Origin of the sequence: Chondromyces apiculatus DSM 436 (genome assembly GCF_000601485.1) — a bacterium.
GTDB lineage: Bacteria > Myxococcota_A > Polyangia > Polyangiales > Polyangiaceae > Chondromyces > Chondromyces apiculatus.
In genome coordinates, this window is the sequence record NZ_ASRX01000095.1 from 1 (window position 1) to 44,719 (window position 44,719).

Genomic DNA, 44,719 nt, shown 5'->3' on the forward strand with positions numbered 1-44,719 from the left:
GCGGCGGCTACGGTGGTGGCGGCGGCGGCGGTGGCCGCGGCGGTCGCGGCGGTGGCCGTGGTGGTCGTGGCGGCGGCGATCGTTACTGATCGCTGCTGATCGACGCGCATCGACGTTGAGCGCATCGACGTTGAGCGCATCGAGGTTGAACGAAGGCCACGCCTCCCCGGCGTGGCAGACCGCACCCCGGCCTGGAGCCGGGGTCGAGCGCTGACCGGAAGCAACGCGGACTCTTCACTCGAAGACGCCGCGTTGCTCCCCGGCTCGGCGCCTGTAAAGCCACCACGTCCCCACCCTGCTCACCTGCTCGATCGCGGGATCGGCGCGGAGCATCCGCGACGGGTCGGTGACGTTGCGGATGAGGAACCAGTCGAAGAAGGCGCCGTGCTTGCGGACGTCGAAGCGCTGAGGAGTCCACTCCCATCGCAGCGGGACGGGCGGCGGAACGACGGCACCAGGTTCGCCCGGATCGCGGTAGACGAAGGGCGGGGTACCGAGCAGCACGAAGTGGAAGCTGAGCCAGCCGCCGCGTTCGGCCTGCACCCAGGCAGGCAGGTGGACGAAGGGGGTGGTGGTGCGGGTCGAGCCCTGGTGATCGAAGATGAGGTAGAGGAGCTTCGGGGCCTGGGGGATGTCGCGGGTGATGGCGTGGAAGTCCTCGGTCGCGGCGTCGAAGCGGCGGTAATTGTCGACGACGACGCCCGTCAGGGGGATCGCGGCAGCGGCGAGGGTGAGCACGACCGAGGCGCGCAGCCAGCGCGTGGTGGGCAGGTCGGGGAAGGCGCCGAGGGCGAGGAGGAGCGCGGTCGTGGCCTCGCGGGGGTAGACGTACCACCACACGCCCATCTCCATGGGCAGGACGAGGAAGCAGCCGAGGAACACGGCGGCGCACGCGAGGGGGACCGCGGTGGCCGCGGCGGTGAAGCGGCGGGCGCGGGGCTCGACGAGGCGCGCGGGGCGAGGCTCGACGAGGCGCGCGGCGACGGTGACGCCGAGGGCGGCGAGGAGGAGCTGGCCAGCGCGGAGGAAGGCCTTCGATTCGCGGGGATCGTGGAAGCTGGAGAAGAGCGCGTCGGGGAGCTCGCGCAGGCGCTCGGGGTGGATGCGGAGGGGGCCGGTGTCGGCGCGGAGGGCGTCGGAGCGGATGAGGAGCCAGACGATGAACAGGAGGAGCGCGGGCAGGAGCGGGAGGAGGATGGGGCGGAGCCTGCCGGTTGCGGGGTACGCGAGGAGGGCGGCGCCGAGCACCGCGCAGATCGCGAAGGGGAAGCGGTAGACGTGGGTGAAGAAGAGGGCGATGAGGGTGAGCGCGAGGGCGGCGCCGCGGGCGGGGGTAGGCCTGTCGACGAGGCGGAGGGCGAGGCCCACGGCGGCGCAGAAGACGCCGAGCGCGCCGACGAAGTTGATGAAGCCCCAGTGGGTGAGGTTGCCCCAGACAACGCCGAGGCCGAGGACGCCGAGCAAAGGGCTGCGCTTCATGCCCCAGAAGAGGACCGCCATGCCCGCCGGGAGGAGCGCGAGCATGATGCCGACGGCAGCTTTGGTGGCGGTGAGGGGCGGCAGCACGAGCATGAGCGCCGCGCCGATGGCGTAGAGCGAGACGTAGGGTGAGGCGAGCGGCTGGAGGCGGAACTGCTCGCGGAAGTGGAAGTCGGGGTCGAGGTAGTGGCGGAACACGGAGGCGCCCGCGCCGTGGAGCGGGAGGTCGCTGATGGGGGGGTAGCGGCAAGCGGCGAGGGGCGCGACGATGACGTAGGCGCAAGACGCCACGACGACGAGCACGAGCGCGGCCTCAAGAGGGGCACGGCGGGCAGCGGCGTGGAGCCGGTGGAGGCGGTGGAGGCGGGAGAGCAAGGCGGCCGGAACTTACCACCATGAAGGCGAGGCGATAGGCTGCGCGTGGTGCTGCCCCCCCGCGCGACGACGCTGCCTCGAGGTGTGGACGGTCTTCCGATCGCGCCAGCGGAGGAGGTGCGGGTGGCGCGCGTCCTGGTCACGGTGGCGACCGCGTGGTTCACGCTGGTGGCCGCGTGGGAGATGTTCGGGCCGGTGCTGGCGGGGCATTACGCGTCGAGCGCGAGCGTGGGGATCATGGCGGAGAACATGCTCCGCTGGCGGATTCCGGGGCCGGTCTGGGAGTACACGGCAGCGCGGCCGACGCCCGCGATGTACTACTGCCATCACCCGTGGGGGATCTTCTGGACGACCGCGGCGTTCATGGAGGTGCTGGGGAGGTCTGACGCGGTGTGCCGGCTCCCCGCGGTGCTGCTCAGCGCGGTGACGCCGCCGCTGCTCTATGCGGTCGGTCGGAGCGCGTACCGGCCCGCGGCAGGGGCTGCGGCGGCGGTGACCTTCGTGGTGCTGCCGATCACGCTGTCGTTCGCGAGCTTCAACGCGCTCGAAGTGCCGGTGATGGCGTGGACCCTGCTCGGGGTCTGGGGGTACGTGCGCCTCGTGCAGACGTGGCGGCGGCGGTGGATCGCGGTGAGCGCGCTCGGGCTGACGCTGGGGATGCACGCGGACTGGCAGGCGTTCGTGCTCGCAGGGGGACTGCTCGGGTTCGGGGCGCTGCGGGGGTTCTTGCTCCCGGAGGGGGTGTTCGGTCGGGTGGCGTCGCGGCGGTATGGGCAGTGGTGGGTGGTCACCGCGAGCGCGGCGGTGCTCACGGGGCTGATGTATCTGGCGCTCTTCCAGCGCGCGGGGAAGCTCGTGGATCTCCTGCAGAGCTATGGGCTGCGGTCGTACGGCAACGAGGCGCCGATCCTCGCCGTGCTCGCTTCGCGCCGTTACTGGATCGAGCTGATGTTCACGCCGGTGGGGCTCGCGCTCGGGGCCGTGGGCGCGGTGGCGTGCGCGGTGCGGTTCGTGGTCCGGCGGCGGGAGATGGATGCGCTGCCGCTGCTCTTCTTGCTGATGGCCACGGTGCAGTACGTGGTGTTTCGACAGGGCGCGGATATCCACATCTTCTGGCCGCACCAGGCAGCGGCGGGTCTCGGGCTCTGCGTGGGGGCGCTCGTGGACATGGGCGCCGGGGGGGTGGCGTCCCGCGCGCGGGGAGGTCTGGCGCGCCGGGCGGGAATCGCGGCGGCCGCTGTGGCGCTGGTGCCGCTCGCGCTGATCCTGCGCGATGGGATCCCAGCGCTGGTCTACGCGCGAGAGACGGGGGGGCGCTTCAACGAGAAGGGGCTGCTCATCGATTCGGACGGGGACAAGACGGCGCTCCTGCGCTGGCTGTCGGCGCGGATTCCGCGCGATGTACCGGTGGAGCTGCACCCGGGGATGAAGAGCACCTGGGCCCAGATCTGGGCAATGGAAGGGCGGGTGGTCACCGGGGACCGGCCGGTGCCGCCAGGGGTGCCGCGGGGGGTGTACATCGCCGACACGCGGTTCATGCCCGACGCGGCGCAGGCGGAGCTGGTGCGGCGGGGCAGGGTGCTCGCGGTCGGGCCCTTCTGGGTCGTGGGGACGCCCGCGGTGATGGCGGCGATCACGCCGGAGGGGGGCGCGGCGCCGGGGGCTGTGCCGGGCGTCGAGGCGATGTCGTTCGAGGAGCGGGAGCCCTCGCTGTGGTCCTGGGTTCTGATCTCCGGGACCGAGCCGGAGCGCACCATCGTGCCCGATCCGTTCCTGACCTGGGAGCTGCGCACCCACTTCGGGCTGGCCGCGGAGCCTCCGGCGGCAGCGCCAGTCACGCTGGAGCAGCGGCGCATCGCCCACAACGCGGCGCTCGCGGCGGGGGATGCGGCGGGCGCGGCGGCCCACCTGGCGGCGATCCGGGAGATGCTCTCGCCGGTCACGGCGCACTTCGAGGACGGGACCGAGATCCTCGGGGTCTCCTTCCAGCAGGGGGTGCGACCTCTGCTCACCATGCTCGTGCAGGCAGGTGGACCGCTCGCGGCCGGGGTGAACCTGGCGGTGCGTTCGCGCGTGGTGAGGCGGGCGATGCTGTCGACCACGATGGCGGATCCGGTGGAGCGGGAGGTGGGGCTGCCCCTCCCGATCGCGCCGGAGCGCTGGCGCAAGGGGTTCCTGTACGCCGACGCGGTACCGATCCGGAAGCGGCCCGGCGCCGAGGTGTTCCGCGCCGCCCTGCGGGGGAAGGGAGCGCCGCGGCGGCAGGAGGAGGGAGGGGGGGCCGTGGAGGTGCTCCGGTTGCCGTGAGCGGTGGACGCCGAGCGGCTTTCCAGCTCATGCTGGCATCATGAGCTTTCGACGCATCGCCTTGAGTGCGCTCGTGCTGCTTCCCCTGGGGTGTGCTGCTGCGCCGTCGAGCGCGCCTCCACCTCAACCTCAACCTGTTGCGCAGGACGCCAAGGCCGAGGCTCCCGCGGCTCCCACGGCTACCGAGAGAGGCGCGCCAGGGGCGCCGCCGCCCGTGGCCGAGGGGAAGGCATCCACCGACTCCAACAAACCCGCGGATTCCTCCGCGGCGGGCAAAGCCGCTGGTACACAGCCCGGGGCAGCCGTGGTGGGTGACCGGATCGGTGGCGGCAGCCTGACCCAGGAGCAGATCCGCGACGTGGTGACCGCGCGGCCGGAGGTCTGGGACAACTGCTACATGATCGGTGCGGGCAAGTCGCGCGACTTCGTGGCCACGGTGACGGTGCGCGCGACCGTGGGGCCTTTCGGCACGGTGACGGTGGCCGATGTGGTGAGATCCACCGCGAAGAACAAGAAGGTCGACACCTGCGTGGCGGACGCCTTCAAGCAGCTCAAGTTCCCGGCGCCCAAGGGGGCCGTGACGAGCGTGATCACCTTCCCCATCCAGTTCGAGGGCACCGAGCTGGTTCAGTAGGAGCGTCGACGCCACGGCTCGCTGGTTGCCTGGATCCCTCACCGCGCTCTCGCGTCCTGGAGCATGACGATGTCGCGCTTTCCCCGTCTGCGTTCGCCGATCCTCGCTCGGCTTCTTTCCGGCGCTGCGGGGGGGCTCCTCGTCCTGAGCGCGGCCCTCCCGGGGCCCGGGTGCGGAGGGATCGTGGTGGTGGACGCGACGGATGGTGAAGGGGGCGCCGGCGGTCAGGGGGGCGCAGGCTCGCCCGTGACCTCCAGCGTGACGTCGGTGACGAGCACGACGTCAGTCACGACATCGGTGACGACGTCAGTCACGACGTCGGTGACGACGACCTCGATCACGACCTCGATCACCACCGGGCCCGATGCCGGGGGGCCCGTGGAGCGCACGCTCTACGAGCACCCGCTGGGGCAGGTCGCGGGCGGCATGAACACCCTCACCTTCAACGTCCCCGCCGACACCCTGGGCTTCGCAGTGCTCGCGGAGCCGGTGGGGGCTCCGGCGACGTTCGCGCAGCTCGGGGTGAGCACGCTGATCTCGCCGACCAATGCCTTCATCATCAGCAATTACGCTCTGCCGCCGACCGATTGGTCGTTCGCGTGGTACGGGATCACCGTCGCGGGCGTGCCGCAGAACGACGCTCCGGCAGTGATGCCCACGGTCGCTCCCGGTATCTGGTCGGTGTCCCTCGGCGATCCAACAGGGGCCAACACGCCGGGGGAGGCCACGGTCTGGATGCGCCGCACCGTCGACGGTCAGTTCCACGGCGGGTTGCTCGACGTGAACGTGTTCCTCGCGAACGGGGTGACCTCGGTGCCGTACCTGACCGAGACGCTGATCGAGGCCTACACGGATTACGCCGGGCTGCAGCTCGGCATCGTCACGTTCTATCCGCTCGCGTCGCAGTGGTCCGTCCTCGAGAGCATGGAGGACATGCTCGGCGCGCTCGAGCAGACGGCGGCCGCCACGCGCCGTCCGGCGCTGAACATCCTGGCCGTCGCTGATCTGGCCGGAGATCTGGAGGGGGCTGCGGGCGTCGCCGCCGGGATTCCGGGTCAGGGCGTGAGCCACGGGACGCACGGGAGCGGCGTGGTGATGGAGGTCTTCGGTGACTTCTTCGACTCGGTGATCATGGAGCACGAGGGGGGGCACCTCGCGGGGCTGTTCCACACGAGCGAGATCCTCCCGCCGGGCCGTGATCCGCTGGGGGATACGGCGTACTGCTCCGACGTCGAGACCCAGTTCGAGAACTGCCCCGACGCGGACAACATCATGTTCCCTTACGGGAGCTTCGAGAAGCTGCGCACGCCGATGCAGGACCGGGTGATCCGGGGCAGCACCCTGTACCGGGGCGCGTGGGCCGACGGGTATCAGGTGGAGCCGCCGCTCGACGAGCCGCTGCCCCCCCCGAACGGTCCGGCGCCGCCGCAGCCCATCGCGGTGCTGGACCTCTCCGGGCAGATGCCCACCGCGCGACGCCCGCGCCCTGCGCCGAGCCAGGCGTGGGCCGCAGGGTTGTCGCAGGGGGCGGCGGCGGTGCTCTCGGGGGTGTGGTGTCACGGGGGGCCCGCCGCGGTCGATCATCACGGGGTGCTGCAGCGCGCGGGCGGTGACGATCCGGTGCAGCTCGCGGCCATCGGCGCCGATCCGACGGCGCCCATCCAGGTGCGCAAGCGCGCCCTCGCGGCCGCCGGGCGCGTGCAGCCGCCACCCGAGGTGGTCGCGGTGCTGAGCACGATCGCAGGGAGTGAAGGGTCTCCGCTGCAGGTGCGCGTCGGCGCGCTGCGCGGGCTTCAAGCTGCAGGTGGCCCCGAGCTGGCTGCAGTGGCGCAGGGCCTGCTCCGCGGCAAGGATCCGGTCCTCTCGGAGGTCGCGCGACGCGTGCTCGCGCGGCGGCCCTGAGCCCGTCGGTTACGGCGCGTCGTCTTCCAGGTAGACGTCGAGATCCTCGAAGGTCGCGGCCAGGCGGTAGCGCTCGTCGAGGAGATCCGCCATCGCCGGGAAGCGTTCCAGCGTGTCGCGGGAGTCGATCACGTCGCCCGTGACCATCGGGAACACGTCGTGCCGCTCCACCACGATCGCGGCGGGGGGACGCGCGGCGAGGTCACGCAAGAGTGCTTCTCGCGCCTCCTCGCGGCCCCAGCTCGCGCGCTGGGGGACATTGTACAGGTACCGGGACGCGCTCGCGCGCCCGGAGAGGTCGTAGATCACCGGCTCGAAGCCCCAGACGAACACGGCGCGCTCCGGGGTGACGCGCTCGTTCAGGAACGCCGACGCGGCGCGGTTCGCCTCTGCGTTCACGTCGGCCACGGAGGCGAGCGCGTCGAGGCCCGCCTGATCGCGCATGCCGCCGGCCATCAGCGCCACGCGGCGCGCGGTGCGCTTGAGCGCGCCCTCCGCCACGTCCTTGGTCGCCGAGCGCGCGAAGCCCACCCCGAGCAAGGCGACGAGGAACACTGCCGCGAGGGCGCGGCCACGGCGTGCCACGGCGGCCCAGGCCTTCCAGAGGCCGAGCGCGGCGAGCATCCCGGTGAGCGGCCAGGTGGCGCCGTAGTGGTAGGGGAAGAACTTCGCCTGCATCACGACGCCGGCGAGGTGCATGGCCACGATGCCGCCTGCGAGCGCCACGCCGGAGCGTTCGCGTCGCTCCGGGTGGAGCGCCACGAGGCACGCGAGGCCGAGGGTCATCGGGCCCGAGTAGTTGGTCAGCCACTCCATGACGCCGTACCAGGAGAGGCCGAGGGCCGACTTGTCCTTCCAGCCCAGCGCCGTGTAGTACGGGGTGAACACGAACAGCACGCGGTGCAGGTCGGCGAGGGCGCCGCGCGCCGCGAACCAGGCCAGGCACGCTGCGATCGGCGCGGCGCCACCGAGGGCGATGAGCGCCGCCGGGCGCAGCGCTGCGGCAAGAGAAGCGATGATCTGGCGCGCTCCGAGAGGGGTGCGGGCGCGACGCTGCGCGGCGAGATCCTGCAGCGCTGGCCACCCGAGCGCCGCCGCGAGCACCGCGCCGCCTCCCGCGAGCGGTGGCTTCAGGAGCCCGGCGAACCCGAAGAGCAGGCCCGCGCCGAGGAGGCGAAAGGCGGGGAGGGGCGCGCGGGAGCTCCCCTCGCCCGCGAGAGCGCGCGGTGCTTCCGCGAAGGCGGGCGGGGGCGTGGTCAGGAGCAGCGCGACGATGGTGAGCATCCCGCCGAACGACTCGGGCTGCGCCGTGTGCCAGAAATCGAGCTGGGCGTGCACGAGCATGGTGAGCGCCGCCGCGACGATGCCGATGCGCCGGTCGCCCCACCAGCGCTCGGCGAGCTTCACCATGCACGCGCCCATGGCAATGAGCCCTGCGACCTCCAGGACCCGCACGCCCCACTGCGCAGGGCCGAAGAGCGCGCGCGACAGCATGAAGATCAGGAAGATGCCGGGGGGCTTGAAGTCGAAGGCGTCGCGGTAGGGCATGCCGCCCTCGAGCGTCGTGCGCGCCACCATCGCGTAGATGCCTTGATCCCGCCCGTATCCGAAGGTGAGGACGAGGAGCAGGCTGGCTGCGCTCAGCGCCAGCGCGCAGGTGACGAGCGCCTTGCCTCCGGGAACGTGCGGCTGCGTCTCTGTCGCGTGGCCTGCGTCCCTTTTTGCCTCGGTCGTGCGTGGCGCGCGTAGGCGGGCCGACGAAGACGCAGGGACATCGACGGTGATGTCCGTGGATGGGGGCGAGGCGGTTCCCTGAGCCGCGCTCAGCGGGGGGGTGAGCACGGCATCTTGTACACTGCCCCATGGCGGGTAAGCGACGATCTGTCGTCATGGCGCGCTGGATCTGCCCGAGCGCGTTGCTCCCCGGGGGCGAGAGGCGTATACGGGCCCACTGCCCCGCGCTGGGGTATGTGCGAGAGGAGCACTGGAGGAGCGATGATCGACGTCGTGATGCCCCAGCTCGGCGAGAGCGTGGCCGAGGGGACCGTGGCGAAGTGGCTCGTACGCGAGGGCGACTTCGTGAAGCGCGAGCAACCTCTGCTCGAGGTCGCGACCGACAAGGCGGACACCGAGATCCCCGCGCCGCAGGCGGGGCGCGTGGCCCGCATCGCGGCGGCAGAGGGCGCTGTGGTGGCCAAGGACGGTCTGCTCTGCCAGATCGACGAGACCGCCGAGCAGTCCGGAGACGCGGTCACGCCCAAGGGCGAGAGCAAGCAGGCCGCGAAGGCCGAAGAGAGCAAGCCTGCTCCGAAGGGCGAGGCGCAGGGCCAGGAGCCGAAGTCCGACGCGAAGGGCAACGAGGGCGAGGCTGCGCCAAAGGATGAGGCTGCGCCGAAGAAGGGGGAGGCTCCCGCCGAGGAGCGCTCGGTCCTCAGCACGCCGTCGACCAAGAAGCTCGCGCGCGAGTCGGGCGTCGACCTGCGCCAGGTGCAGGGCACCGGTGACCACGGCCGCATCACCCGCGACGACGTGATGCGCGCGACCACCGCGCCCGCGCCCGCTGCGCCTCCCGCGACCACGCAGACCGCAGAGCTCTCGCAGATGATCCAGGCCGGTGGCGGCTTCGTCCCGCCCATCCCCACGGTCGGCTTCGGCGCGTACAAGGTCCCGCCGTACATCCAGAAGGCCGGCGACGAGGTGGTGCCCTTCAACCGCCGGCGCCGCATCACGGCCGATCACATGGTCTTCTCGAAGGTCACCGCGCCGCACGTGGTGACCGTCGCCGAGGTCGATCTGCACGCGACCTCCAAGCTGCGCGACCAGCACAAGGACAAGTTCAAGAAGTCAGGCGTCTCGCTCACCTTCCTGGCCTTCGTGTGCGCCGCGGCGGTGAAGTCGCTCCGCGAGCACCCGGATCTCAACTCCCGGGTCCTCGACAACGCCTACGTGCGCATCCGCGCCATCAACCTCGGCGTCGCCGTCGACACCCCGGGGGGCCTCATCGTCCCGAGCATCAAGAACGCCGACGAGCTCTCCCTGCTCGGCCTCGCCCGCGGCATCGACGATGTCGCCGGCCGCGCCCGCGCTGGCAAGACCACCGCCGACGATCTCTCGGGCACCACGTTCTCGGTCTCGAACCCCGGGCTCAAGGGCAACCTCTTCGGTGGCGCCATCATCTCGCAGCCGAACGTGGGCATCCTGCGCATGGGCGAGATCAAGAAGCGGCCCGTCGTGGTCACCCGCGACGGCGAGGACTCCATCGCCATCCACCCGGTGATGTTCATGGCCCTCTCCTACGACCACCGCATCGTCGATGGCGTGCTCGCCAACTCCTTCCTCTGGCGCGTCGCCGACATCCTCGGCCGCGGGGAGTTCGAGCTGTGAGCGAGGCCAAGGCGACCATCCCCGGGCTCCGTCCCCTCGGCGAGGTGGACCCCGACATCGCTGCCCTCATCCGCAAGGAAGAGGAGTACGAGGGTCGCACCCTGCGCCTCATCGCGAGCGAGAACTACGCCTCCCGCGCGGTCCTCCAGGCGACGGGGTCGGTGCTGGCCAACAAGTACTCCGAGGGCTACCCCCACAAGCGCTACTACGAGGGGCAGGTCCACATCGACGCCGTCGAGGAGCTGGCGCGCACCCGCATCGCGGCCCTGTTCGGCGCCGAGCACGTCAACGTGCAGCCCTACTCCGGCAGCCCGGCGAACCTCGCGGTCTACCTCGCGTTCGTGAAGCCTGGCGAACCCATCATGGGCCTCGGCCTGCCCGCGGGCGGTCACCTCACCCATGGCTGGAACGTCAGCATCACGGGCAAGTTCTTCAACAGCATCCCTTACGGCGTGCGCGAGACCGATCACCGCATCGACATGGATCAGGTGCGCAAGCTCGCGCTTGAGCACCGCCCCAAGCTGATCTGGTGCGGCACCACGGCGTACCCCCGGCAGATCGACTTCCCTGCCTTCCGCGCCATCGCGGACGAGGTGGGGGCCATCCTGGCTGCGGACATCGCCCACATCGCTGGCCTCGTCGCGGGTGGCGCGCACCCGTCGCCGGTGGGCATCGCCGACGTGGTCACCTCCACCACCCACAAGACCTTCCGTGGCCCCCGCGGCGCGATGATCCTCACCAAGAAGGAGCACGCCTCGGCCATCGACCGCGCGGTCTTCCCGGGCCTCCAGGGCGGCCCTCACAACAACACCACGGCCGCCATCGCCGTCGCTGCCCGCGAGGCCTCCGAGCCCTCCTTCAAGGAATATGCGAAGCAGGTCGTCGCGAACGCGAAGACGCTCGCCGAGGCCCTCGTCGCCCGAGGGTTCCGCCTGATCACGGGCGGCACCGACAACCACCTCTTGCTCGTCGACATGACGCCCAAGAATGTCGGCGGCAAGCCCTACGCTCAGGCGCTCGAGCGCGCTGGCATCGTCGCCAACTACAACTCCATCCCCTTCGACACCCGCAAGCCCTTCGACCCTTCGGGCATCCGCCTGGGGACCCCCTCCGTCACCTCGTGCGGCATGGGCGCAGCCCAGATGGAGCAGCTCGCCGCGTGGATGGACGAGGTCGCGCAGAACCCCACCGACGAAGCACGCCTCGCGCGCATCGCCGGCGAGGTCGCCGAGGTCTGCAAGAGCTTCCCCGCCCCCGGCATCCTGCTGTGACGTGATCCTGCCGAGGGCACCCGGTTCGCCGAGGTGCCCTCGCGCTGCTGTGCCTACTTGGAGTAGAGCTGGGCCGCGGCCATGCCGGAGCCGGCGGCGGCCGTCATCACGATCTTGGCGTTGACCCCCACCGGGAGCGGCCACTTGTAGCAGCTACCTCGGCCGGCCACCGAAGCGTTCGAGCCTGTCGAGTTGTCCTGCGCCAGCGTCGGCGACATGCCCGGCACCGGCGTCAGCGCCACGAGCTGAAGGTTCAGGTCCGTCACGCCCATCCCGACGCCCACCACCGTGTAGCACTTGCCCGGCACGAGCTGGACCTGCTGCTCCAGGGTCTGGCCAGCCTGGAACTGCCCTGCGAACGGAGCGCCCTCGGCCGTCATGCCGGGCGCCTCGTTCACCGCGTAGGCCCGCAGGGGCACGGTCGCGGCCGTCGCCAGGTTGGGATCAATCGGCTGAGCCGTCCCGCCACCGGAAGTCGTCTGCCCCCCGGTCTGGGTCCCCGTCTGGCCGCCGGTTTGCCCGGGGAGAGGGAAGGGCCAGGGGAACCCGCCCGTGCTGGGCGCGGGAGTGGTCGGCTGCTGGGGGGTCGACTGCTGGGGAGCCGGCTGGGTGGGCTGCTGGGGGTAAGGCTGGGTGGTCGGCTGCTGGGGATAGGGCTGCTGGGGGTAACCCTGCTGGGGGTAGCCCTGCTGGGGATAGCCCTGCTGGGGGTAGCCTTGCTGGGGGTAGCCTTGCTGGGGGTAGCCTTGCTGGGGGTAGCCTTGCTGGGGGTAGCCCTGCTGGGGGTAGCCCTGCTGTGCCCCGTACTGCTGGGGCGTCTCGGGCTCCTGGCTCGGACAGCCGGTGAGCAGCGCCGCGGACGCGAAGAGAAGAACGACAGAGGGGATGCCAGTGGTTCGGAGCGACAAGACGACCTCCTCAAGGTTGATCGGCCGGCCCTCATCCCACCGCCTCGCGCAGCGCGCAAGGGCAGGCTGGGGGTCGGACCATGTCGGTTGGACGAAGCTGCGCCCCACCCCATGCACTCACCACCGAAAGCGCACGACATCGACGCCGGGGCGGCGCCGCCGCGTCCCACCCGTAGCTCTCAAGGCTGGTCGGGTGTATGAGCGCCCGAGCGCAGCCTGCATACCGGCACCGAGGTGGCCTCCGGATGGATGATGCGGCGGCTGGCAGCCCGCCCTTGCTGCGCCCGAGGAGACGCCGATGAACGTGAAGTGCCTGGGTGCAGTGCTGATCGCCACGACCGCCATGCTCACCGCGGGATGTGGCTCACAGCCGGAGTTCGCCACCAACGATCAGCTCCCGGCGACGAACACGACGGCCACCGTGGCGGCGCCGCAGCCGGTGGCCACGACGCCTACCGTGGCCACGGCGACGGCCACCGCGACCGTGCCGGCTGGCCCCGCCACCTGCGACGCCGTGCAGTCGCTGTCCCTGACCACCATGTTCCAGGGTCGCGCGGCGGCAGAGGCTCCCAAGATGCAGCCCGAGGGATCGCCCATCTGCGGCGTCGTCACCGAGGGGCAGACCGTCTCCGGCAACACCTTCGTGCTCCAGCCGGGCAACTGCTACACCGTGCTCGCCCAGGGCCTCCCCACCGTCACCGAGGTGGACGTGCAGCTCGAGCTCGACCTCGCCGGGGGAGGGGCCCCCGCGCTCGCGGCCCTCAACATCAAGCCCATGCTCGCCGTCGATCCCGACACCGGGCCGAGCGGCGCCATCGGGGCCAAGCAGTCTTGCTACTCCTGGCCCTTCCCCATCCCCGGTGCCGTCAAGGTGGTCGTCAAGGCCCGCCAGGGCAGCGGGCCTGTGGCAGCCCAGGTGTACAGCCGCAAGAAGTGACGCTGGGCATCCCGCCCGCCGTCATGCGTGAACGGAAGAGGCCACGGTGACGTGGCCTTTTTTGCGTGTGCCGACCCCAGCACGTCGCCGTGCAGCTCGCGTCATGGAATGAAAACGGCCACGTCACCGTGGCCGCTTTCACGCTGGAGCGGTCGGCGTTGCCCGCGTGAACCTCGGGTCGCCGCGCGCCAGAGCGTCTCAGAGCAGCGCGTCCTTGATCGCCTTGATGGGGCGGGCGCGCACCGACTTGCTCGCGGGCTTGGCCGGGAACGTCATCGGCTGCTTGGTGAAGGGGTTCACGCCCTGGCGCGCCTTGGTGGCGGGGCGCTTGACGACGCGGAACTTCGCGAAGCCGGGCAGCGTGAAGATGCCCGCCTTCTTCAGCTCACGGTGGCCGATGTCGATGAGCGACTCGATCACGTTCTTGACCTGCTTGCGGGTCAGTTCCTCGCCGTGTGCCTCGGCGATCGCCGTGATCAGACCACTCTTGCTCAACGCCTTCTTGGCGCCGCCGGCGGCGGCCTTCTTGGTAGCCATGATTGTCTCCTCTGCTCGATCAGGGCCGCGCGCAGCACCCCGCCGCACGCGACTGATCCGAACGTGCCACGCAGTCCGGAGCAAAAAAAGCGAAAACCGCGGGGGGAAACGGCGATTTTCGCGCGAGGAGGAGGACGTCGAAGCGTTCACGGACGCAGCGACCTCCCTCCGGTTGGACGTCGGACAGGCCCTTGGACGTCCTCCAGGACACTGCCGGAGCGCCCGCGCCGTCGCTCGACGTGGTCGCGCGCCGTGCGCCGAGATCGCTGAAAACCCGAGGGTTTTGCAGCACTTCGCCGCGCTTTCGGTGGCGCCCTGGGAGGAGCGAAGGTCACCGGCGATGGCTTCTCAGTAGAGGAAGAGGAGGGGGACCGGCAGCGTCACGCGGCTGGAGAGGAGAGGCAGCAGGCGCGTGATGCGAGGGCACCTCGGAGGGTTGCTCGGTGGCTGAAAATCAGCCCAAAGGGCCCCGAAAAATGTCCTTGACGACAAGCTGTGTTCACGGCGCGAGTGATCGGTTTGGAGCAGCAACGAGTTCGCCGCATGCACCCGAAATGCGCCCACGTCGAGCCCAACGTGCGCGTGTCACCTGCGCGTCACGTGCTCCGCATTCCCGTCTCAGCGGTAGAGGATGTCGGTGCGCAGCACGAACTTCTCGCCGGAGCGCACCTCGGTGGCCTCGTGGAGGATGCGGTGCTGGAAGAGGAGGGCGCGACCCGCGCGGGGGGTGATGTGCTGCGACAGCTCGGGGAAGTCCGTCTCGCCGCCCTCGAAGTCGTGGTTCAGGTAGAAGACGAGGGTCAGCAGGCTGCGCACGCCGTCCGGGAGCTCGACCACGGTGTCCCAGTGGGCGCCGTGGCGCTCGCCGGGGCCGTAGCGGTAGAGGCGGAGGCGGGGGTTGCCGGCGTGGAGGGTGTGGTCGGAGAGGCGCCTCGGGACCTCGTGGGCCACGCGGGCGAGGAGGGCGTTCGCCTCGTCGGGGTCGTCCCACATCAGCCGGGTGTTGTTGCGGACCTCAAGGTCGACCTCGGGGCCGTGGTGGCCGACGATGGGGGCGACCTCGGTGGTGCTCGCGCGGATGCGCTGGATGTAGGAGGCGCAGTCGGCCGGGGAGAGGGCGTCGTCCACGGTCCAGACGAGGCGCTGGGTGAGATCGAGGTGACCGGCGTACACGACCGGGAGGATAGCGCGCCGGGTCAGCCGCCCTTCAGCTCTTCGAGGAGGGAACGGGCCTGGTCGAGGGTGGCATCGGCCTCGATGGCCTTGTCGACCATGAGGCGGGCCTTCCTGCGGTCGCCACCGGCGAGGGCCATGGCGGCGAGCTGGTAGTAGGCCATGCCGCGGGCAGCGGGGGTGGCGCCCTCGGTGCCGGCCTCGGTGCCGGGCCGATCGGCGGCGGGCTTCATCATGGTCACCGACCGGTAGGCGCGCGTGGCGAGCTCCTGCTCGCCGCGGTTCAAGGCGAGGCTGCCGAGCTCCATGGCGAGAGCGCCGTTCTGGGGGTCGTTCTCGAAGGCGCGGGCGAGGGCGGTGAGGGCCTCCGGGGCGTTGCCTTCCCGCATCTCCAGCCGGGCCAGGCGCTGGTAGACGGCGCCGAGCTGCTTCGAGCGGCGGTTCTTGTGCGCGGCGAGCAGCTCGCCGAGCAGGGCGCGGGCATCGTCGCGGCGGCCGGAGACAGCGAAGGCCTCGGAGAGGAGGAGGGACGCCTCCTGGTCGTCGGGGCGCAGGGCACGGGCCTCTTCGAGGGCCGAGATGGCGGGAGCCACGTCGTCTTCCTCGACGAAGAGGCGGCCGGCGCGGAGGAGCAAGGGGTAGCGCTCGGCGGCATCTCCGGTGACGCGGGCGTCGTCGAAGAGCATGGCCGCGAGGTCGCGGTGCGCCCCGGTCTGCTCGTAGAGGCGGCGGAGCCGGTCGCGGACCTCCGGGTGCGCGGGGGCGACGCGGAGGGCGCGTTCCAGGCCGCCGCGGGCGTCGCCGGGGCGCTGGGCCTTGTCGCAGGCCTCGGCGAGGTGCAGCGCGGTGGTGACGAGGGGCTCGCCGTCTTCGAGGGCGATGAGGCGCCGGTAGACGGCGCCTGCGGCGTCCCAGCTCCCCGCGGACTCCTCGATGGCGGCGAGGGTGCGGAGGGCCTCGCGATCCTTGCCGTCCTTGCGGAGCAGCTCGGTGAGGTGATCGCGGGCGCGGTCGAGGTCTCCGGACCGCGCGAGCACGTCGGCGAGGCGAAGGCGCAGGTCCCGGGCGGGGCTCGGCTTCGGCGCGGCAGGCTCGGGCTCGGGCTCGGGGTCGCTCCAGAGGTCCGCGGAGGCGTCGAAGGAGAGGTCGACCGCGGCCTCGACGTCGGCGCGGGTGAGGTTGCGCTCGAGCTGGACGAGGAGGGCGGCAGCGTGGGCGCGGGGATCGAGGGCGTAGGCGCGCTCCCGGTCGGCGAGGGCGCGGTCGGTGGCGCCTTGCGCGTCATGGAGATCGGCGCGGGCGCTGTAGAGCCAGGGGTCGTCGGCGGTGGCGTCGAGGGCGCGGGTCAGCGCCTCGGCGGCGCGGCCGTGCTGGCCGGTGGCGCCGGCGGCGTCGATGAAGGCGAGGAGGACATCGCGATCGGCCGGCGCGATGGCGAGCGCGCGCGTGAGGACGTCGGCAGAGGCCGCGGCGTCTCCGGCGCGCTGGCGGAGGATGTCGGCGGCGCGGCAGAGGCTCTCGACGCGCGCGTCGTCGGTGAGGCCCTCGGCCTGCGCCTCGCTCGTGTAGAGGGAGGCGAGCTTGTGCCAGGCCTCGCGGGCGGTGTAGCGCTCGGCGAGTTCTTCGCGGAGGCGGTCGCTCCCGGGGGTCGTGGCGTAGCCGGCTTCGAGGGCCTCCTCGGCGCCGCGCTCGTCGCCCTGGCCGGCGCGCAGGCCGGAGAGCTGGATGGCGACGGCAACGGCCTCCTCGCCGCGCTCCACCTTGAGGAGCCTGTCGAGCGCCTCGGCGAGGGCGAGCGGCTCGTCTTCGTGGCGGGTGAGGCGCACGATGGCGCGGAGGACGTCGGGGCTGCGCGGGTCCCAGTCCGAGGCAGCGCTGTAGACGTCGAGGGCCGCGCGCTCGTCGCCGTCCTGCTCGAAGAGCTGCCCGAGGCGCAGCGAGAGGGAGAGGATGGAGGGGACGTCGCTGCGATCCTTGGCGGCGTCGATCTGGCGGGCGTAGAGGTCGCGCAGGTCGGCGAGGCGGCCGGAGCGTTCGAGGAGGGAGGCGAGGAGGATGGCCGCCTCGATCTGGGAGGGGTCCTCGTCGAGCAGCTCGCGGAGCAGGACCACGGCGTCATCGGGGCTGCCGGTGGCCACGAGGCGTGCGCGCTCCAGGCGCAGGTGAGAGCGCTCGGCGACCGTGTCGAGGAGGGGCGCGGTCGCGTCGAGGAGGGCCGCGAGGCGGGGTGCGTCCCCGCTCTTGCGGTAGACGTCGGCGAGCGGTTCCCAGATCTCGCGCTCGGCAGGCTCGCGGGTGCGCAGCTCCTCGTAGAGGCGCGCGGCGCGAGGGAGGTCGCCGAGGGGACCGGCCGCCAGGGTGGCGACGCGGAGGAGGAGGGCGCGCTCCTCGTCGGGGCTGGAGGCGCGGGCGGCGCGCTCGCGGAGATCGGCGGCGGTGGCGAGATCCGACGCTTCCTCGCGGAGGTCGGCGAGGGCCGCGAGGGACCACGCTGCGGAGGCGGCGCCGGCGGGGCCGGGGACGCGCTCCTCGATCATGCGCTGGAGGATGGACTCCGCGAGGGGGGCGTCCTTCAGGGATCGCGCGAGGTCCACGGCCTCCCGGAGGCGGAGGGCGGCGCGCTCCGGCTCCTCGATGGAGGCGAGGAGCATCAGGGCGTCGACGAGGGCGCGGGGGCGCTCCGCGGCGCGGGCGACGCGCTCGAGCAAGCGCGCGGCGCGCTCCTGGCGCGGGTCCTGGCGCAGGATCTCGCGGAGGGCGGGCTCGGCGCGGTCGGCATCGGGATGGAGGGCGATGGCCTGTTCGAGCAGCTCCGCGGCGCGCTCGGCGCTCGTGGGGGACGCTGCGTGGAGCCGTGCGAGGCGGTAGCGTGGCTCTGCGCGGACCTCGGGGGGCGTGTCGACGGCGCGGCCGCCGCGCTCGGCGTCGGCTGCATCGGCCGCGCGGAGACGGCGATCGAGGAGCTCGGCCTGGGCCTTCGTGTCGCCGAGCTTCTCGGCGATGGCCTCGGAGGCGCTCCAGATGTCGTCGAGGCGCGGGTCTCCCGGGGACAGCGTGGCTTCGGCGCGGCGGTAGGCGTCGGCAGCGCCGGCGTCGTCCCCGGCGAGGAGGAGGGCGCGGCCGAGGTGGAGGAGCAGCTCGGCGGAGCCCGGGTGCTGGACGAGGAGCTGCTGCAGCATCTCGACGTAGCGCTCGGGCTTGCCGAGGCGCTCTGCCGCTCCCAGGGCTGCGGCGTGTGCGGAGTTCGAGCCCGGGCGCAGGGAGAGGACGCGGAGGCGGGCGTCGAGCGCGGCGTCGGGGCGGGCGAGGTGGGTCTCGTGGAGGGTGGCCAGCTCGTCGAGGAGGGCGACGCGCTCGGCCTCCAGGGGCTGCGCTTCGAGGCGGGCCTCGATGCCGCGGGCGAGGAGGTCGTGCCGTCCACGGGAGCGCAGGGCGATGAGCAAGCGCTGGTGCTCGAGATCGCCCTCGCGCGCTGCCTCGAAGGCGCTCTCCATCTGCTCCGTCTCGCGGTCGGGCTCACCCTGGCGGCGGGCGATGTCGGCGAGGGCGACGAGGATCTCGGAGCGGGTGACCGCGATGTCGGTCCCCGGTCGCGGCCGGCGCGCGACGAGGAGGAGGGCGCGGTAGGAGCGGCTCGCGCGCTCGAGCTGGCCGTCGTCGGAGGCCAGCCCGGCGGCGGCGAGGAGGGCGCCGGGGTGTGCGGGATCGATGCGGAGGGCGAGGTCGAGTTCGGTCATCGCGCCGGCGCGATCCCCGGCGGTGAGCAGCACGCGGGCGCGCTCGTAGTGGACGAGGGCGCGCTCCTTGGGCCTGCGGCTGCCGAACTCGTCGAGCATGGCGCGCAGGGCGGCGTCGGCCTCGGGGATGCGCTCGGAGGCGGCGAGGGCGCGACCGCGGGAGAGGCGGAGGCCGAGGTCGTCGGGAGCGAGGGCGATGGCCTCTTCGAGGAGCGGGATGGCTGCCGCCGGCGAGCCTCCGTGGCTGAGGTGCAGGTCGGCCGCGTCGCGGAGCAAGGCGAGGCGGGCCGTGGGCTCGGTGAGGCGCCCGGCATCCTCGGCGATCAGCTCGGCGAGCGCCGTCCATTCGCCGGCTTCGCGGTAGAGCGCCCGGAGACGCTCGCGCAGGGGTTGCTGATCCTCCTCCGGGACGGGGGTGCCGCCCGGCGGGATGGAGCGCGGGAGAGAGCGCGGGGCCGACGTGGAAGGGACGGGGATGCGGCCGAGGGAGCGCTCGAGCGCGGAGCGGGCGCGGTCGGCGCGCCCTGCCGCCACGTAGGCGTCTGCGAGCCGGAGGGTCTCCGTGGCCACGCGGTCGGTGGTGGTCGTGGCGCAGAGGCGCTCGAGCGCCTCTGCGGCGGCGGCAGGCTCGCCCTGGGCGAGGAGCAACCTGGCCAGGGCGTCGAGCGCTTCGGTGGCGCCGAGGGCCGCGGCGCGGCGGTAGCTCCCGATGGCGCGCCTCGGATCGCCCAGCTCGCGCTCGGTGAGTTCCGCTGCCTTGAGCCACAGGGAAGCGGCGCTCGGATCGGACGCGGCCTCCCGCAAGGCTGCCTGCTCCTCGTGGAGGCTGGCGAGGTCACGGTGGTTGCCGCTCGCGGCGAACAGGGCGGCGAGCTTCTCTGCGGAAGGCCCGTGACCCGGTACCTCATCGAGGTTCTTGCGGAGGGCCTCGATCGCGCGGGCCACCTCGGTGCCTTCGGCGAGCAGGTTCGCGGCGTCGAAGCGCAGGGCGACGCGGCGGTCGGCGTCTTCGGCCACGGCGATCTGCCGCTCGCGGTGCTGGATGAGGGCTTCGCGCCGACCTGCCTCGGCGAGGAGTGCTGCGAGCCGCTCACCGCCTGGCTCGTCGGAGGGTTCTTCGTCGAAGAGGGTCGCGTAGAGGCTGATGGCCTCGTCGAGTTCGGCGGCGTCTGCGGCCGTGCGCAGGAGCCTCCGCTGCACCTCGCGCGGGAACGGCATGGCCGCGCCGCGCTGGCCGAGCTTGACCACGGAGGCGCGCTCGCCCGCGGTGAGCAGGAGTGCGATGAGGACGTCGATCGCCCACAGGCCGGCGTGGCCGGGGTGGTCGGGCGCATCGGTGTCGAAGGAGGGCTCGCCGTCGGCCCAGCGGTCGGCGGCGAGGTCGAGGAGGCGCGCCGCGATGGCCAGCGCGCGCGCGAGGTCGCCGACGACGTCGCGCGCGACGACCGTGGCTTCACGGTAGAGCGCGAGATCACCCCCCGTCGCGTCGGCGAGGCGGAGCAGGGTGCTCACGAGCGGAGCGCCGGGGCGCTGGCGCTGGAGGTCGGCAAGCTCGACGAGGATGGCGCTGTTCGCGGGCTCGTGCGTGAGCGCTTGCTCGAAGGCACGCTCGGCGGCGTCGAGATCCTTGCGTGCGTCGCGCTCCCAGGCCGCGACACGGTGCCAGAGATCGCGGAGGGTGGGGGCCGGCGTGTCCCCGCGCGCTTCGAGGGAGGGGAGCGCGTCGGCGAGGGTCGCCCAGCGCCCTGCGGCCTCGGAGAGGCGCAGCAGGTTCGCGGGGGGCTCGTGGCCAGGGGCGAGGAGGAAAGCGCGCCAGACCAGGTCGAACGCGCCGTTCACGTCGGTAGCCCGCCCCTCCAGCAGGGACGCGGATTCGTGGAGGATGGCCACGCGGTCGGTGTCGGAGGTCGCGCCAGCGAGGCGGGGCTCGAGCAGCGCGACGCGGGCGCGCCAGTCGTCCTCGGCGGAGGCGATGTCGAGGAGCGCTGCGGTGGCCGCGAGGAGCGAGGGGCGGTGCTCGTCGCGCGCAGGATCGATGCGGTCGAGGAGCGACGCGAGCCCCTCCCGGGCGAGCCGTGCGTGCGCTGCGGCCTCTGCCCCATCGGCGCGGGCGGCCTCCCAGGCGCGCTTGTAGGCGGGGACGGCCAGCTCCCAGGCGAGCGTGTGATCGCGGTGCACGCCAGCGAGCTGGGTGGAGAGAGCAGCGGCGCGCGCCAGCTCGCCGGCCTCCTCGGCGGCCCGAGCCTCGACGTCGAGGAGGGCGACCAGATCGGTCCAGCGCGCAGCGCCCGTATAGAGCGCGGCGAGCGCCTCGCCGCTCTCCACGTCGGGGCCGAGGTCCGTGCGGATGCGCAGCCAGATGGCGATGGCCTGGTCGGGCTCGCCGAGGTCGCGCTCGAAGAGGCGCGCCACGCGCCCGAGATCGCGGCGGGCAGCCTCGCCGCCGCCGTGTGCCGTGGCGCGCTGATCGAGGACGTCGGCGAGTTCGCGGTGCCGGCCTGCCTTCTCCAGGATGTCCGCGAGGCCGTCGAGGGCCGGGAGGTCGGCGGCATCCGAGGCGAGGCGCGCGCGGTACGCGGCGATGGCGCGCTCGTCGTCCTGGAGCACGGTCCACGAGAGGCGCGCCAGCTCGCCCAGCGCCTCTCGCTGCGCCCCGGGAGCCTCCTCGCGCGCGGCGAGGAGATCGAGGACCTCGCAGCGCTCGACCACGCGGCCTGCAGCGTCGAGCAGGCGGTCCAGATCCCGCAGGGCGGCGAGCCCTTCGTCCGCGTGCGCGTGCTGCTCGGCGAGCGCGAACAGGCGCCGGAGCAGGGCAATGGCGCCGTCGGCGTCGGCGAGGCGTTGCTGGCGGAGGGTCGCCGCCTCCTTCAGGAGGGAGATGGCGAGCGCGGAGTCCACGGCGTGACCCGCCGCGCGCGCCAGGACCTCGGCGTGCCGAGCGTGGCGATCGAGGCGCCCGCACAGCACCGCAAGCTCCGCGCGCGGAGCCTCGTCCGCGGGGGTCAGCTCGACCAGCTCGGCGAGCCTGTCGAGTGCCCCGGCTTCGTCGCCCAGCACGTCGCGGCGGAGGCGCACGATCTCGGCGAGCAGCACGCGCCGGGCCTCAGGCGCCGCGCCGTCGGCCTGGATCTCCAGCACCCGGGTGAGATCCGCGGGGCGCTCCTCGGCGCGGTAGCGGCTGGTGAGCAGCTCTGCCGCGCGCCGCCGCGCCTCGCGCCGCTCGTCACTCTCCGGCGCCACGGATGTCGCGTCGAGGATCCGTTCGAGCAAGGAGAAGGCCTCCTTCGACGCGGGATCCTTGTCGAGCATCTGCTCCACGCCGGGCAGCGCGGCCTCGGCCTCGCCGACGCCATCGAGCCAGAGGAGGGCGATGCGCTCCCGGAGGCGCTGTGCCGCGTCCGGCGCGAGCCGCGGGAGGTCTTCGCTGAGCAGCTTGATGAGGGGGCGGTGGCGCCCGTGGCGCTCGTAGAGCCGCTCCAGGGAGCTCCTGGTGCGTGCATCGTCGGACAAATCGAGGAGCGCTTCCAGGTAACGGATGGTCCGCTCGGCGTCGCCGGCGAGATCGCGGGCCACGGTGGCGGCGTCCTCGAGGAGGAACTGACGCTCGGCCGAGTCCTCCGTGCGGGCGAGCATGGTGTCGTAGAGGGCAAAGAGATCGTCCCAGCGCTCGGCGGCGTTGTAGGTGAGCTTGAGGCGCTCGAAGCCCCACACCGAGCCCGGGAGCAGCTCCACGAGCCGGCGGAGGAGGCGCATGGTGGTCTCGGGCGCATCGAACCACTCCTCGTGGTACTCGACGCCGCGCCTGCCCAGCTCCTCGATGTCGTCGGAGGCGAGGCCGGCGGCGCTGTCCAGCGCGGCACCGTACGCATCGATCACCCGCTCGGGCTGCTTCGTCTTGCGCCCGAGCTGCTCGGCCCGCTCCCACAGGCTCATCTCACCGGGGAGCGCCGAAGCGGCGCGCAGCGCGACGCCGAGGGCTTGCTCCGGATCATCGGCGTGCAGATCGAGGAGCCGCTCGAACCAGCGGCTGCGCGCAGCGCTGTCGCCCGGTCCGCTGGCGAGCATGGTCTCAAGAAGCGCGATGCGCGCCGCGGTGTCACCGGCAGCGACCTCGGCGCCCTCCAGCAGCGCCGCGGCGCGCGCCTGGGCTGCGGGGTGAGCGAGCGCGCGGATGGCGAGGCTGAGCGCCGCCGGCTGAGGGGCGCCGCTCTGCAGCGCGGGGGCGACCACGTCGAGGGCATCGTTGGGCCGATCGAGCCGATCGAAGAGCAGCTCCGCGAGCGCGATCTCCAGCGCGGTGCGGGCCTCGCCCGTGGCGCGATCGCGGCGCGACTCCATGAGCTTCACCGCCTGATCCACCTCACCGATCGCGAGCAGGAGCCGGGCGCGGGAGGCGAGCGCGCCATCGTGGTTCGGATCCAGCGCCAGCACCCGCTCGTAGAGCGACGCTGCGGCTTCCCGATCCACCATGACCGACTCTTCCCAGGCGGCCCACGCTGCGAGCGCTGCCACCCGCTCCGCCTCGGGCGCGCGCTCCACCTGCACGCCGTGGAGCCACCTGCGGTCCTCGTGCCTCGCCGGCGAGTCCGGGCTCGCTGCGAGGAAGGCCTCGAAGGCAGCGAGCGCGGTGCTGTCGTCCTCCGGGGCGGTGGACACGAGGCTCCGGAGCGCGGCTGCTGCCTCGTCCTGACGCGCCGGGTCGGCGCCGAGGCCGCGCGCCATGGTGGCTTCCACCGTGCGGAGCTGCTCGGGCGACATCTCCGGGAAGCGGGCCTTCACCCGTCCGGCCGCCGCGAGGAGCAGATCGATGGCGCCTGCGCGGACGGCCGCCTCTTCGAGCATGGCCAGCTCCACGAGCGCCTCGGTCGCGCTCTCGGAGGTGTCGAGGAGCACCTCGCACACTGGAGGCACCTGCTCCCACGTGCCCCGTTCGCGGTAGAGCGAAAGGAGCCTCGCCGCCGCGTGCCGGTCCCTGGGAAGGTTCGCGAGCACCTGCTCGTAGAGCGCGAGCGCCCTGCCGGGGTCGGCGAGCGGCCCCTCCGCGAGCACTGCCGCCCGGCGCCGCGCCTCCGCTGCTGCCGGGGCGTCGCGCGGCTCGCCGTCCGGCGCTTCGGCGAGGTAAGCGGCGAGCTGTTCGAGCGCGCTGGCCTCGTCGCCCGGATCCACGGCGATGGCCACCCTCCGCTCCAGCACCTGACGAAGGAGCGCCGCGTCTCCCTGGGCGCGCGCGAGCTGCTCGATGGTGACGAGCGCCTCGGCGCCCACGGGTGCTCCCCGCGCGAGCATCGCCTTGTAGCGCGCGGCGGCCACGTCGGTCCGTCCTGCGCGCCCGGCCACCTCCGCCATGCGCAGCTCGTGGTGCACGCGCGCCACGTCGTCGTCCTGCACCCGGGAGAGCCGGCCTGCGAGCTCATTGTAGAGTGCGTCCCACGCCTCGGCTTCGGCCAGCGTCGCGAGGAGCGCCTCGTAGGCGCCGTCGTCCTCAGGGTCCTCTTGCAGCGCAGCGCGGTACGTCGCCACGGCTGCTGCGGGATCGTTCAGGTCCCGGCGCTGGATGGCGCCGATCGCGTGGAGCAGCTCGCGCCGCCGCTCCGGCGCGCAAGGCCGCGACAGCGCTTCGTGGTAGAGCGCGATGCGCTCCTCGGGGCTGCCCTGCTCGCGGAGCAGCTCGTCCACGCGGCCCAGCAGCTCCGCGGAGGACGGCTCGTGGGCGAGCGCGCGGCGGTAGACCGCGAGCGCACCGCCCATGTCCCCGTTCGCGGCGAGCGCCTCCCCCGTGCGCTGCGCGAGGTGGATGAGTTCCGGGCTGTTCACCGGCCGATCGCCGAGCGCCTCCGCGAGCACTGCCGCGCGTCGGGCACCCTCGCCGGGCCCCTCGGTCAAGCGCTCCACCTCCGCCGCCCAGAACGCCAGGCGCGCAGGCAGCATGGAGGTGGCGAGCGCGAGGCCCCGCGCTGCCAGCCCGAGCGCGCGCTTCCCGTCCCGCAGATCGCGCTCGGCGATCCCCACCGCCTCCTCGATCGCGCTCAGCCTGAGCGCGACGGTCTCCGCGCTGAGCGGCGCGCGCCGCGTCTCCGGCTCGATGGTCTCGGTGGCGAGCTTCATCAGGTCGCGCGGGGGGGCTGCCGGTCGCAGGGTGCGCGGCCGCTCCTCCGGCGCTTCGACCCAGCCGACGGGCGGCGGGCGCGTGATCGCCTCGTGCACGCTCCCCGGCGCACTGTCACTCGCCGCGTCCGCCTCGCCCCAGCTCGGCAGATCTGTCGCGGAGGCGCCCTCTGCATCCCCCGGCATCACGGCGGCCGCCTCGGCCAGATCTCCCTTCACCTCCAGCACCCGCAGCAGCAGCGACGCGTTCCCCTCCGCGCGGGCGATGGGCTCCAGCACCCCGCACGCCGCGAGCCGCTGCGCGTCGGGTGGCGGCGGCGCCTGGCTGGTCCGCGCCGCGTTGGGATCGGGATTGCCGAGCATCCGCTCCACCGAAAGCCGGCTCGTCTTCTCGGTCGGCTCGATGGCGAGCGCCTGCCGGTAGGCCTGCAAAGCCCCCATTGGATCGTGCAGCCGCGACGCGCGCAGCGCCCCGATCCGCGCGAGCAGCGCGGCCCGCTCCGACCCCACCGTGAGCTCGGCGTCGGCATCCAGCACCTTGGTCAGCTCATCCCACCGCCGCTCCTGTTCGAGCAGCGGCAAGAGGCGCGCGTGCACCTCACGGGAGGGACCGAAGGCGGTGAGCATCCGCCGCCACGACTCGATCGCGGCGGGCTTATCGCCGAGCTGCTCCGTCCGCAGCTCCGCCGCGCGCAGCATCTGCACCCGCGCCGCCTCCCGGTCGAGGTTCAGGTCTGCCTGCCGCTCCAGCACCTCGGCGAGCTCCGCGTGAGCGGCGGACCCTTCGTAGTGGCGCGACAGCGCCTCCAGCGCCCAGGCCTCGCGCCGCGTCCCGAACAGCTTCCGGTAAGCGCCGATGGCCCCCGCCGGATCCTTCAGCTCCTCCTCGTAGAACCGCACCAGCCGCTCTGCAGCCTGCTCCCGCTCCTCGACGTCGGGCGTCAGGTCGGCGAGGCGCCCGAGCATCGCCGCGAGGCCGCGCGTGTCCCGCTCCTTCTCGTAGAGCTGCGCCAGCGCCCTCGCCGCGCGGAGCGACGCCCCGTCGTCGGCGGCCGCGTCGATCGCGAGCTGGAACGACGTCCGCGCCTTGCGCACGTCACCGAGTTCGAGGAGCAGCTCCCCGAGTTCCACCGCGATGCGCGCCCGAGCCCCCTTGTCGCGCGCGGTGGCTGCCGCGCGCCCGAAGAGCTTCGCTGCCTCCTGGCGCTTGTCGAGGCTCGCCGCGAGCGAGAGGTAGCGCTCCCGCACCCGGTCGTCCCCGGGCTCCACGGTGAGGATCTGCTCGCACAGCGCGAACGCTCCCGGCAGATCCCCGACGCGGTTGAGGAGCAGCTCCATCATCCGCTTCTGCGCCTCGATGCGCTTCGGCCCACGCAGCGCCTCGATCTGCATCGAGAGCATCTTCATGGCGTCCTTCGTGCGCCCGACCCGCTCGTAGGGCACCTCCAGCGCCGCGGCCGCGCGCGGCGCCACCGGCTTGCGCGCGAGCAGCGCCTCGGCCGTGGCGATCGCCACCGCGTGCCCCGGATCCCGCGCCAGCACCTCCTCGACGTGGGGCAGCGCCTTCTCCACGTCCTTCGGGTCGGCCTGCTCGGCGGTGTAGAGCCCGATGAGCCGCGCCCGGATCGCGAGCGCCTCCCCTTCTTCGGGGCCGGGCTCGGTGGTGAGCACCTGCTCCAGCATCCGCGTCACGTCGGCGACCTTCCCGGCCTTGGTGAGCCGCTCCTCGAGCGCGTGCCGCGCCCAGGTATCCGCCGGATCGAGCTTGGTGAGCTGCTGCAGGATCCTGGTCGCGCGCTCCTCCTCGTCGGGCCACGCCTCGAGGAGCTTCAGCGCCTGGCGGAGCATGCCGAGCTGCTCGTCGCGCTCCGCCCGGTGGGGAGCGGCCTGCGCGTAGAGATCCGCCAGCCTCACGTCCTCCCGCGCCTCCAGGAGCAGCGCCTCCAGCTTGCTGAACGCATCGACGCGCCCCGGCGCCACCGTCACCACCCGCTCCAGGTAACCGCGCGCCCCCGCCGGATCCCCGAGGATGGTGGTGAAGAACGACGCCGCGCGCATCAGCACCTCGGCCTGCACCGGCGGGCCGTACGTCGAGAAGCGCCGATCGCTCGCGACCTTCTCGTAGGCCTGCGCCAGCTCGGAGAAGCGGTCGTCACGCGCCGTCGCCGAGTGGAGCTTGTCCCACAGCTCGGGCTGCGGGTTGCCCTTCACCAGGGCGGCGACCAGCACCTCCAGCACTGCCGCCTCATTGTCGACGCCCTGCTCCAGCGCCGTAGCCAGGTTCTCGATGCGCAGCGAAGCACGGCCGATCTTCGGATCCTGCATGTCCCGTCCTCTGCCTGTGGAGCACCCGGGCGCGCGCTCCAGCGGCGGCCCAACGTATCAGGAGAAGGGGGCGAGTCCGAAGCCCCAGACGGAAAGAGAACCAACTCGCCGCGGCCCGTTCCACAAACCCCGGGGATCCGCCGGTGGACCCGACCCCCTGCGTGCGCCATCCTTGCCGCGATGGTCAGCTCCCCTCGCGCGGTCGGCGAGCCCGAGCCGCCCTCCAGCGCCGCGTCGCCGTCACGCATCCACCTTGCCCCACACCTTGTCCCCACCCCGCTGTACAGTGGGACAGCCCTCCCGGGCCATGCGTCGACGCAGTGCAGCGCCGCGTTGCAGGCCGCGATCCCCGGACACCCATGAGCGCGGCAGTCCTCCAGCAGACCCGCCTCGGCCAGCTCCGCAAGCTCGGCGCCGTCCTCGCTCCCCTGGACCAGCCCGCGACGCAGGCCATCCACCGCCGTTTCATGGAGTCCTTCGTCGACCCCTTGCGGCACGACGAGCTTCTCTGGGCGCTCTCCAAGCGTCGCCCCATCGATCACCACCGCTTCCTCCGGGCAGACGTCGTGTGGCCCTCCGCGCCCGCTGGCGCCTCGATCGCGTGGCTCACCGCCGGCTCCCCGGAGGCCGGGTGCTTCCGGCTGGAGCGAGAGCCCTGGCTCCCCGGCGTGCGCCTGCAACCCGCCTCGCTCGACGAGGTGTGGGTCGGCTCCTGGCCTGGCGTGTTCGTGTGCTTCGACGCCGGCCGCGCGGTCCTGGTCACGCTCGACTACGAGCGCATCTTCTGCAACCTCCGCGGCCGCAGCCCCTACCGCTAATTTCAAGCAGGGGCCTGTCGGCCCCTACGCTCCCGATGGTCGCTACCCCTGGTCCCTCGGAGCGTCGCGCCAGGGACCCCTGACGGATCACGGAACGGCGTCCTCCCCGCGGACCGCAGCGAACCACCCCACGAGCGCCTCCAGCCCCGCCCGGTCCTCGTCATCGAACGCCCCCGCCCGGTCCGAGTCCACGTCGAGCACCGCGATGAGCGCTCCGCCTGGCCCGAAGACGGGGACCACGATCTCCGAGCGCGAGCGCGCATCGCAGGTGATGTGCCCCGGGAACGCTTGCACGTCGGGCACGACCACCGTCCGCCCCTCCGCCGCTGCCGTCCCGCAGACCCCTTTGCCGAAGCGGATCTCCAGGCACCCCAGCGTCCCCTGATACGGCCCGACGCAGAGCAGCCCCGGGGACACCACCCGGTAGAAGCCGGTCCACAGGTGGCCGAAGCCGTGGTGCAGCAGCGCGCTTATCGTCGCCATCGCCGCGATGGGATCGTGGATCCCCTCCAGCGTCGCCTGCACCGACGACGCGAGCGCCTCGTAAGCCTGAGCCTTGGGCAAGCCCCGCAGGTCGGCGGTCTCTTCTGCCATGGACAGCGACCCTAACACCCTGCCGCAGACCTGACGAGGCGCGAGGCCGCGCGCCGCGGGACGCGCTGCGCGAAGTGCCCTGGTGTAGACTCCAACCCCGACATCATCCCAGGCGCCCCGGGAGCTGCGTGCTCCTGGACCCCTCCGGTGCCCTGACCTGCGAGGCCCTCATGTTCAAGACCCTCCGCACCATCGCCAACGACCTCCGCGAGAAGTCCCGGTGGTGTTACGAGCGCGACGACGTCCCGTCGCTGGTGAAGACCGTGCTCACCGACGGCACCACCGCGATGATCCTCTACCGCCTCATGCAGGCCTCGAACGAGCGCGGCCTCGCCCCGCTCACCATGGTCTTCAACAAGCTGAACAGCGTGGTCGGCGGCGCCGTCATCGGCCGCGGCGCCGACTTCGGCCCCGGCTTCGTCCTCATCCACTCCGACGGCGTCGTCATCAACGGCTCGGTCAAGGGCGGCCGCAACATCAAGATCGAGCACCAGGTCACCATCGGCGCCGAGCGCCGCCAGAGCCCCATCATCGGCGACGACGTCTTCATCGGCGCCGGCGCGAAGATCGTGGGCTCCGTGAAGATCGGCGCCGGCGCCCGCATCGGCGCCAACGCCGTGGTCGTGCACGACGTCCCCCCCAACACCACCGTGGTGGGCATCCCCGCGAAGCCCGTGCGCCGCCGCGAGGAAGCCGCGACCACCGGCGAGGGGATCCCGCCTGCCCCCGCCACGACGAACGGAGAAGGGAAGAGCGAGGCTGCGAAGAGCGACGCAGGCAAGAGCGACGCGAGCTGAGACGCCGCCCTTCGCAGACCTTCCCGATTTGATGCTCCGCGGGAGAGTCGCGTCACGCAGCGGCCGTCACCTTCGCGTACACTCCCCCCATGCTGCGCCCCACCCTGGTGCTCGCCCTCGCCGCCTCTCTCTCCGCCGCCTCGCTCCTCACCGCCCGCCCCGCGCGCGCCTGAGGCTTCTCACCGCCTGCCGGTCCGGCGGGCATCTGCTATGGCGACGACCACGACGACGCGGCTCCCGGTGAAGCCCCCTCCTGGACGGCCAGGCGCTTCGGCGCGCGCCTGAGCTACGCCGCCTTCGGCTCTCAGCTCCTCTTCGGTGACCTTCGCGGCTCCATCGACCGCCGCGCTGCCGCCGCCATTGTCGAGATGCGCGCCAGCCGCGACGTCACCCTCCAGGCTGGCGGTGGCGTCAGCCACGGCGGCAGCCTCCGGGTCGCTGGCGTCGACCACGAGTTCCATCCCGGCTGGCTCGCCACCGTCGGTGGCTCCTACCGCGTCTTCCAGGGCGAGGGCGCCGCGCCCTTTGTCCTCCTCACCGCCTCCTTCGGCGCCTCGGGCGCACCCACCCAGGAACGCGGCGCCTCCACGCGCACGGACACCGAGCGTTACCTCGCCATCGACGCTCGCCTCGGCGCCCTCGCTGGCTGGACCTTCTTTGACACCCTCACCCCGTACCTCGCCGCGCGCGTCTTCGGCGGACCCATCTTCTGGCGCTTCCAGGGCCGCGACATCACCGGCACCGACCGCTACCACTACCAGCTCGCGCTCGGCACCACCGTCCTCCTCCCGGGAGGCTTCAACGTCAGCGCCGAGGGCATCCCCCTCGGGGAGCGCGGCCTCTCTGTCGGCGTCGGCGTCCTGTTCTGAGGAACCAGAGGCAGAGCACCGTCCCCGTGGACATGGGTATGTCGGTTGCCGACGGGCCCAGGTCCACCGCGGGAATGGTGCGGGAGGATCCCGCCGCCCGCCCCTCTCCCGCGGTGGACCTGGGCCTGTCGGCAGCGTCCGCGCCTCTTCCGCGTGGAAGAGGTCCCGGCGGCGACGCCCGCACTTCTTCCGCGTGGAAGGGGTCCCGTCGGCGCTCCCCGAAGGGCCTGACGTGGGTGGAAACGGGTCGGTCGGTGGGTTGGGGGGCGCCCTCGTCCGGCAGTGGACTGGGCATCGTCGGAGACCTCCCGCACCTCTTCCCGCGCGGACAGGGGCCCTCGGAGACCTCCCGCACTTCTTCCCGCGGTGGACCTGGCACCGTCGGAGACCTCCCGCACCTCTTCCCGCGGTGAACCAGGGACTGTCGGCAACCGACGGCACCTCTTCCCGCTGGGCCAGGCAAATTTCGGCAACCGACGGCACCTCTTCCCGCCGGGCCAGGTAAATTTTGGTATCCGGCTGACAGTAGGGGGCCTCTGGGCAGACGGTTTTCGGCATCTGTTTCCGGGATTCTTCGGCGGGGAGTCTCACTGACCAGCGCCCACACCGGAACACCCGCAGGCGCCGCTCTGCCGGGGGGAAACCCCTTGGAAACCCCACGGAAAACTTGCTTTCTCCTCCCGACCGGCACACGCCTGCCCGTCCCGAAACACCGGACCACGCGCCGATGGCCCTCGTCATTTCCGCGTGGCCCCCGGTCCCTCAGCGCCCCGCGCATCGCCGGACCCATGACCAGAAGCACCACCCCCGCGCCTGCCGCCGCCCGTCCTGCCGCCGTCCGATCCGCCGACGTCCGACCCGCCGCTGCGCGCTTCACCGCCGTCGCCGCCACCGCCGCTGCCACCCTCGCGGCGACCCTCGCTCCACCTGCACACGCTGCGGGCCCTCTGGAGACCCTCGGCGCGCCCACCAGCGCCAACGCCCTCACCTCCCGCGTCCTCGCCCGCGGGCCCGAGGCCGCGTTCTTCAACCCCGCGCTTCTCCCCGACGCCCCGCCCACCACCGAGGCCGGCTTCTTCCTGCTCTTCACCCGCGGCGACATCAACCTGGGCGAGCGGCCCGCGGGCTCCGACGTCCCCGAGTCCATCTACGACGCGCAGATCCGCAACTCCGATGGCAGCACCAGGCGGCTCGACTACCGCCCCATGCCCACCGCGAACCTCCTCAACCAGCGCGCGAACACCCAGGACCGCGACGCCCTCGCCTACGCCTCCATCGGCGTTATCCGCCGCCTCTACAAGCAGTACCTCGTCCTCGGCTTCTATGCCCTGCTCCCCATCCGCAGCTTCCAGGAGCAGCGCGCCTTCTTCGTCGACGAGCGCGCCCAGTACTTCGGCAACCAGCTCCAGTTCGAGCTCATGGGCGACCGCATGGTCAACACCACCTTCGCCCTCGCCCTCGCCAGCCGCATCACCCCCTGGCTCTCCGTCGGCGTCGGCGCGGACGTCACCATCGGCACCTCCGCCGTCACCTCCGTCCACATGCCGGACGCCGGCGACCAGAGCCAGGTCCTCATCAGCCCCGACATCAAGGTCGAGAGCACCTTCGCGCCTCACTTCGCCATCGAGGCCAAGCCGCGGCGCTGGCTCCGCCTCACCTCCACCCTGCACCTGCCCTCGTCGTCGACGACCACCGGCGAGAACCGCATCCGCTTCTGGAACTTCAGTTACCCCGGCGAAGACCCCTATATCCGCCAGACGTACCAGACCACCCTCGGCTACGAGCCCACCCGTATCGGCTTCGGCGTCGCCCTCCTCGGCGCTCCCATGGCCCTCCGCGAGGTCACGCCGCGGCCCGCGCAGACCGAGCATTCCAAGCCTTCCGCGAGCCCCCGCTACGCCACCGGGCCCACCGGCGCGCATCCCGAGCGGCCCACCGCCCGCCCGCTGCCTCCGGGCTGGGAGGTGGGCGTCCGCGCCGTCATCACCCAGTGGGCCCAGTACCGGGACCGCCAGAGTGAGCGGCCCCTCGACCCCTGGGCGAACACCCTCTCGGCGGGCGTCGGTGGCGCCGTGGTCCTCGGCAGGCGCCGCGTCGCGGCCGACCTCGCCTACACCCCCACGCCCGTCCCCGATCAGACGGGGCGCACCAACTACGTCGACAACGCGAAGGTCGGCGCGAGCCTCTCGCTGGAGACTCCGGTGAACCTGCTCGGCGCCGACTTCGGCCTGGCCGCGTTCCTCCAGGGTCACGTCATGGTCACCCGCGAGGTGCAGAAGAGCGCCGACGCCAGGTACCCCGTCATCGACGAGGTACCCGACAACGCCATCGACCGCGTGAGCGGCATGCCGATCGACGGGGCCGCTGGTCTGCAGACCAACAACCCCGGCTATCCTGGATTCACGAGCAGCGGCTGGTTCGCGGGCGCCGGCTTCGCGCTGCGCCTGCCGCAGTAGCGGCCGTCACTGACCGAAGAGCGTCTCGCGCTGGGTGCGCAGCGTCTCGCAGGTCATCGCGTCGTCCACGCGCAGCATCACGAAGTAGCTGTTGCATGCGTTCGGATCCGTCGACTGCTCCGACGACGCCACCTGGTCCTTGAGGTTCGCCGGATCGGCGTCCACCACGCTCTGCTCCGACGAGAAGCTCGTCAGTCCCTCGATGCGATCGGCCGACACCGCCACCCCGTCGAGGGTGGTCTTCTTCCGCTCGGCCACGTACACCTCGCCGTCGACGAGTCCACTGAGCGCGATGGTCACCCCGGGCTTCTGATCGCCGTCCTGATCGAACAGCCGCGCGTCGTCGGGCTCCGTCGGCAGGGCCTCGGTCGGGCTCGACAGGCTCGCACCCACCACCTCGACGAGCTCCGGCACCCGGAGCTGACCAGCCGCGAACGTGCCTACACGCTCCACGTCCACCAGCGAATCCCGGTACGCCACCGGGATGCTCGCCTTCACGAACGCATCCTCTTCCTCCGTGTAGTGGTCGCAGTACTCCCCGCTCAGGGTCACCTGCTCGCCGGTCTGATCGCTCTTCACCAGCAAGAGGTCGACGATCCGGTTCGTGATGGGCGTGGTGAATCCCTGCGGCAGCACGTTCAGCGAGCCCACCTGCAAGAGCGCCCACGTCCCGCTCACGTCGGTCACCTCGGTCGCGGCCTGCGGCGCACAGTCGCCACTTCCACCGCCTGCGCCACCTGCGCCGCCGCCGCCCGCGCCTGTCGGGCTGTTTCCACCCTCACCCCCGTCAGAAGAGCCGCAGCCCGCGATGAGTGCTCCGAGAATCAATGCAACCGCGCCACAAACCTTCATGTTCGCTCCTGGAAGTGCGCGCGGCCCCGCCCTCCCAGAGAGGCCGCCCGCAAGGCCCGAAGCTGACATAGCCCTCGCCGCTGGGCTAGCCTCCGTGACATGCGACGCCCCCTCACCGCGCTCTTTCTCTTGCCCGTCCTGCTCACAGGGCTCGCTGCGTCATGCGGTGGAGACGATGGCGGCGCTGGGGGCAATGGTGCGTCAGGCTCCACGACGACCACTTCCACGGGGACGCCGGGCAGCGGCGGCGCAGGCGGCGCGGGCGGAGGTGACGGGGGCGGCGGCGCAGGCGGCGAGAGCGCGTGTGGTGGCGACGGCCAGTGTCCGACCACGATCACCTTCACGGCGCCCCTCGGCGCCACCAAGATCCGCGTCGCTGGCGAGTGGAACGGCTGGGACGCCGACACGGCCGCGCCGCTCACCGTCACGGGCAGCGGCGTCTACAGCGTCACCCTCGACCTTCCCCCGGGCCTCCACGCCTACAAGATCATCTACGAGCAGGGCGGACAGACCCACTGGGAACTCGATCCCACCCAGGGGCGCCGCAAGTACGTCGACGGCACCGAGAACTCCGCGGTCAAGGTCCGCGACTGCCGGCAGCCCACCTTCACCGTCGACAGCAGCGAGCCTGCGCGCGCCGCGGCAGGGCAGGGGACCTACGAGGCCAGGCTCACGTACATCGACGGCAGCGAGCGCGCTGGCGCCTCGACCGAGGGCGCCTTCGCCGCGACGCTGGAGCATGACGGCGACTCCCGTCCGCTCGACGACACCGAGATCAGCGTGGACGAGAGCGGCAACGTCGCTGTCCAGATCGCGGGCCTCGACGACGGCAAGTACCGCGTCGTCCTCCACCCCCTCACCAGCACGGGTTGCGCGGGCGAGCCCCTTCGTCTCGTGTTCTGGATCGAGGAAGAGGCGTTCTCGTGGAAGGACGCCCTCGTCTACATGGTCGTCACCGACCGCTACCGCGACGGAGAGCCCGGGAGCAACGCGCCGGTCACGCCCCTCGCCGACCCGCGCGGCGACTGGATGGGCGGCGATCTCGTCGGCCTTACCCAGTCCATCGCCGAAGGCAAGCTCGACCAGCTCGGCGTCCGCGCCATCTGGCTCACGCCCTTCCAGACCAACCCGGACGGCGCGTTCCTCGCCGCCGACGGCGTGCACTACGTCACCGGCTACCACGGCTACTGGCCGGCCCGCGCCCGCGAGGTCGACCCCCGGATCGGCGGCGAGGACGCCCTCCGCGAGCTGGTCCGCACCGCGCACGCGCACGGCATCCGCATCCTCCAGGACTTCGTGATCAACCACGTCCACCAGGAGCACGAGTACATGACCTCGCACCCCGAGTGGTTCCGCGAGGGCTGCATCTGCGGCACGCCCGGCTGCGACTGGACCGAGAAGGCGCTCGAGTGCCGGTTCGCCGACTACATGCCCGACATCAACTTCTCGAACTCCGAGACCGCCCGCGCCTTCACCGACGACGCCATCTGGTGGCTCGACGAGTTCGATCTCGACGGCCTCCGCGTCGACGCCGTGAAGCACGTCGAGGAGGTCTCCACCCGCAACCTCGCCGCCGAGGTCCGCGAGACGTTCGAGAAGGGCGGCACGCGCTACTTCCTCATGGGCGAGACCGCCATGGGCTGGAACGACTGCGCCGACCCTTGCAACGACGAGAACTACAACACCATCGCCAAGTACATCGGCCCTCAGGGCCTCGATGGCCAGTTCGACTTCGTCATCTACCACGGCGTCTCGTACCGGACCTTCGGGTGGAGCGAGCGCGGCATGCTCCACGCCGACTACTGGGTGCGCCACGGCCTGGAGAAGTGGCCCGAAGGCGCGATCATGACCCCGTACATCGGCAGCCACGACACCTCTCGCTTCACCACCATGGCCGACTACCGCGGCCAGGACGCCGCCCACGACAAGGGCATCGCTGGCAACCAGTGGTCCAACACCGCCGAGGCGCCCTCCGATGACGAGCCCTACTGGCGCACCCGTATCGGCCTCGCCTGGGTCCTGAACCTCCCGGGCGCCCCGCTCCTCTACTACGGCGACGAGTACGCCCAGTGGGGCGGCGGCGACCCCAACAACCGCCAGATGTGGCGCAGCGACGCCGACCTCGACGCCCGCGAGCTGGAGACCCTCGACTTCGTGCGCAAGCTCGGCACCGCGCGGAAGAACATCCTCGCCCTCCGCCGCGGCGCGTACGTCACCCTCGCCGCCACCGAGGACACGCTGGTCTTCGGCCGCCGCATCGCCCCCGGGCAGGCCGCCATCGTCGCCCTCTCCCGTGCGGCCGATGGAGAGACCATGAACCCCCAGGTGCAGGGCGTCCTCGGCTTCGTGCCAGGCACCGTCCTCCACGACGCCCTCGGCAACACCACGGTCACGGTCCAGGCCAACGGCACGATCCAGCTCGCCGTCCCCGGCCGCAGCGCCATGGTCCTCGCGCCCTGAGGGACTTCACGTGCCGCACCGCCACCGTGCCCACCTGCTGACGCTCTCCGCGCTCCCGCGGCTCGCGCGGCTCGCGCGGCTCGCGCGGCTCGCGTCGCTCCCGCTGCTCGCGAGCGGCGCGCTCTCCCTCATCGCTTGCGGGGGCGCGGCGGTGCCAGCGGCAAGTGCGAAGGTCCCCGTCACCGTCGTCGAGGTCGCGCGCGTCGCCCCGCCCGCCGGGGACATGAAGCCCGCGCAGGCCGTCATCGAGGAGGATGCGGCCGAGCAGGATGCCGCCGAGGAGGGCGCCATCGCGGAGGTGCCGACGCCTCCTCGCGCTGCCGGCAAGTACGACGCGCAGGTCGCGGCCCTCGAAGCGCAGCTCTCCCAGCTCAAAGACATGCACATCCTCGGTGCGCTTTCCGACAGCGATCCCCTCGGCGGCAGTGTTGTCGGTGGATCCGGCGCGCTCAGCGGGGCCGTCTCTTCGGGGCTCGGGCAGGCAGGTCTCGGCGCTGGTGCTGGTTCCGGAGCTGGTGCTGTCGGAACTGGTACGCTGAGCACGGGTGGATCTCCGCAAGGCTCCCCCCAGGCTTCGGCGAATGCCCGGGTGAGGCTCACCGCGCATGCGGGGGGGCAGGTGGCCAACGCCGCGACCGTGCTCGCCGGCATGACCGCCGGGTTCCGGCGCTGCTTCAACCGCGAACTCACCCGGAACCCGGTCACGTCCGACGGCAAGATCTTCTTCACGGCGAGCGTCGGTGCCAACGGTGAGGTGCTTTCCGCCACGCCAGCGCCAGGCCACCGTCTGGCCCTCGCGGTCGTGGCGTGCGTGACCGCGCGTTTCTACTCCGCGCAGTTCGCCCCTCCGAGCGGCCCTGACGCGACGCTCACCGTCGAGGTGACGTTCGTGAAGTCCCTGCCCGGGCCCTGAGGGAAGGGTGCATCTCGATACGTGGCTGTTCGGCGGGAGCGGTTGACGCGTTTTCCCGCAGCCGAATACACTCGTCCGTTGGTGACGTGTCGTGAGTGACGGCAAGCGCCCTGCGTCGAACGGCGAGGCACACGACGAGATCCGGCAGCCCGTAAGCATCGGCCGCCGCGAAGCGAGCCGCGTGGTCGCTGGTCGCTACCGGCTGAAGGCCCAGATCGGCCGTGGGGGGAGCGGTGAGGTCTGGGAGGCTCACGATCTGGTCACCGGCGACGATGTCGCGCTCAAGTTCCTGAATCACTCCCCGAACGCACATGCAGCGCGCGTTCGACGCGAGGTGAGTGCGCTTCGGCTCCTGCAGTTACCTGGGGTGGTGCGCTTCATGGATGAGGGCGTGGACGCGGACCGCGCCTTCCTGGTGATGGAGCGGCTCGAAGGTCGGCCGTTCCCTGGCGGGCCATCTCCCTCCACGTGGCCTGCCATCGCGAGCACCGCCATCGCCCTTCTCGAGACCCTGGCGAGGATCCACGGCGCCGGCGTGATCCACCGCGACCTCAAGCCGGGGAACATCCTGGTGAGCGCCGATGGACGTCCGACGGTGCTCGACTTCGGGCTCTCGTACGTCGAGTCGCCCGTGCATGCCCGCGAGGCGCTCACCCTGGAAGGCGACGTGCTGGGGACGCCGGCCTACCTCGCGCCAGAGCAGATCGTCGGGGATCCGGTCACTCCCCGGACCGACCTCTACGCCTTCGGCGTCATGCTCTACGGGGCGCTCGCGGGGAGGCTGCCCCATGAGGCCAAGGACTGGATGGGCCTGATGCGGGCGCGGATGACCCAGCGGCCGAAGCCCCTCCAGCAGCTCGCCGCGGAGGTGCCGGGCGCCGTCGCAGAGGTCGCGCAGCGGTTGCTCGAGGTCGAGCCCGAGGCCCGGCCTCGCTCGGCGGCCGAGGTGCTGGCGATGCTGCGCGGGCAGCCGGTGCTGACGGGGATCAAGCTGCCATGGCTCGGGCCGGAGGCACCGCTCGCCGCGCTGCGCGAAGCCGTGGTCCGCGGGAGACCCGTGGACGTGAGCGGGCCGCGCGGCATGGGGAGGACGCGGTGCCTGGAGGAGATCGCGGAGGAGGTGAGCGCTCAGGGAAGACCGGTGTGCTGGGCCGGCGCAGGGTCGCTTCCGTTCTCGAGCCTCGCGGCGATCACGGGAGAGCCCGAGGAGCAGAGGGACCTCCGGTTCGCCGAGGTGCGCGCGCGCATCGAGCGCCGGCTCCGTGACGCGCTCGCCGAAGGGACGGTGCTCCTCGTGGACGGCCTCGACCGGCTCGACTGGGCGTCGGCGCACCTGATCGCGCGGTGCCGCGCCGAGGGGGCGGTGATCCGTGCGCTCGACGAGGCGCAGGCGGAGGGAGCGGTGATCCGTGCGCCTGACGAGGTGGAGGTCGAGGAGCAGACAGGTGCGCGTGGCGTCGAGAGCCAGCCGGCGCTGCGCCTGCTGCCGCTCACGGAGGAGGCGTTGCGCGGCCTCTTTGCCGGACCAGATCGGCTCCTCCACCTGCGCGAGGACGCGGCGCGGGAACTCTGGAGGCGGACCGGAGGGATCCCGGCGCGCGTCGCCCACGAGGTGACCGCGTGGGTGCGAGGAGGGCTCGCGCGGTGGAGCGCTGGCCGGCTCGTCGTGGGCCGCGACGCGCTCGACCTGCTCGATACGGGGCTGAGGGTGACGCCGGCGCTGCTCGCGCAGGAGAGGATGTCTGCGCCACGGGCGCCGCTTCTGGAGGAGGTGCTCACCTGGATCTCGCTGGCCAATCACCACGTCGACGTGACGCTCCTCGCGGAGGTGACAGGTCACCTGCCGTGGCGGGTGGAGGCCGCCATCGCGGAGCTCGGGGCGCGCGGCGCGCTGCGCGTCCATGGAGACGGTCGCATCGAGCCCCTCTCTGCGGACCGCAGCGACGAGAGCTGGCCCTGGGAGCGCCGTCGCGCCGCCCACCTCGCGCTCGCCGGGGCGATGCCCACGGGCGCACCGGGGCGCTTGTTCCACTTGCTGTCGGCCTGGGACGAGCGAGACGCGCAAGCAGCGGCCGCCATCGCCCGCGACGCTGGCGAGGCCGCGCGGCTCCTCGCGCAGGACGGCTATGTCGGCAAGGCCGTCGTCCCGCTCGCCGAGGGGCTGCGCGCCCTCCGGCGCCTGTCGCCGCTCCCCACCGAGGAGGTCGTGGCGCTCCTGTCGCAGTGGACCGAACTCGCGCTGGCCGAGGCCACGCCGCGCGCCCTCGACCGGGTGCTCTACGAGATCTGCCGGGTGGAGCCGCAGACCGACGCCCTCGCGCACCTGGAGGGCCTGGTGCGCGCCGCGCTCGCGGTGCACGTGTGGACCGATCGGGCCCTCGCCATGGCCGAGGCGATCGCGCCGTCGTCGAGCCCGGGCCTGGAGCGCGGGCGCCATGCCGTGCGCGTCTCCGCGGCGCGTCGGTGCTCGCTCGACCGGGAGGAGGCCATCCTGTCGGATATCGTCCGCAGCACCGAGGCGTCGATGGACCCGGACGTCCGCGCGAGCGTCGCCGGCTGGCTCGGGCGGCTGCGTTACCGGCAGGGGCGCTTCGAGGAGGCTGCTGCGCTCCAGGCCGAGGCCGCGCGCGTCGCGCGCTGGACCACGGTCCGCATCGCCGCCCAGCTCAACGGCGCATCAGCGCTGATCGAGGGCTTCGCGCTGGGCGAGGCCGAGGCGCTCCTGCGCGACGCCCTGGCGCAGGCGCAGCAGTGCCGGCACACCCTGTACGAGGCGCGCGCGGAGTGGCTCCTCCGGGCTGTTGCCTACAGGCGCGGGACCGCGCAGCAGCCGGACGTCGAACTGCTCGAGGCCTTCGCGCAGGCGGGTCTGAGCGAGATGGAGGGCTTCGTCTGCCTCAACGAAGCCGTGGTGGCGTGGAGGTCGGGGCTGGGGGGGATGGCGCTGGATCTCGCGCAGCGCGCCAGGAAGATCCTCGCGCCGCTCGGTGAGCCCTGGGGTGAGCTGCTGGCGAGCTGCCTCGCGCTGGTGTGTGGGGGCGAGCTGCGCGACGGCGAGATCGCGGTCCTCGTGGGCCGGGGGCAGCGCTGCCCGTTGCCGCGCACCAGCGCTCAGGTGCTCGCGCTGCTGGCCATCTCAGGGCGCTGGGTCCCCACTGGCAAGGTCGACCTCGCCGCGTTCAGCGCGAGGATCCCGGCGCATGCCGGAGACCTCCGCATGGAGGTGCTTTCGCCTGCGGAGGTGATCGCGGCATTGCGGTGATGGCTGCCCCGTGAGGCGCCAAGTGCGGCGTGGTCGCTTCGGTACGCGCGGTGTGCCCGCCGCTAGCGAGCTTCCTCGCTATCGTCAACGCGCTGCATGTGAATGAGTTCCGAATTCTCGCGCACGTCTGCCTTGAAGGCCGCGAGGGTTCCGGGGCCCTGATAAATGAAATTCAGGCTGATGTCTCTGCTGTGCCGGTTGTCATCCACGCTCGAAGGGTATTTGTACTTGGCGCTCGGTTCGTTGAAGAGTTCCCAGTACTCATCGATGGCCAGGTCGTCGACGAACACGCGGGCGACGAGCTTGCCGTCCTGTTTCACGTGGTAATAGCCCGGGTCGATCTCCTTGCCCGGTCCGCTGTTGGTACCCTCATTGGAGGGAGAGTAGCTCTTGATGAGCACTGTTGCTTTTTTCTTCATATCAGGGGCCATTGTTGTCCGTTCTTTCTAAGATTGAATCACCGTGAATTGAAACCGATCGTGAGACTGTTTTGAGGCACCAACGGGGTCGAACGTATCAATGTGCTGGGATGCTCCCGAAAAAGACGTCCGACTTCAGGATGATCTCGCCGTTGCAAGCAGGAGCCGGGACCATGCTAGTCCCATTCCAAGTGCATTGCAGCTCACGGATGCATTGGCGCCTGGGCCTAGGGGGGCGTCCTTTCAAATCGTCGTCCCCGTCCACGTACATTCCGATGACCTCGCCGCGCCAATTGAAGACAGGTGAACCCGAGTTGCCTATGAGGCCGTCGATGCCCGCGCGGAACGTCGCACTGTCATTCTCCATCAGGAGGACAGTCGATTTTCCAGAATAGACAACCGGCAATCCGAGCGGATGTCCAATCGTATGGACCGAATCGCCGCGATACTCCTGACTTCGGGCCCGTACATCCGCCTTGGGAAGGACCACGAGCGGGTCGACCCCTGGCACGACTCTGCTCAGGCGGAGTAGCGCCCAATCTTCATGAAGCTTCTGGCCAGCATCCTTCTCAAGCTCCGCTCCTTCGGGCTCCAGGGGTATCAGTTCATAGACATCATTATTAAGATCGAACGAGGTAGGAGGATAGTCACTCTCTTTCGTGGCGTAGCCAAAGATTGCCACCTTGTTCCTCCATTTACCTTCGTCTACGCAGTGCCTCGCGGTGGCGAGGATGTTTTTGCGTACGAGGAACCCCGTGCATGCGTTCTGGACTCTGGGCAAGTTGAGGACCGTCGTGTCATCGCAGAACATGTCGCGTGGTGCTCGCCGCACCATCGTCAACGTGAGCGTCTGGCCCGTCTTCGTGTGATCTTCGCGGCGGGTGATGAGGGCGACCGCCCTCATGTGCTTCAAGATGCGCAGGAGTCGATGGGAAGTCTCGCGATCGTCCTGATCCCATCGGACAAACATTGATTTGTTGGTCATCTTCTCGTTGCCGCCAGGCGTGGGAGGAGCCTCCAGGTGCGCCTCGGCGGTTTCGATCGTTTTCGAGGCCCCCTGCGTGTGTGCGTGCGAGTCGTCCGGTTTCCCCTCATTGCACCCGGCTGCGACGAGGGCGAGCGCGGCACCGACGGCCCAACGCCCCCAGCGCCTCCCGACAACACCACAATCCCTGCCGCTCCCTTCCACCGGACGTGCGGTGGCCTCTGCGCGATCTCGCATGGCGCTTCTCTCCCCCTCGAGGTCCGTTCCTCGGTGCCAGGCTCTGTTCCGGCGTGGTGTGGAGAAGGTCAGCAAGTGCTGTGCCGCCTCTCTCGGCCGCCCTGCCGCGCCGCCGCCTGCACCCTGCACCCTGCACCCTGCACCCTGCACCCTGCACCCTGCACCCTGCACCTGCACCCGGCGCGCGTCGGGGCTGTGCCCCTCGGTCCCTCGCGTTAGAGTACGTTGACCTCTCCCCTACACAGGCCGGCGGGAACCGCACCCCTTGGAACTGCAGATCCATGCGCTCGTGAGCGCTCTCAGGACAGTGACGACCTTCGACGAGGCTGCGGAGCGCACCCTGCGCGCGATGATGGGCCTCGCGGAAACCGCGCTCGCGGCGACACCCTATGCCCGTCGTGGCAGGTTCCTCCGCGGCATGGTCCACCTCCGCCCTGGAGATGGCTATCGCGGCCTCGTGGTGGTGGACGCCGACGGGGCGACCCAGGCTCCGGCGGCGGGGCCGCGCACGCCGCACCTCCCCTCGGCGACGGCGTGGCGGTGGGCCTCTCAGCAAGGGCGCGCCGTGGCGATCGACGTGCTCCTCGGCACGGTCACCGTCGCGGCAGGCGGGGTGGCGATGCTCCCGGAGGGTTCCAGGGGTGAAGCGTTCGAGAGCGGCGAGAGCCAGGGGCGGCTGCTCGGCCGCGACGCCACGCACCTCTTCGTGGTGCCCCTCCGCGCGCCCGGGGGCCGCGTGGACGGCATGGTCTCGATCGAGGCCGACTGCCGCGCCGCCATGGGCAAGGACTTCATCTGGCCGGAGTGCGGCCCCGGGCTGGAGCTGATCGCCGATGTCGCAGCCCCGCACCTGATCACGCTACCGCTCCGCCAGCGCGCGGCGCCGCAGCCGGACGCCCTCCTGCCAGTCATCGGGGCCTCGACGGCAAGCCTGGTGGACATGCTGAGGGTCTTTGCGCGGCAGGACGAGACCGTCCTCCTGAGCGGTCCGACCGGCGCCGGCAAGTCGAGGCTCGCGCGCTGGTGCCACGAGCAATCGAGCCGCAGGGGCCAGCCCTTCGAGGCCCTGGACCTCGCCGCGGTGCCCGACGACCTGCAGATGGCCGAGCTTTTCGGCTGGAAGAAGGGGGCCTTCACGGGGGCCGTGAAGGACACCTACGGCGCCATCGCCCGCGCCGAGCGGGGCACGCTCTTCATCGACGAGATCGACAAGCTCTCCCTCAAGGCCCAGGCGGGCATGCTCCGGGTGCTCGAAGAGCGCCTCTACCGCCCCCTCGGCGAGGGCGCTGGCGAGCGCTCCGCCGACGTCCGCTTCATCGTGGGCACGAACGCGAACCTCCACGCCGCCTCCGGCAACGGGCAGTTCCGGGAGGACCTCTACTACCGCATCAACGTGCTCCCCGTGCGCGTCCCCGCCCTGAAGGACCGCCAGGACGAGATCCTGCGCTGGGCCGAGCACATGCTCGAGCGCCGCCACCGCAGCAGTTGCCCCGAGGGCACCTCGCGCATCGCCCAGGAGGCCGAGCGCGTGCTCGTCGCCCACCCCTGGCCCGGCAACCTGCGTCAGCTCGACAACATCGTCCGCCGCGCCTACGCGCTCTACCTGATGGAGCAGCCGGCACCCCCGAAGGATTGCTTCCTGGAAGCACGCCACCTCGCCGAGGCGCTCGCGTACGAAGGGGGTGCGGGGGTGCGGCCCCTGCTGGAGCTGCTCCAGCTCGCGGCGACCTCGTTCGTGAGCGAGGCCGAGCGCCGCCGGGCACGCCACGAGACCCTGGATCTCGACCACGCCGACGCGCTGCGCGGCTTCGTGCTCGGGGTGGCCACCCAGAAGCTCGGGAGCAAGGAGGAGGCGTTCCGGCTCCTCGGCCGCGAGGGGGTGGTGCAGAACCGCAACCACCAGAAGACCCTCAAAAAGGAGCTGGAGCGCGTCGAGGCGCTCTGCCGGGAGCTGGGGCAGCCCGGCGCCTCGCCCTTCGCTGGCCTGAGCGCGACCGAAGAGCGCTGACCCCGGCGGCGCGTCGCGCTGAACGCGGCGACGTTCGTGCGGACGCAGAGGACGGAGCCCGCCGTCCCTGTCGCCTCCGCGCGGCCCTGCGGACCAGCGACGTGGCGAGGATTCCACCCCGGTATGCCCCTTGCTGTTCCGTGTCCCGCGGGCGGCGCCCACGCCATCCGCAAAGGAGCAGCGCGACCGATGGTCCGGCGCATGAGCATGAAGCCCGGCGCGGTCCAGATGTGGGTGGTGATCGTGCGGGCATCTTCCCACCGCGCCTCTCTGCTGGAGGCGCTGGGAGCGGAGCTCGAAGCGCTGGGCCCATCGATGCGCCTGGGAGAAGGCGAACTCGGGTTCTTGGTACGAGGTGACGAGGCGCTCGCCGAGCGGACGCGCAGTCACCCCGACGTGCTGGATGTCTTCCCCCGAGAGCCGCCCTCAAGCCATTGAGCTTCGCGGATTCGAGGGATTCTCGCGTGGAGAGGTGATTCAATGAAACAATCGTGGCGGGTGGCGCCTTTCGTGGCCATCGCCCTGAGTGCGGGGCTCGGGGCGTCCAGTTGCAGTCTGGTGGAACCTTACCTCCTCGTCTCGGAGGCGAGCCGACAGCCTGAATCTTCTGATCTCGGCAGGATCGTGCTGCTGGAGCAGCGTGGCGGCCGCTATCTCCGGATCTACATCGACGGAGGAAAGCCGTCCTTCTCCGGGGGCTCGGCGGGTGACACCGGAGAGGGCGCGTCGTGCATCCCTGCACCCGCAGACGGCACGCTCTTCTTCTTCAATGTGACGCTCACCCGTGACGAGAGCGTCCTCTACGTGGACCTGCTCGGCGAGCCCACCAGCGAGAGTGACGCGTGCAGCGGTGAGCGGCTCAACGGCAAGTTCCTGCTCATCGCGAAGAAGGATGATCAGACGACGCCTGGGGGCGCGGAGGGCACGGGGGGTGCGGGAGGCGCGGGGGGCGCGGGGGGCGCGGGAGGCGCGGGA

General features: G+C 71.7%; 26 protein-coding genes and 1 pseudogene. 16 read left to right on the top strand and 11 right to left on the bottom strand.

All coding sequences use genetic code 11. From position 1 onward, the window contains the following. Positions 1-234: 234 nt before the first annotated feature. Positions 235-1,854, bottom strand: a complete 1,620-nt coding sequence (locus CAP_RS38685; RefSeq protein ID WP_052376743.1) for a hypothetical protein — start codon at positions 1,852-1,854, stop codon at positions 235-237. A gap of 84 nt (positions 1,855-1,938) precedes the next feature. Between CAP_RS38685 and CAP_RS38690 the strand changes: the two genes are divergently transcribed. Next, positions 1,939-4,161, top strand: a complete 2,223-nt coding sequence (locus tag CAP_RS38690; RefSeq protein ID WP_231511952.1) for an ArnT family glycosyltransferase — start codon at positions 1,939-1,941, stop codon at positions 4,159-4,161. 40 nt (positions 4,162-4,201) lie between these two features. Further along, on the top strand, positions 4,202-4,795 hold the full coding sequence (locus CAP_RS51475; protein ID WP_156041527.1) for an AgmX/PglI C-terminal domain-containing protein: 594 nt from the start codon (positions 4,202-4,204) through the stop codon (positions 4,793-4,795). Positions 4,796-5,019: 224 nt separating this feature from the next. Here CAP_RS51475 and CAP_RS55415 read toward each other — a convergent pair whose 3' ends face one another. Further along, the gene (locus tag CAP_RS55415) at positions 5,020-5,151 is read right to left on the bottom strand and encodes a hypothetical protein (RefSeq protein ID WP_269324998.1); all 132 of its coding nucleotides are present in this window, start codon (positions 5,149-5,151) and stop codon (positions 5,020-5,022) included. Between the two features lie 22 nt (positions 5,152-5,173). On the opposite strand from CAP_RS55415, the gene CAP_RS38700 reads away from it, so the two are divergent. Next, positions 5,174-6,697, top strand: a complete 1,524-nt coding sequence (locus CAP_RS38700) for a hypothetical protein (RefSeq protein WP_044250264.1) — start codon at positions 5,174-5,176, stop codon at positions 6,695-6,697. 9 nt (positions 6,698-6,706) lie between these two features. Here CAP_RS38700 and CAP_RS38705 read toward each other — a convergent pair whose 3' ends face one another. Continuing rightward, positions 6,707-8,539, bottom strand: coding sequence for a glycosyltransferase family protein (locus CAP_RS38705; RefSeq protein WP_063748824.1), 1,833 nt, complete (start codon positions 8,537-8,539; stop codon positions 6,707-6,709). A 153-nt stretch (positions 8,540-8,692) separates the two neighbouring features. Here CAP_RS38705 and CAP_RS38710 point away from each other — a divergent pair, with 153 nt between their 5' ends. Together CAP_RS38710 and glyA are read left to right on the top strand one after the other, a co-directional pair. Beyond that, positions 8,693-10,081 (top strand): dihydrolipoamide acetyltransferase family protein, encoded by a 1,389-nt coding sequence (locus CAP_RS38710; RefSeq protein ID WP_044250265.1) that lies wholly within the window; start codon positions 8,693-8,695, stop codon positions 10,079-10,081. After that, positions 10,078-11,352 (top strand): serine hydroxymethyltransferase, encoded by a 1,275-nt coding sequence (gene glyA / locus CAP_RS38715; RefSeq protein WP_081865719.1) that lies wholly within the window; start codon positions 10,078-10,080, stop codon positions 11,350-11,352. Before CAP_RS38710 ends, glyA begins: the two co-directional genes overlap by 4 nt. 53 nt (positions 11,353-11,405) lie before the next feature. Here glyA and CAP_RS38720 read toward each other — a convergent pair whose 3' ends face one another. After that, entirely contained in the window at positions 11,406-12,260 is an 855-nt protein-coding gene (locus tag CAP_RS38720) for a hypothetical protein (protein ID WP_044250298.1), read from the bottom strand. 298 nt (positions 12,261-12,558) lie between these two features. On the opposite strand from CAP_RS38720, the gene CAP_RS38725 reads away from it, so the two are divergent. Continuing rightward, on the top strand, positions 12,559-13,197 hold the full coding sequence (locus CAP_RS38725; protein WP_156041529.1) for a hypothetical protein: 639 nt from the start codon (positions 12,559-12,561) through the stop codon (positions 13,195-13,197). 198 nt (positions 13,198-13,395) lie between these two features. Here the strand turns inward: CAP_RS38725 and CAP_RS38730 are convergent, their stop codons facing one another. The 3 genes from CAP_RS38730 to CAP_RS38740 all read right to left on the bottom strand — a co-directional run bounded on the left by CAP_RS38730 (position 13,396) and on the right by CAP_RS38740 (position 27,074). Further along, positions 13,396-13,734 carry an HU family DNA-binding protein gene (locus tag CAP_RS38730; RefSeq protein WP_063748825.1) on the bottom strand — a complete coding sequence of 113 codons (339 nt, stop codon included), beginning with the start codon at positions 13,732-13,734 and terminating at the stop codon, positions 13,396-13,398. 618 nt (positions 13,735-14,352) lie between these two features. Continuing rightward, entirely contained in the window at positions 14,353-14,907 is a 555-nt protein-coding gene (locus CAP_RS38735) for a prolyl hydroxylase family protein (protein ID WP_052376744.1), read from the bottom strand. 23 nt (positions 14,908-14,930) lie between these two features. After that, positions 14,931-27,074, bottom strand: coding sequence for a tetratricopeptide repeat protein (locus CAP_RS38740; RefSeq protein ID WP_044250268.1), 12,144 nt, complete (start codon positions 27,072-27,074; stop codon positions 14,931-14,933). Between the two features lie 359 nt (positions 27,075-27,433). Between CAP_RS38740 and CAP_RS38745 the strand changes: the two genes are divergently transcribed. Beyond that, a complete protein-coding gene (locus tag CAP_RS38745) occupies positions 27,434-27,892 on the top strand; it encodes a hypothetical protein (RefSeq protein ID WP_044250270.1) in 459 nt (152 codons plus the stop codon). A gap of 87 nt (positions 27,893-27,979) precedes the next feature. Here the strand turns inward: CAP_RS38745 and msrC are convergent, their stop codons facing one another. Beyond that, a complete protein-coding gene (gene msrC, locus CAP_RS38750) occupies positions 27,980-28,486 on the bottom strand; it encodes a free L-methionine (R)-S-oxide reductase MsrC (protein ID WP_044250272.1) in 507 nt (168 codons plus the stop codon). A 170-nt stretch (positions 28,487-28,656) separates the two neighbouring features. Here msrC and CAP_RS38755 point away from each other — a divergent pair, with 170 nt between their 5' ends. From CAP_RS38755 to CAP_RS38765, 3 genes are all read left to right on the top strand, one after another. Beyond that, on the top strand, positions 28,657-29,283 hold the full coding sequence (locus CAP_RS38755; RefSeq protein ID WP_081865723.1) for a serine O-acetyltransferase: 627 nt from the start codon (positions 28,657-28,659) through the stop codon (positions 29,281-29,283). 368 nt (positions 29,284-29,651) lie between these two features. Then, a complete protein-coding gene (locus CAP_RS38760) occupies positions 29,652-30,152 on the top strand; it encodes a hypothetical protein (protein WP_044250275.1) in 501 nt (166 codons plus the stop codon). 788 nt (positions 30,153-30,940) lie between these two features. Further along, positions 30,941-32,608 (top strand): hypothetical protein, encoded by a 1,668-nt coding sequence (locus tag CAP_RS38765; protein ID WP_044250276.1) that lies wholly within the window; start codon positions 30,941-30,943, stop codon positions 32,606-32,608. Positions 32,609-32,614: 6 nt separating this feature from the next. Here CAP_RS38765 and CAP_RS55420 read toward each other — a convergent pair whose 3' ends face one another. Beyond that, on the bottom strand, positions 32,615-33,460 hold the full coding sequence (locus CAP_RS55420) for a hypothetical protein (protein WP_156041530.1): 846 nt from the start codon (positions 33,458-33,460) through the stop codon (positions 32,615-32,617). A 99-nt stretch (positions 33,461-33,559) separates the two neighbouring features. Between CAP_RS55420 and CAP_RS38775 the strand changes: the two genes are divergently transcribed. From CAP_RS38775 to CAP_RS46540, 3 genes are all read left to right on the top strand, one after another. Beyond that, on the top strand, positions 33,560-35,920 hold the full coding sequence (locus tag CAP_RS38775; protein ID WP_044250278.1) for an alpha-amylase family glycosyl hydrolase: 2,361 nt from the start codon (positions 33,560-33,562) through the stop codon (positions 35,918-35,920). A gap of 10 nt (positions 35,921-35,930) precedes the next feature. Beyond that, positions 35,931-36,833, top strand: a complete 903-nt coding sequence (locus CAP_RS38780) for a hypothetical protein (RefSeq protein WP_052376745.1) — start codon at positions 35,931-35,933, stop codon at positions 36,831-36,833. 91 nt (positions 36,834-36,924) lie between these two features. Next, complete coding sequence (locus CAP_RS46540; protein ID WP_052376746.1) at positions 36,925-40,095, top strand: serine/threonine-protein kinase; 3,171 nt, start codon at positions 36,925-36,927, stop codon at positions 40,093-40,095. Between the two features lie 62 nt (positions 40,096-40,157). Here the strand turns inward: CAP_RS46540 and CAP_RS38790 are convergent, their stop codons facing one another. Beyond that, on the bottom strand, positions 40,158-40,526 hold the full coding sequence (locus CAP_RS38790; protein WP_156041531.1) for a hypothetical protein: 369 nt from the start codon (positions 40,524-40,526) through the stop codon (positions 40,158-40,160). An 85-nt stretch (positions 40,527-40,611) separates the two neighbouring features. Then, complete coding sequence (locus CAP_RS49325) at positions 40,612-41,736, bottom strand: trypsin-like serine peptidase (protein ID WP_081865720.1); 1,125 nt, start codon at positions 41,734-41,736, stop codon at positions 40,612-40,614. A gap of 289 nt (positions 41,737-42,025) precedes the next feature. Here CAP_RS49325 and CAP_RS38795 point away from each other — a divergent pair, with 289 nt between their 5' ends. From CAP_RS38795 to CAP_RS52980, 3 genes and pseudogenes are all read left to right on the top strand, one after another. Next, positions 42,026-43,744: a sigma-54-dependent transcriptional regulator gene (locus tag CAP_RS38795; RefSeq protein WP_231511953.1), complete on the top strand. Its 1,719-nt coding sequence runs from the start codon at positions 42,026-42,028 to the stop codon at positions 43,742-43,744. Positions 43,745-43,945: 201 nt separating this feature from the next. Beyond that, positions 43,946-44,182, top strand: a complete 237-nt coding sequence (locus CAP_RS38800) for a hypothetical protein (RefSeq protein WP_156041532.1) — start codon at positions 43,946-43,948, stop codon at positions 44,180-44,182. Between the two features lie 42 nt (positions 44,183-44,224). Further along, a pseudogene (locus CAP_RS52980) lies at positions 44,225-44,719 on the top strand (hypothetical protein); the annotation flags it as partial.

Bases quoted from the DNA above. Each gene is read 5' to 3' on its own strand.
- msrC (WP_044250272.1), bottom strand. From the start codon at position 28,486: ATGGCAGAAGAGACCGCCGACCTGCGGGGCTTGCCCAAGGCTCAGGCT.
- CAP_RS38760 (WP_044250275.1), top strand. From the start codon at position 29,652: ATGCGCGCCAGCCGCGACGTCACCCTCCAGGCTGGCGGTGGCGTCAGC.
- CAP_RS38800 (WP_156041532.1), top strand. From the start codon at position 43,946: ATGAGCATGAAGCCCGGCGCGGTCCAGATGTGGGTGGTGATCGTGCGG.
- CAP_RS38745 (WP_044250270.1), top strand. From the start codon at position 27,434: ATGAGCGCGGCAGTCCTCCAGCAGACCCGCCTCGGCCAGCTCCGCAAG.
- CAP_RS38775 (WP_044250278.1), top strand. From the start codon at position 33,560: ATGCGACGCCCCCTCACCGCGCTCTTTCTCTTGCCCGTCCTGCTCACA.
- CAP_RS38755 (WP_081865723.1), top strand. From the start codon at position 28,657: ATGTTCAAGACCCTCCGCACCATCGCCAACGACCTCCGCGAGAAGTCC.
- CAP_RS38710 (WP_044250265.1), top strand. From the start codon at position 8,693: ATGATCGACGTCGTGATGCCCCAGCTCGGCGAGAGCGTGGCCGAGGGG.
- CAP_RS38725 (WP_156041529.1), top strand. From the start codon at position 12,559: ATGAACGTGAAGTGCCTGGGTGCAGTGCTGATCGCCACGACCGCCATG.
- CAP_RS51475 (WP_156041527.1), top strand. From the start codon at position 4,202: ATGAGCTTTCGACGCATCGCCTTGAGTGCGCTCGTGCTGCTTCCCCTG.
- CAP_RS55420 (WP_156041530.1), bottom strand. From the start codon at position 33,460: ATGAAGGTTTGTGGCGCGGTTGCATTGATTCTCGGAGCACTCATCGCG.
- CAP_RS38790 (WP_156041531.1), bottom strand. From the start codon at position 40,526: ATGGCCCCTGATATGAAGAAAAAAGCAACAGTGCTCATCAAGAGCTAC.
- CAP_RS49325 (WP_081865720.1), bottom strand. From the start codon at position 41,736: ATGCGAGATCGCGCAGAGGCCACCGCACGTCCGGTGGAAGGGAGCGGC.
- CAP_RS38765 (WP_044250276.1), top strand. From the start codon at position 30,941: ATGACCAGAAGCACCACCCCCGCGCCTGCCGCCGCCCGTCCTGCCGCC.
- CAP_RS38740 (WP_044250268.1), bottom strand. From the start codon at position 27,074: ATGCAGGATCCGAAGATCGGCCGTGCTTCGCTGCGCATCGAGAACCTG.
- CAP_RS38730 (WP_063748825.1), bottom strand. From the start codon at position 13,734: ATGGCTACCAAGAAGGCCGCCGCCGGCGGCGCCAAGAAGGCGTTGAGC.